This is a genomic window from Proteus sp. FME41, from assembly GCF_014897315.1.
In the GTDB taxonomy this organism is placed as follows: domain Bacteria; phylum Pseudomonadota; class Gammaproteobacteria; order Enterobacterales; family Enterobacteriaceae; genus Proteus.
Genome location: NZ_JABUYL010000003.1, coordinates 57,672 through 115,342, shown reverse-complemented (window position 1 = coordinate 115,342; position 57,671 = coordinate 57,672). Strand labels below are relative to the sequence as shown.

Below are 57,671 nucleotides of genomic sequence, written 5' to 3'. Positions count from 1 at the left end.
CTGCTCTGCCTGCAATTCTTGCAGGGAAAGATGTTCGTGCTCAGGCAAAAACAGGAAGTGGAAAAACGGCTGCTTTTGGTTTGGGTTTGTTGCAACACATAGATGCAAAACAATTTAATACTCAATCGCTAATTTTATGCCCAACACGAGAGCTTGCCGATCAAGTTGCCAATGAATTACGTCGCCTTGCTCGTTATCTTCCTAACATTAAAGTATTAACACTGTGCGGCGGTGTCCCTTTTAGCATTCAACGTGATTCACTCATTCATGCTGCGCATATTATTGTGGCAACTCCAGGTAGATTGCTTGACCATTTGAAAAAAGAAACGATTACATTAGATGGTATAAAAACATTGGTACTTGATGAAGCGGACAGAATGCTGGATATGGGCTTCTTTGATGATATTAACGATATTATTTCTCGTATGCCAACCGCTCGCCAAACACTGCTTTTTTCAGCAACATGGCCAAATGAAATTGCCACAATTAGCCGCAAAATACAGCAAAATCCTATTAGTATTGAAATAAATTCTGTTGATGAACTCCCCGCAGTTGAACAGCAATTTTATGAAGTTTCTCGTCATGGCAAGATCGGATTGTTGCAAAAATTGTTAAGCCGTGAACAACCCGCTTCCTGCGTGGTGTTCTGCAATACAAAAAGAGATTGCCAAGATGTGTATGAAACACTGACCGAAAGTAACCAAAGCGTACTTGCGTTACATGGTGATATGGAACAAAGAGAGCGTGATCAAACTTTAATTCGTTTTTCTAATGGGAGTTGTCGTGTATTAGTGGCAACGGATGTGGCTGCTCGTGGGCTTGATATTAAAGCATTAGAAATGGTCATTAACTACGAATTGTCATGGGATCCAGAAGTGCATGTTCACCGTATTGGTCGTACAGCAAGGGCGGGTGAAAGTGGGTTAGCTATGAGTTTTTGCGCCCCAGAAGAAATTCAGCGTGCTAATGCTTTAGAAGAAATGCTTCATATGAAGATTAATTGGTTACCTTTACCAACAGGCTTACAAATTACCCCACTTGAAGCGACAATGGCAACATTGTGTATTGATGGTGGTAAAAAAGCCAAAATGCGCCCAGGTGATATTTTAGGCGCATTAACGGGTGATATGGGCTTTAATGGTGCTGATATAGGTAAAATTATGATTAATCCAACACATGCTTATGTTGCCGTAAAACAATCTATCGCCAAACAAGTCTGGAAACAGCTACAACAAGGTAAAATCAAAGGTAAAGCAGTAAAAGTAAGATTGTTTAGATAAATTTTCTTTACTCAAAATACAAAAAGGACAGCTGAAGCTGTCCTTTTTTCTTACTGTTGATAGAAAAGCTAGGCGATTAATGAACGGTTCTTCTAAGGGCCAAATAGTCTAATACCGTACCCACAACAAGACTTATTGCACCAACAATCACACCATACAAAAAGAGCGATGAAGCCCAATGACTCAATGATTCGGTCTCTATTGATTGAATAAAATCAATAGACTGGAACATATCTAAAGTGGGTAGTGAGCGGGTAATAACGAGAATCAAACTGCATATAAAGAAGAAAACAGTCAATATCAAACCATAAAGAGCAAAACGATATTGTTTGATAAATTGAGTTCTTCTAAGAAACTCCCCCGTTTTTTGCGTATAGAGAAGTGTATTTTTTGAAATCATCAGCAAAATAAGACCCGGTACTGAAGCAACAATAGAAAAAAGATAGAATGCTTCCCAACCATGGCTTTCTACATACCAACCTGCAACTGGGCCGACATAAACACGGCCAATCGCGGATAATGCAGAAAGGAGTGCAAATTGTGTTGCTGAAAAAGAAAGATGACAAAGCGTCATTAAAAGTGCAACAAAGGCTGCGGTTCCCATTCCGCCACAGATATTCTCAAAAGCAACTACAGCACCCATGCTATAAATGTTTTGTTCTGTGATGGCGAGATACCAATAGCCAATATTTGAACCACCTTGCATTATTCCAAAAATCATCAGTGCTTTAAATAAGCTCCAACGGCGCATTAATAAGCCACCTAATAAGGCACCGATAATTGTAGCGGCAAGTCCTAATGTTTTGTTGACTAAGCCAACTTCTCCAGCATCAAAGCCTGCACCGCGAATAAGAAAAGTAGTACTTAAACTCAAGGCAAAAGCATCACCCATTTTATAAAGTACGATGAGCAGTAAAATGAGCCATGCATTATTACGTGAGAAAAATTCAGATAAAGGCTCAATGACTGCTTCATAGAGTGTACGAGGTGGTTTTACTGCAGTTTCTGGCTCTTGGGCGAGTAAAGTGGCAATAATACCAATTCCCATTAAGGCTGCCATTAACCAGTACATATTTTGCCAGCCAATATATTTATCAGCAAGCCAAAGTGCCATACCACCAGAAACAAGCATTGCAATGCGATAGCCCAACACAGAAACGGCGGCACCTGTGCCACGTTCATCGGCCTTTAAAATATCTGTTTTATAAGCGTCAAAAACAATGTCTTGTGAAGCTGAACAAAAAGCGACAATGACGGCTAAAGAAGCAAGCCACCATAAATGATCGCTAGGATTTAAAAAACCCATTCCTGCAATACCAATAACTAACCCAATTTGGGTGAGTAACATCCATCCTCGGCGTCGGCCAAGAAAAGAAGGAGTATAGCGATCCATAAAGGGTGACCAAAGAAATTTAAAAACATAGGCTTGCCCCACCAATGAGAAGAAACCAATGGTTTTTAAATCAATATCTTCTACCGTCATCCAAGCTTGCAAAGTACCAGCGGTTAATGCAAGGGGTAATCCAGAAGTAAAGCCAAGTAACAGTAGAATAAATGATTTATACCAAGTGGTTTGTTTGAAGGCGGGCTGAACCATGCAAAAATTCCTTTCAACGACCCGTTTGAGATAACAGGCCGTTTATTCTAATTAAATTAACGAGCGTTAGATTTGATAAATTGGCTAACGGAGGCATCTTTTGCCATATCACTAACTAATTCAGTTAAGACGTTATTAATTGCGGCTGCAATTTTTTCATTTGTCGCACCAAATGGGCCTTGAACATTGTAACTTGTACGGAATGTTTTGGTGTTAGAGCTGCCATTAGGCAAGGTGACAATAACGGAAATATCTGCTTTTGCACTGATATTATGGCGAACACTACCTTCACCTACATCTGCACTGAGTTTATTAATTACAATAATGACATCAGCGGCAGCAGGAGAACCCATCATAAAGCCACGGGCTGTCATTTGTTTTTGTAGGACTTCTTGCATTAAGAATGCAATATCACGAGTTGGAACAAGTACTTCTAATTTACCGTTACGGTTAATTTCCGCTAGATTTTTTGATGGACGTTTGTCTTGGCTTGAAATATTCAGTGAAATTGGGCGCATAGTTGGGTCGGCCGCAGGTAGTGACATCACAGGCTCAATAGATAATTTGTTACTAGGAGTTGCACAACCTGAAAGCAGTGTTAATGCAAAAACAGCACAGAGTAAATTTTTAATCATGAGGTAATCTCGGTTAAATATGTCTGTTGTGTTGAAAGTAGAATAGGCTTTAAACTTTAGCCTATCATATCACTGCTCATGGGTTGCTAATATCCCTTTAACGAACGAAATTATCTGATTTTATCAATTGATTTTATTTCAAATTAACCTCATTTTTACTTATACATTTGACAATATTCGGCCAATGGTTTTACTCAAGATGAAAAATAAGCGATTATCATCAGCAAAATTAAAAAGAGTGAGCTCATCATTCTGTATTGATAAAGATAAAATCAATATAGTCTAGTTGGCTTATTTTTTTGTTCACCATGGTATAAAGGTAAGCATATTAGGGGCAGAAATGATCCGTGATGATATTGAGAATAAGCTGATTTCACGCTTTTCACCGCATGTTTTACAAGTAATAAATGAGAGCCATCGCCATAATGTGCCTGAAGGTTCTGAAAGCCACTTTAAAGTTATTATTGTTAGTGATGATTTTAATGATAAACGCAGTGTTTCGCGCCATCGCAATGTGTATCAAGCATTAGCGTATGAAATGGAAAACGGAGTTCATGCATTAGCATTGCACACGTTTACATTGAGTGAATGGCATGAACAACAGGATAAAGCATTACGCTCTCCTGGGTGCCGAGGTGGAAGCCAAGAAGATTAACAGCATTATCGTTAATGTTGAGTAAATAGATCCTAAGATGCGTGTTTTTTGTTCTTTATAGGGGAAAAAAGAGGCGAGTTACTCGATTTTATTAAAAAATTGAGGAATAAAACGGCTCTTTCTCGACTCAACCCCTCTAGATCGTTATAATGTCGCGTCTAATTTTCAGTAAGGTTTCGGGATGCTTCTGATATCAGGGATCCTCGTTTTTTTAAATGTGGCGGCCCCGGTTCTGAAAGGAAAATAAATCTAAACATGCCAATGTCATGTTAGTTTCCTTTAAAGTAGACCGAGCACTAAAACTTATTTTGAGGTAACAAGATGCAAGTTTCTGTTGAAACGACTCAAGGCCTAGGGCGTCGTGTCACAATCACCGTACCAGCCGCTGACATCCAAACTGCTGTAAACAGTGAACTGAAAAAAGCTGCTAAAACTGCACGCATTGATGGTTTCCGTAAAGGTCACGTTCCAATGTCTATGGTTAAACAGCGTTATGGTATGTCTGTACTGAATGATGTTCTCGGTGATTTAATGTCGCGTAATTTTATTAACGCTATCATCGAAAACAAAGTAAACCCAGTTGGCGCGCCTGACTACAAACCAGAGCAATACAAAGAAGGTGAAGACTTTGTTTACTCTGTAGAATTCGAAGTTTTCCCAGAAATCGAACTGAAAGGTCTGGAAAGCATTGAAGTGGTAAAACCCGTTGTTACTGTTAAAGACGAAGACGTTGATAACATGCTAGAAACACTGCGTAAGCAACAAGCAGAGTGGAAAGATAAAGACGGCGAAGTAGCGGCAGAAGATCGCGTAACTGTTGATTTCAACGGTTCTATTGACGGTGAAGAATTCGAAGGCGGAAAAGCGGAAGATTTCGTACTGGCAATGGGTCAAGGTCGTATGATCCCAGGTTTTGAAGAAGGCGTTATGGGTCATAAAGCAGGTGAAGAATTCACTATTGATGTGACTTTCCCTGAAGATTACCACGCTGAAAACCTGAAAGGTAAAAAAGCACAATTCGCGATCAACCTGAAAAAAGTTGAAGAGCGTGAACTGCCAGAATTAACGGAAGAGTTCATCAAGCGTTTTGGTATTGCTGACGGCACTGTTGATGGTTTACGTGCAGAAGTACGTAAAAACATGGAACGTGAACTGAAAAATGCAATCCGTACTCGTGTTAAAACACAAGTGATTGATGGCTTAGTTAAAGCAAATGAAGTTGACGTTCCTGCAGCCGCTGTAGACAGCGAAATCGAAGTTCTGCAACGTCAAGCTGCTCAACGTTTTGGTGGCGACGAGAAACAAGCTCTGCAATTACCACGTGAACTGTTCGAAGAACAAGCTAAACGTCGTGTAATCGTTGGATTACTGTTAGGTGAAGTGATCAATAGTAATGAACTGCAAGCAGAAGACGATCGTGTTAATACACTGATCGACGAAATGGCTTCAGCTTACGAAGATCCATCAGAAGTGGTTGAGTTCTACAACAAGAACGAACAACTGATGAATAACATCCGTAATCTTGCATTAGAAGAGCAAGCGGTAGAAAAAATCTTAGCAAATGCTAAAGTAACTGAAAAAGAAACTCAATTTACTGAACTGATGAATGAAGTTCAAATGGGTTAATTTTTAACCGCGAATATCGGTTTTAAGCAAAAACCCGTGGTTTTTACCACGGGTTTTTTTCAGTTTGTGTATATTTATCAAAATTTGCCTTGAAATCTGAGCGATTATCTCCAGATAATTCTATATTCTCTTTATCACTCCTCGCGAGGCGCCTTGAATGTCTTGTGAGAGATTAGATCATTAGAAATGGTCGTGATCAATTATCTCAAGTAAAATTGTTGTCATTGGCACCAATAAGAATGCAATAGGAGACAGACATGTCATTTAACGACTCACAGGAACAATTCGCACCTAATATGGCTCTGGTGCCGATGGTTATCGAGCAAACTTCGCGAGGAGAGCGTTCTTACGACATTTATTCCCGTTTGTTAAAAGAACGTATTATTTTTCTGACTGGCCAAGTTGAAGATCACATGGCTAATCTTATCGTTGCTCAAATGCTATTTTTAGAAGCAGAAAACCCAGAAAAAGATATTAACCTGTACATTAACTCACCGGGCGGTGTTATTACTGCAGGTATGTCTATTTATGACACCATGCAATATATCAAAGCTGATGTGAGTACTATCTGTATGGGACAAGCGTGTTCAATGGGCGCCTTTTTATTATCTGCGGGCGCGAAAGGTAAACGTATTTGCCTACCGAACTCTCGTGTGATGATCCACCAACCGCTAGGTGGTTACCAAGGGCAAGCAACCGATATTCAAATTCATGCTCAAGAAATTTTGAAAGTAAAATCTCGTATGAATGAGCTAATGGCTCAACATACAGGTAAATCTATTGAAGAAATAGAAAGAGACACTGAGCGTGATCGTTTCTTATCTGCTAACGAAGCGTTAGAATACGGGTTAGTGGATAAAGTCTATACACAACGTAGCTAATTATTGCTTGTTGTCATAGCCAATGAATTAATACGTTTTCTTTGTTAGTGAGTGATACAAAGAAAACGGCTATCAATATCTATGTAAAAAAGTCTTTCTTCTTCTTATAAATTGATAAGAAGAATAACTAAGTGAGGTTGACTGATGACAGATAAGCGCAAAGATAGCTCAGGGAAGCTTCTGTATTGCTCTTTCTGCGGTAAAAGCCAGCATGAAGTAAAAAAATTGATCGCTGGTCCGTCGGTTTATATCTGTGATGAATGTGTCGATCTTTGTGTTGATATCATTCGTGAAGAAATAAAAGAACTGGCACCTCATCATGAACGCAGTGAATTGCCAACGCCACATGAAATCCGTAAGCACCTTGATGACTATGTTATCGGTCAGGAATTAGCTAAAAAAGTTTTGGCTGTTGCCGTTTATAATCACTATAAACGCCTGCGTAATGGCGATAAAGCCAATGGTGTTGAGCTCGGAAAAAGTAATATTTTGCTGATTGGGCCTACTGGTAGCGGTAAAACGCTGTTAGCAGAAACATTAGCACGCTACCTAGATGTTCCTTTTACTATGGCAGATGCCACAACGCTGACTGAAGCAGGCTATGTGGGTGAAGATGTTGAAAACATCATTCAAAAACTGCTACAAAAATGTGATTACGATGTGCAAAAAGCACAACGTGGTATTGTTTATATTGATGAAATTGACAAAATCACACGTAAATCTGAAAACCCATCAATTACACGTGATGTGTCTGGTGAAGGTGTACAGCAAGCATTATTGAAATTAGTAGAAGGCACGGTAGCGTCAGTTCCTCCTCAAGGTGGACGTAAGCACCCACAACAAGAGTTTTTACAGGTTGATACCTCTAAAATTCTCTTTATTTGTGGGGGAGCTTTTGCTGGACTCGATAAAGTTGTTGCACAACGTTTAAATACTCACTCAGGCATTGGTTTTGGTGCCGAAGTGAAAAGCCAAAAAGAAAAAGCCAGCGAAGGTGAGTTATTAGCCCAAGTTGAGCCGGAAGATCTAATTAAATTTGGTCTTATTCCTGAATTTATTGGTCGTTTGCCGGTTGTGGCTACTTTAGGTGAATTAAGCGAAGATGCACTTATCCAAATCTTACAAGAACCTAAAAATGCACTGACTAAGCAATATCAGGCATTATTTAAGTTAGAAGGTGTGGATCTTGAGTTTCGTAAAGAAGCGCTGACGGCGATCGCGAAAAAAGCCATGGTTCGTAAAACAGGTGCACGTGGTTTACGCTCGATTGTTGAAGCTGCATTACTTGATACGATGTATGACCTTCCTTCATTTGAAAATGCAGAAAAAGTCGTTATTGATGAAGGTGTCATTAATGGAAAATCTGAGCCATTGATTATTTATAGTCAACCAGAAAGCCAAGCATCAGGTGAATAATGCATCGTAATTTGGCAATGTCGCTTACCTGACATTATCTGTTTTTCTCTTAAAATAGGAGAGGAATTTAAGATAAAGCGTGCCAACGCAATAAAAATGAGGGAATTTTCCCTCATTTTGTTTTTTTAATGGGTGATGCTATTGAATGTCAGAAAAGTGCCCTTATATATTTTGACAATCCGTGGAATTAATTTTATTTGGTGACATGCGAATAAAATTACCTGTAAAAGCGTTAAGCTAAAAACGAAGAGAGAGCTCTATGAATCCTGAGCGTCCAGAACGTATTGAAATACCTGTATTGCCATTACGTGATGTCGTTGTATATCCGCATATGGTGATCCCGTTGTTTGTTGGTCGTGAAAAATCGATTCATTGCTTAGAAGCAGCGATGAACGACAACAAACAAATTATGCTGGTTGCGCAGAAAGATGCATCTACTGACGAACCAGGTGTTAATGATCTTTTTTCTGTTGGTACAGTTGCGTCTGTTTTACAGATGTTAAAACTGCCTGATGGAACAGTGAAAGTCCTCGTTGAAGGTATTCGTCGCGCTAAAATTACGACGTTATCAGACAATGGTGAATACTTTCAGGCAAAAGCAGAATACCTTGAAACGCCAGCTGTTGATGAGCGTGAACAGGAAGTTTTAAATCGTACAACGATTAATCAGTTTGAAGGTTATATCAAACTGAATAAAAAAATTCCGCCAGAAGTATTAGCATCATTACACGCTATCGAAGAATCAGCAAAATTAGCAGATACTATTGCTTCTCATATGCCGCTGAAATTGAAAGATAAGCAAGCTGTACTTGAAATGTCTGATGTAACAGAACGCCTAGAGTATTTAATGGCGATGATGGAATCAGAAATCGATCTGCTGCAAGTTGAAAAACGCATTCGTAACCGCGTTAAAAAGCAGATGGAAAAGAGTCAGCGTGAGTATTATCTCAATGAGCAAATGAAAGCGATTCAAAAAGAGTTAGGTGAGATGGATGATGCACCTGATGAAATGGAATCGCTAAAACGTAAAATCGATGCTGCAAAAATGCCAAAAGAGGCAAAAGAAAAGACAGAAGCGGAACTTCAGAAATTAAAAATGATGTCGCCAATGTCAGCAGAAGCCACGGTTGTACGTAGTTATATCGATTGGATGGTTCAAGTTCCTTGGAATAGCCGTAGCAAAGTTAAAAAAGACTTAGTAAAGGCACAAGAAGTGCTTGATACTGACCATTACGGTTTAGAACGTGTTAAAGAACGTATTCTTGAATATCTTGCGGTGCAGTCTCGTGTTAGCAAAATTAAAGGGCCCATTCTGTGCTTGGTAGGGCCTCCGGGTGTGGGTAAAACCTCACTAGGCCAATCTATTGCTAAAGCAACAGGCCGTAAATATGTTCGTATGGCATTAGGTGGTGTACGTGATGAAGCTGAAATTCGCGGTCACCGTCGTACTTACATCGGTTCTATGCCGGGTAAATTAATTCAGAAAATGGCGAAAATTGGTGTCAAAAACCCACTTTTCCTATTAGATGAAATTGATAAAATGTCATCAGATATGCGCGGCGATCCGGCATCCGCACTGCTTGAGGTGTTAGATCCAGAGCAAAATATCGCCTTTAACGATCACTATCTGGAAGTTGATTACGATCTGTCTGATGTGATGTTTGTGGCGACATCTAACTCTATGAATATACCGGCGCCGTTGTTAGATCGTATGGAAGTTATTCGTTTATCGGGTTATACCGAAGATGAAAAGCTGAACATCGCTAAACAGCACTTGCTACCAAAACAGATTGAACGTAATGCCTTAAAACCAAGTGAGCTGACAATTCATGACAGCGCTATTATGGGGATTATTCGTTATTACACACGTGAAGCGGGTGTACGTAGTTTAGAACGTGAAATTTCTAAATTATGTCGTAAAGCAGTGAAACAACTGCTTATGGATAGCACAATCAAACATATTGAGATTAATGAAGATAATCTCAAAGACTACTTAGGTGTTCGTAAAGTGGACTACGGTCGTGCTGATACAGAAAACCGAGTAGGCATGGTAACAGGACTTGCATGGACAGAAGTTGGTGGTGATCTACTGACAATTGAAACTGCAAGCGTACCAGGTAAAGGTAAGCTAACATTCACAGGTTCTTTAGGTGAAGTAATGCAAGAGTCTATTCAAGCAGCGATGACCGTTGTTCGTGCTCGCGCTGATAAACTAGGCATTAATGGCGATTTCTATGAGAAACGTGATATGCACGTACACGTTCCTGAAGGAGCAACACCAAAAGATGGTCCAAGTGCAGGTATTGCAATGTGCACTGCATTGGTATCAAGCTTAACAGGTAACCCTGTACGTTCTGATGTTGCAATGACGGGTGAGATTACGTTACGCGGACAAGTATTGCCAATTGGCGGATTAAAAGAAAAGTTACTTGCTGCACATCGTGGTGGAATTAAGACAGTTCTTATCCCAGATGAAAATAAACGTGATTTAGAAGAAATTCCTGAAAATATTGTTGCTGACCTGGATATTCACCCGGTGAAAACAATTGAGGAAGTTTTGTCGTTAGCCCTACAAAACTCGCCGTTTGGCATGGAAATCGTGACTGATAAATCTCACTAAAGAGTGATGTTAGTCATAAATTGTAGCTAAAAAAAAGGCTGGATAAGTAATAAAAGCTTGCCAGTCTTTTTTTGTGTCGTTAATTTAATGGGGATTTTAATTAATAATGCTGTTTTATCGGTCTTGCTATATCTAAAAAGGCTTGATATAACGACGTTTGCAAAATTTGCCATTAATGGTGAAAAATAACGCATAAAATTATGGGGATGAAAGCGTGAATAAAACTCAACTGATCGACAAAATTGCTGCGAATGCAGATATCTCAAAAGCGGCAGCGGGTCGTGTTGTAGATGCTCTGGTTGCTTCTATCACTGAATCTTTACAAAAAGGTGATGATGTAGCATTAGTAGGTTTCGGTACTTTCACTGTACGTGATCGTGCAGCTCGTACAGGCCGTAACCCACAAACAGGTAAAGAAATTCAAATTGAAGCTGCGAAAGTACCTGCATTCCGTGCGGGTAAAGGTTTAAAAGACGCAGTTAATCAATAATAATTGAACTGATTTTCTGTCAATTTATTACTAACTTAACGTTATGGATAAACAGAAAACGACTCAATTAAAAAACGAAGCGCATCTTTTTGAGATGCGCTTTTCTTTTTTTAGGTTATAAATCACGATTAAACCTTGTATTCTCTGGCGATAAGACGTGAAACTGAAGTAGTCATTTGATAGAATGGCGCGTTGTTCTATAACTGAAATAGACAACAATGAATGATTCAGTGGTGAGTTAAATGGCTAGCGTAATCAATGAATCAAATAATGCTGTTTAGTTTTCTTGGTTATAGAAAGTGCGTATTAAGACTGCGCATGAATACGGGACTGGCTGTTTTTAACGATTGTCGCGTGTCGCGACATTTTGATATTAAGCCAGCATGGGCATATTATTTTTTGCTGTGCTCAAAATAGTCGTGTAACACCCATAAAAATAATTTTTATTTCACCAAACGGAGCCTCGTCTCGTTATGATGGACAACATTCGTTCAACTGCTAATAATCCATTTATCAAGTTATTATTAGCTGTGATCATCCTCTCTTTCGTCCTAACTGGTGTGGGCGGATATCTCTTTAGTTCTGGCGTTAATGATGCTGCTGAAGTTAACGGATATAAAATTAGCCGTTCTCAATTAGAGCAAGCTTATCAGCAACGTCGTTCTCAACTACAACAAGATATGGGTGAAAACTTCGCTACTCTTGCTTCATCCGAAGAAGGCCAGAAACTGATTCGCCAACAAGCTCTAGATTTACTTATCAATCAAGCATTACTTGATCAATTTGCACAAACGCTAGGTATTTCAGCGGGTGATCAGCAAATTAGAAATGCAATTTTTGCCCTTCCTTACTTTCAAACAGACGGTAAATTTGACAATAAAAAATATGTCGATTTATTGAAAGGCAATAATATTGATGCTGAAGCTTTTGCAGAAGGTATTCGCCAAAACCTGATTAGCCAGCAACTACGATTTTCTGTTCAAGGCACTGATTTTGCCTTAGATAGCGAAGTAAAAGAATTTGCAGGATTAATGCTACAAAGCCGTAATGTCCGTTTAGCATCATTAGATATTCAGCCATTCCTTGAAAAAGAAACGGCATCTGATGAAGAAGTAAAGGCGTTTTATGAGCAAAATAATCATATGTTTATCGCGCCAGAGCAATTTAAAATAAGCTATATCCAGTTAAATGCTCAAAAAGATCTTAACAGTATCAATATTACTGATGATGAAGCTAAAGCGTATTACGACAGTAATATCGACGAGTTTACTGCTGCAGGGCAAAAACAATACAGCATCTTGGTGTTAGCGGATGAAGCCACGGCTAAAGCAGCTGCAGAAGAGCTGAAAAAAGGTGCCGATTTTGTCACGTTAGTGAAAGAAAAATCAGTTGATACCTTCTCTGCAAAACAAAATGGTTCTTTAGGTTGGATAACTATTGGTCAAGAGTTACCTGAACTGGCTAATGCAAGTTTAACTGAAAAAGGCCAACTTTCTGAGCCCGTTAAAATCAGCAATGGCTACGCGATTTTTCGCCTAGATGATGTTAGACAATCTGTTGTAAAACCATTTGATGAAATAAAAACAGATTTACTGGCAAAAATGCGTGAAAACAAAGCGATTGATGATTTCTTTGCACTACAACAGAAAGTAAGCCAAGCTGCCTCTAACGACAACGATACTCTAGCACCGGCAGCGAAAGCAGGTAATGTGACGATTGTTGATACAGATTGGTTTGATGAAAATACGGTACCTGCACCATTAAATAATGAAAAGCTTACCCAATTAATTTTTGGTGGTTCATTAGTTGATGAAAATGGCCCTACGGGCATGAATTCAGATATGGTGACGTTAGGTAACGACAGTGCATTTATCGTGCGTGTAGAAGGTTATAAGCCTTCATCAAGCCAACCTTTAGATAAAGTCCGTGATCAAGTCATTATGCTAGTTAAACAGCAAAAAGCATCACAAGCGATGAATGCGCAAGCACAAAAATTGTTAGCTGCTTTAAAAGAAGGTAAAGGTGAAGAAGCACTAAAAGCGGCTAACCTCTCTTTCGGTGATGTAGAAAGTGTTGTTCATTCATCAGCAACAGATGCAGTACAAACGGCTATTTTTGCTATGCCTAAACCAGCAGAAGGTAAAAAAGAGTATGGAATGACTAATGTACCCGGTACTAAAGTCGTCCTTATTCAATTAGATAGTGTGACTGATGGCAAGCCAACATCAGAGCAATTAGAGTTTATGACTAATCTCTACCGCGCTCAAATGGGCGAAGAAGCATTACAATTGATGTTACGTGACTTAAAAGATAACGCGAAAATTGAAATTTTTGATAAAGATTATCAATAATCGAATTTGAGTTATTTTATTGAAAACCCAGCATAACGCTGGGTTTTTTTATGGATGCTATTCTCGATAATTTAAACAAATAACTCGGCCTCTCGAAAAGTTCATATTTGAGAGCAAGTCCGACAATTTTTTGTAATACTTCTTTTGTTCATTTTTATTTCTCCTACTTTCTCGTAGTTCTATTTTTATATAATTGCTTATTTATCAATATATTGTCATTCTTTTTCTGCATTCGGAAATCTCTGTTTGCGATTGAATTTAAAATTATTGAATAAAAGGAAATTATGATTATGAAGATGGATAAAAAAATGTTGTCAGGTTTTATGGCCTCTCTTTGCCTTGCTTTGGGATTAGGACTTTCTCCTTTCTCTTATGCAGAAGAAACACCCACTTCAACACCAACGGTTTCTATTGAAGCTAGTACATCCGTTGATAGTGGTATTAAAGAAGTCAAAACAAATACAGAAGGTAAAGTTGATTTAAATACGGCAACAGTAGATGAATTAATGGGGTTAAAAGGGATAGGAAAAGCAAAAGCGCAAGCCATTATTGATTATCGCGAACAGTTAGGGCGTTTTACTTCTATCGATGAACTTGAAAAAGTGTTTGGTATAGGAATGAAATTAGTTGATCAAAATCGAGATTTTATTGTTATTAATTAAGGTATTCATTCTTATACGATATTGAGTATAAGTGATAGTAACAACATGAATATTGATTGAAAATTCCTGTGTTTCTCTTTGATTTTTATTTTGATAAGAGAAACACATTTTCTTCACATTTTCTTTGTTAAAAGAAAATGCGATAAATCTATATCAGAAATTACTAAATTTATTTTCTTGGCTATATTTATGGTATCGCAAAAAAACTTTATAAAAAGTTTATTAGAATAATCAAGAGGTAATAAATTGATATGAGTACATTAATTAAAGTTTATGGCTTTCATTTAGATGTTTTTGAACATGTGAATAATGCACGTTACCTTGAGTTTTTAGAACAGGCTCGATGGGATTGGATTGAGCAACATTTAGATTTTTCTTGGTTTAAACGTAACGGTTTAGCCTTGGTGGTTGCTAATATCAATATTAATTATCGCTTACCAGCAAATTTAGGTGATGAATTGATGATTGATTGTGACATTGCTGAAGTGGGGGTGAAAAGTGGTGTGCTATCTCAAAAAATAGTCAGAAAAAATGATGGTGCACTTATTTCTGATGCATTGGTTACCTTTGTTCTTGTTGATATTAATACAAAAAAAGCGCTAACACTTACCGATCAATTAAGAGAAAAACTTGAGTATGTCCGCCAATCATCATAATACCTATAAATACCCCATGATGGATAAACGTAACGTTATTAAGGTCATTTAAACGTATTTTATGCAGTGATAATACTTGGTGAGTTATCACTGCATACTCTAAGATTATTTCAATCCAACTTTTTGTTTCATAGACTGCATTATTTGCGTTTTATTTTCTAAATAGGTGTTCAACCCGCGTTGTCTTAAATGACAAGCTGCACACTCACCACAACCATCACCTTGAATACCGTTATAGCAAGTTAAGGTTTCATGACGTATAAAATCTAGCTTTTTATAGTAATCAGCTAAAGCCCAAGTTTCGGCTTTATCTAGCCACATCAATGGCGTGGTAAATTTAATATCACGTGCAATACCTAAGCTGACTGCATGATTCAACGCTTTAACAAATTCATCACGACAATCAGGATAACCAGAAAAATCAGTTTCACAAACACCTGTAATGATACTTTCAGCCCCAATTTGGTAAGCATAAATTGCTGCTAAAGTGAGGAAAAGAATATTTCTTCCGGGGACAAAGGTGCTTGGAATATCACTCTGTTCACTTTCTTTGAAATCAGGAACAGGGATATTGTCGCGAGTTAAACTACTGATAGCGAGTTCATTGAGTAAACTTACATCTAAAACTTTATGCGCAGTTACCCCTAGTGATCGACTAACTTTTTGTGCTACCTCAATTTCTTCTTTATGGCGTTGCCCATAATTAAACGTGATGCAATGAACTTCGTCGAACTTTTCTATTGCTTGAATAAGGCAAGTTGTCGAATCTTGTCCACCACTAAAGACAACGACCGTTTTTTTCATCAGAATACTCCTGAATATTGAATTTTCGTAAGGGTTAGTACGCATAAAAGTACATATATTATGGCAATTTATTACCGATTTATCATTAGATGATTACTCTTATAGTTAGGGGCAGGTTATCATTATTTTTTGTAGGGGCATATTTTGAAGGAGTATCTATGTTGGATAAGATTGACCGTAAACTATTAGCGCTATTACAGGAAGATTCAAGCCTCTCACTGAATACTTTGGCGGAGGCTGTTAACCTAACCTCAACGCCTTGCTGGAAACGATTGAAAAGACTTGAGGATGAAGGGTATATTCGTAAGCGTGTTGCATTGCTTGATAGTGAAAAAATCGGGCTAGGGCTGACAGTTATTGTTATGATTAGAACACAGCAACACAACAGCGAATGGTACGAACAGTTTGTTTCATTTGTTAAGCAAATGCCAGAAGTACTGACATTCTATCGAATGGCGGGTGAGTGTGATTATCTAATGCATGTTGAAGTGGTAGACATGAAAAGTTACGACTTGTTTTATAAGCGTATGGTTAATGGTGTACCAGGCCTTATTGACGTGACTTCTAACTTTGCAATGGAAAAAATTAAATACACAACGGCAATGCCGATACCTGAATAAGGTTCATCTTTACCAACTGGCACTTTTATTTTTTGTATAACCTTAGGATTTAAGGCGTGGCTCTATTTTCACAGCTCAGTTGGTATTTCCTCAGTGAATGGCGTCGTTATGTCGGTGCTATTTTCTTATTGATGGTTATCGCAGTATTACAAGTGATCCCACCTAAGATTGTTGGGATCATTGTGGATGGTGTCGATAACCATAGTCTGTCGTTTAGTCAAGTAATGAATTGGGTTGGCGTGATGGTCTTAATTGCCCTCGCGGTTTATCTTTTGCGTTATTTTTGGCGTCTTTGGCTATTTGGTGCCTCTTATCAATTAGCGGTAAAACTGCGGATGCAGATCTACCAACAATTGAATCAACAATCTTCCTCTTTCTATTATCGTTATCGTACTGGTGATTTAATTGCACGTACGACAAATGATGTTGATAAAGTTGTCTTTGCTGCGGGTGAAGGTGTACTGACTTTAGTGGATTCTATGGTCATGGGGCTTGCGGTGCTTGTCATGATGAGTATCCAACTAAGCTGGGAATTGACATTAATTTCATTGTTACCTATGCCATTAATGGCAATTTTGATTAAGCGCTATGGAGACAAACTACACAGTCGCTTTAAAACCGCTCAAGCTCTTTTTTCTTCACTGAATAATCAAGCACAAGAAAGCCTAAGCAGTATTCGTATGATCAAATCATTTGGGCTAGAGCAACAACATGCCTCTCGTTTTGATGACGTAGCAAAAGAAACTGGGCGACAGAATATGCGTGTCGCAAGAGTTGATGCGTTATTTGATCCGACTATTTTTATGGCGATCGGCTTTGCTAACTTAATCGCTGTTGCAGGAGGGAGTTATCTTGTTCTTAATGGCAAGATGACATTAGGTGAATTAACCAGCTTTGTGATGTATTTAGGACAAATGATTTGGCCTATGCTGGCGTTAGCATGGATGTTTAATATTGTTGAACGTGGTAGTGCGGCTTATAGTCGAATTAACAGTTTGTTGAACGAAAAACTGGATATGATTGATGGTGAATTATTACCAAAACAAGGTCGCGGTGTTTTATCTGTTGATATCAAGCGTTTTCAGTATCCTGAACAATCGACGGATGTGCTTAAAAATATTCATTTCACTTTATCGCCAGGGAATATGCTGGGTCTTTGTGGGGTAACCGGCAGTGGTAAAAGCACACTACTTTCTGTCATTCAACGACTTTATGATGTCACTGATGGTGAAGTTTGTTTTCAATCCGTACCTATTTATCAATTAAAACTGGATGCATGGCGTGCACGATTAGCGGTGGTTAATCAAACACCTTTCTTATTTTCAGATACTATTGCCGGAAATATTGCATTGGGTCGCCCTGACGCAACAAAAGATGAAATAGAAGCGGTCGCCAAATTGGCAAATATTCACGATGATATTTTACGTTTACCTGAAGGTTACCAAACGCAAGTTGGTGAAAAAGGTGTGATGTTGTCAGGGGGACAAAAACAGCGTATTTCTATTGCTCGCGCACTGCTATTAGATGCTGAAATTTTGTTGTTAGATGATGCATTGTCTGCGGTTGATGGACAAACTGAATATCAAATTTTACAAAATTTATCACAATGGCGAAAAGATAGAACGTTGATTATCAGCGCACATCGTTTATCTGCATTAGTGGGTGCCACAAATATTTTAGTCCTAAAACAAGGTGAAGTTATAGAACAAGGTACACATCAACAATTAATTTCAATACCAGGTTGGTATCAGGATATGTACCATTATCAGCAACTAGAGGCAGCGCTGGATGACGATGAGTAAAAATAAATCCGTTAAAGCGCTATTTCCTGCATTAAAGCGTCTTTTAACTTACGGTAAAGCCTATCGCAAACCGATGACATGGGGTGTCGTTATGTTGTGGGTAGCCGCCGTGGCTGAAGTAGGCGGCCCATTAATTGTTGGCTATTTTATTGATGCAAAAGTCGCGACCAATAATGTTGAATTGACGTCCTCATTAGGTTTAGCACTGGCTTTTATTTTATTGCAAATAATTGCCGCAACACTTCACTATTATCAGGCGATTGTGTTTAATCATGCCGCTGTGGGCGTTGTACAACAATTACGTACAGATGTAATGAGTGCGGCACTAAAACAGCCATTAAGTGCTTTTGATAATCAACCTGTGGGGCAATTAATTTCTCGTGTTACAAATGATACCGAAACAATTAAAGACTTGTTTGTTAACGTATTACCGACATTATTCCGTGCTATTGCTTTAGTCGTTGTTATGTTGATTGCCATGTTCTTATTAGAGTGGCAAATGGCCCTAGTGGCAATGACAATCTTTCCTGCTGTTATTGGTGTAATGATGCTTTATCAGCGACTCAGTACGCCGATAGTGCGTAATGTACGTCATTTTCTTGCAAACATTAATGACGGCTTTCATGAGGTCATTAATGGTATGTCAGTGATTCAGCAATTTAGGCAACAAGCTCGATTTGGCGAAAATATCTCTGATGATAGCTGGCAACATTATCAAGCTCGTATGAAAGCATTGAAACTCGATGGACTATTATTACGTCCTTTATTGAGTATGCTATCTGCATTAGTTTTGTGTGGCTTATTGATGCTATTTGGCTATCAAGGTAGTGCAGTCATTGGTGTTGGGGTTATATATGCCTTTATTAGTTATTTAGGGCGATTAAATGAACCCTTGATCACACTGACCTCTCAACAATCTATTTTGCAGCAGGCCGTTGTCTCTGGTGAACGTGTTTTTGAACTGATGGACGCCCCTTTACAACATTATGGCTCATCATCTCAAGCTATCACTCAAGGCAATATCGATGTTAATTCTCTTTGGTTTGCTTATCGTGATGAGCAATGGGTATTAAAAGCGATCAATTTAGCTATTCCTGCGCGCCATTTTGTCGCATTTGTTGGGCATACTGGAAGTGGAAAAAGTACATTAGCAAGTTTGTTAATGGGAAATTACCCTTGGCAAAAAGGGAGTATCACTTTAGATGGGCAACCACTAGAAGATTATTCTCACGCGGCATTACGCAGTGGTATTGCAATGGTACAACAAGATCCCGTTTTATTATCCGGTTCTCTGTATGACAATATTACGTTGGGCCGAGAATGCAATGAGTCGCATTTATGGCAAGTATTAGAGACAGTGCAACTGGATAAGTGGGTTAAAGCATTACCTAAAGGATTACAGACTGAATTAGGCGAACAAGGGAATCGATTATCAGCAGGGCAAAAACAACTTCTTGCATTAGCGCGTGTATTATTAATTCCGCCTCGTATTCTTATTCTTGATGAAGCAACGGCAAATATTGATTCAGGAACAGAACAAGCTATACAAAAAGCATTGAAAGTGGTGAGAGAGAAAACGACACTTATTGTTATTGCACATCGACTGTCTACCATTATTGAAGCTAATGAAATTGTGGTGCTTCATCGTGGTGCAATTGTAGAGCAGGGGGATCATGCTAAATTACTCTCACAAAAAGGGCGATACTATAATATGTATCAATTGCAGCAAGTTAGAGAGTCCTTACAAGTAGAAAATCCTGCTGAAGTAGACTAATTATCTTAAAATTAACATCTGTTTTTTTTAAAGAGCACATAAATTTTATGTGCTCTTTTTTTGCTTTCTATTTATCTCACTTTTATCAAAATAGTGTATTTTTTGCACCAATATGGTGATGATTTTAATTATTATAACTTGATTTTTTTTATTTTTCTTTAAGTATCAATCAATTAAAAATTGGCATGTCTTTTGCTCTATAAATCTTGTTCTTTCTAACATCGATGAGGTTTATATGAAATATATTATCGCCATTATTAAGCCATTTAAATTAGACGAGGTAAGAGAACGACTTTCTGATTTAGGAATAAAAGGGATGACAATCAGTGAAGTTAAAGGATATGGACGACAAAAAGGACATGCAGAGCTTTATAGAGGTGCAGAGTATGAAGTCAATTTTCTCCCTAAAGTAAAAATAGAACTCGCTATTTGTGATGAACAACTTGAGCCCGTTATACAAACTATTATGGAAGCAGCAGATACAGGCAAAGTCGGTGATGGAAAAATTTTTGTTTTGGCGTTATTGCAGGCTGTTCGTATTCGTACGGGTGAGTCTGGTGATGAAGCACTTTAAAGGAGAATTTCAATGAAAAACTTACTTTCTTTATTCTTAATGTTAGTGCTTACATACTTTTCTTCATCTGCGTTTGCTGCTGAAACAGTGATTATTGATAAAGCAGATAATGGCTTTATGCTGATATGCACCGCACTCGTTTTTTTTATGACGATACCTGGTATTGCTTTGTTTTATGGGGGATTGTTGAGAAGCAAAAATGTGCTTTCTTTGGTGACACAAGTGATGATGATCTTTAGTGTCATTGTCATTCTTTGGATTATCTTTGGCTACAGTTTGGCATTTACTGCAGGTAATAAAATTTGGGGTGGGTGGTCACTTACTTTTTTAAATAATGTTTCGTTGGATTCGTTGTCAGGGGTAATTAACCAATATGTGCATATTGCTTTTCAAGGTTCTTTTGCCGTTATCACTGTTGCATTAATTGTTGGTGCATTAGGTGAGCGCATCCGATTTTCTGCTCTGCTTATTTTTACGGTTATTTGGTTTACGCTTTCTTATATTCCTATTGCCCACATGGTATGGGGGGAAGGGGGTTGGTTAATTGATGATGGTGCGCTAGATTTTGCCGGAGGAACGGTTGTTCATATCAATGCAGCAGTTGCAGCTCTTGTTGGTGCTTACTTACTGGGGAAACGGCGTGATTATCAGTATGTAGCACTTAAGCCTCATAATTTACCAATGGTGTTTACGGGGACAGCCGTACTTTATATTGGTTGGTTTGGTTTTAATGCAGGCTCAGCAGGGAGCGCAAATGCTATCGCCGCTTTAGCCTTTTTAAATACGGTTGTTGCAACAGCAGGCGCCGTGCTTTCTTGGACTGTTTCAGAATGGTTAACGAGAGGAAAACCATCCATGTTAGGCAGTTGCTCAGGTTGTATTGCTGGGCTGGTGGCAATTACACCTGCTGCGGGTACGGTTGGCGTGATGGGCGCGTTATTTATTGGCATTATTGGTGGAATTATTGGGCTTTGGGGCGTTGTTACGCTAAAACGTTGGTTAAAAGCAGATGATGTTTGTGATGTTTTTGGTATTCATGGCACGTGTGGTATCGCAGGCTGTTTATTAACGGGAGTGTTTACTGCATCTTTTTTAGGTGGCGTGGGATACAGCGATGGTATGACATTAAGTAAACAGGTGTTAATTCAGTTAATAAGCGTTGCGATCACCGTTGTTTGGTCGGGAATTGTGGCATATATCGGTTTTAAAATTTCAGATAAATTGGTGGGGTTACGTGTTTCTGAAGAAGAAGAGCATGATGGATTAGATTTAACCACTCATGGTGAAAGGGCGTATCAGCAGTAATTGTCTATTCCCCCTCTTTTGAGGGGGGAATATATCAGTAAATTATTTAGAGTATTTAGTCCGTTTTTGGCGAATAACACCTTCTTGAACAGAAGAGGCCACTAACTGACCGTTTGTATTAAAGAATTTACCTCTAACAAATCCTCTCCCTCCTGATGCAGACGGGCTTTCAATCACATAAAGTAGCCAGTCATCAATGCGAAATGGGCGATGAAACCACATTGAATGATCAATAGTGGCAACTTGAAGGCTTGGATCCATAAAGCCTAAGCCGTAAGGTTGGAGAGCAGTGGGTAAAAAGTCAAAATCAGAAACATAACCGAGCAAGTATTGATGCAAGAAAGGATCTGATGGCATCTCACCACGACTACGATACCAAACATAGCGCTCGGCTGGTGCTTTAGCGTAGCCAAAAGGACTAAAGTATTGCACCGGGCGTGCTTCAAAGGGGGGTTCTCGTAATGCTAACGATCTAATAGGCTCAGGTAATTTAGGTGCGAGTTTTTTCAGAATTTCATCTTGTGGGATGAGTTCATTAGGAAATGGTACGTCGGGCATTGTATCTTGGTGCTCAAAACCTTCTTCGAACTCTTGAAAAGAGACCGTCATATAAAAGATAGGTTTACCCTGTTGGATAGCACTCACTCTACGGGTACTAAATGAACCGCCATCACGAATAAATTCTACGTCATAAACGATAGGTTTGTGGCTATCACCTGGGCGCAAAAAATAGCTATGAAATGAGTTGATATAGCGATTATCTGCAATAGTCTGTTTTGCTGCACACAGCGCTTGGCCTACCACTTGCCCACCAAAAACTTGAGGTAATCCTAAATCTTCGCTTTGACCTCTAAATAGACCTTCTTCTATTTTTTCAAGCGCCATCAAATTGATGAGATCTTTCAATGCCTGACTCATAGTGTACCTGTATCATTAGATCGGGTTATTTTTATAGAATTGATTATATACAATCCTAAGAAAGATAAAAAAACAATCTCCCTTTTTATCTTAAATTGCGCCTAATGACGCATGAATATTTATTTTTTAGTTTATAAGCTTATTGCTTTTTAACCAATGAAATTGGGTCTCATTGATGGGTAAATGAGGTGGGGGAAAAACGTGAGAGGTTGTTGAGTAAAAGATAATGCTAATTTGGGTAATTAATCATCACTTAGGCTCACTGTCCTTGCTATTTTGGTGAGTTTAAAACATAATGCGTGACGTCTTAGCAATAAGACAATCTATGGGGTCTTGTTGGTTCTCCCGCAACGCTAACTTGTTAACTCGGTCAGGTCCGGAAGGAAGCAGCCATGGCAGGTATCGCGTGTGCCGGGATGTCGCTGGCAAGGCCCCACCCAATTTCTAGCTCCTTAAAGTTTATCTTTCTCTATTTACATTCCCTATATTTACTCATCATATGTGTTATTTTTCGACTCTGAATATTAATATTGTTCATATAGAAAATAATAGATTCAATGTATCGATGCATTATAAGAAAATTAATGATGATATTTATAATGGGAAGAAAAGTTGAGTAAAGCAGTGCAGTCATGCCGTAATAAGTTAACGGCATGATGGTGTGTAATCATTCTACTGATAAGAAAACGTGAATAAAACGATATCTAAATTAAGAATTAACAACCCTACTACTATAAAAAATAAAAATAGCAAAAATAAAACGAAGGTAATTAAATAGAACGAAATTATCTTACAAATTTCCAAACAGATGCTGGGATTTTATCATATAACTTATTCATAGTAAGTTCGGCTAAACGATGGTCCGCAGCTGAGTAAAACAGCTCAAGTTCATCATCAGAAAGTTCATATTTATTTTTTTCAATCACTCGTTCTAATGTTTCGATTGAAGTGCATTTTCTTAAACGCATTAGATAGTCTGTCTTAGTCATGTTGTCTTTTCTCTATTATTTAAAATAAAACTAAAGATAATTAAATTTACTTAATATAACTTTTTGGGTTTTTGGCAATAAGTGTTAAAAGTGAATGATTTAACTCTTTCCAATTATTGATATCTGAGTAAGAAATTGATGTATTACCAAATAAGCGATATGTCTCTTCAAGATACTCTTCTATAAGAGTATTAATGACCTGTTTATCTGGATACTTAATCTTAAACTTCCAACTAAAGCCCATAATGTGTTCAATTAAGACATTAAGGTCAACGCTTTTTGTGCTACTCAGATCATTGTGCCAAACGGTATCGCCTTTATCTAACGAGCCCAGCGCTTGCTGTAATAGCTCTTCACATAAAAACGACAATTCAGCTAAATCTACTTTTTCTGGTGAATATTCGTCCATAACTTATCGTGGCTGAATTAATAGAAAATATTCATTAATAATGATAAATACGTAGAGTTGAACTTATTAATGGGATACATCACATAATTCATTAATGGATTAATAAAAAAACATAAATTTGAAAATAGGCATTTATATTTACTTGTATGCTAAAAGAGTTTAATAATTATATTTATTATTTCTAACAAAGTAATAGCATATCGAAAGACAATATCAAATGTTCAATTGCATACAAATGAGTTTAAAATTTATACAGTAAAGTGCTTCTTTGCTTAATATAGCACTATTATCGCATAAGTCACTATCTGAACAACAGAATTTTGTCTATTTTCGTAAAAAACAAGAAATTCCAGTTGAGGAACATTTTATTTAACATCATGATTATCCTTATTTTTATTACATTTTGAATGTTTAAGCATGTAAATAAGGCATATTTATCGTTGTTATTTATAAATAACAGTATTGTTTGATTTTGACAAAAAATCATATATAAGAAAAAAAGAAAAGAGATTTATTGATTAAAGAGATATTTTTTAAAATAACAGACTGAGATAAGTCTTCATTTAAAACGATATATCAAGAGATAAAGAAAAGGCCGCGAAAGCGGCCTTTTCTATTTTCACACTAATTAATGTGAATTACTTGGATGTTCTAAATCTTCGTTTTTCTTCGCGAATCGTCTACGGATCACAACGAAGAAAATAGGAACGAAGTAGATAGCAAGTGAAGTCGCGGCGATCATTCCCCCGAATACACCAGTACCTACTGAGTTCTGTGCACCTGAACCCGCACCATTACTTAATACTAGAGGAATAACCCCTAACATAAAGGCCAGTGATGTCATTAGAATTGGACGTAGACGCATTCTAACGGAGTCTAACGTTGCTTCGATGAGTCCTTTTCCTTCTTTTTCCATCAAGTCTTTGGCGAATTCAACAATCAATATTGCGTTCTTCGCCGATAGCCCAATGGTTGTTAAGAGCCCAACCTTAAAGTAAACGTCATTCTCAAGGCCTCGGAATGTGGTGAACAACAGCGCACCGATAACCCCCAAAGGAACCACAAGCATGACTGAGAATGGTACTGACCAGCTTTCATAAAGAGCAGCAAGGCAGAGGAATACCACTATCAAGGAAATGGTATACAGCGCAGGCGCTTGGTTACCAGATAAACGCTCCTGATATGACATTCCTGTCCATTCATAACCGATACCACTTGGTAATTTACTGGCGAGGTCTTCCATCATTAGCATTGCATCACCACTACTTTGACCCGGTGTTGCACTACCTTGAATTTGGACTGCAGGTAAACCGTTATAACGCTCTAAACGTGGAGAGCCGTATAACCAAGGATCTTTACTGGTATCAATAAACGATGAGAATGGAACCATCTGACCAATATTGTTACGAACATAAAGATTACCAATATCTTGTGGCAACATACGGAATTGTGAGCCTGCTTGAACGTAAACTTTCTTAACACGACCGCGGTCGATAAAGTCGTTAACGTAGCTACCACCAAACATCGTACCTAATGTTGAATAGATATCGCTAATAGCAACACCTTGAGCTTGTGCTTTTTCCAAGTCAATATACAGGCGATACTGAGAAGTATCTTCCTGACCATTAGGACGCACACCCATTAACATTTGAGGTTGTTGCGCAGCCAGACCCAGTAACTGATTTCGTGCTTCCATGAGTTTTTCGTGACCGAGGTTAGCTTTATCAACTAACTCGAATTCGAAACCACCCGCAGAACCTAATTCAACAATTGCTGGAATGTTAAAGGAATAAACAAAGGCTTCTTTAACTTGCGACAATGCCTTATTGGCACGGCCTACAATGGCTGGAACTTTGTCTTCATCCGTTTTCCGTTCATCCCAATCATTCAATACAACGAAGACCAGACCCATATTTTGACCTTGACCACCGAAGCCAAAGCCACTTACGGTAAAGACAGATTTAACGAGTTCTTTTTCTTCAGTATTGAAGTAGTCATTAACTCTTTCTAATACGCCTTGAGTCTGTTCTTGTGTTGAACCTGCAGGCAACTGAACCATGGTCAGTAATACCCCTTGGTCTTCTTCAGGCAAGAACGATGCAGGTAGGCGAATAAACATCAGCGCCATGCCCGCGACTAATAGAACGTAAATGAGCAAGTAACGGCCTGTACCGCGAAGCGTACGGGATACACTGTCAGTATAGTGGTGGCTACTCTTTTCAAAGGTACGGTTAAACCAACCAAAGAAACCTGTTTGCACACCATGACTGCCTTTTGGCACGGGTTTTAACATTGTTGCACAAAGTGCAGGTGTTAAAATCAATGCAACGAAAACAGACAGAACCATTGCTGATACGATGGTGATAGAGAACTGACGATAAATCGCACCTGTTGAACCACCAAAGAATGCCATTGGAATAAATACCGCAGAAAGTACAAGGGCGATACCGACCAACGCACTTTGGATTTGTCCCATGGATTTACGTGTTGCTTCTTTCGGCGATAAGCCTTCTTCTTGCATAACACGTTCGACGTTTTCTACCACAACGATGGCGTCATCCACCAGAAGCCCGATGGCAAGTACCATCGCGAACATCGTCAAGGTATTTATCGAATAACCAAACGCCGAAAGTATGGCGAAGGTACCTAACAATACAACGGGTACTGCAATCGTTGGGATAAGCGTAGCACGGAAGTTCTGTAAAAACAGATACATAACTACGAATACCAGCATGATCGCTTCAACAAGCGTTTTTACTACTTCGTTGATAGAGATTTTAACGAAAGGCGTTGTGTCATAAGGATAGACAATCTCTAATCCAGCAGGGAAAAACGGCTCCATCTCAGCCAATGCAGCACGTACAGCCGTTGCGGTATCTAATGCGTTAGCGCCGGTTGCTAATTTAATACCGATACCTGAAGCCGGTAGGCCATTAAAGCGAGCAACGGTACTATAGCTTTCAGCACCCATTTCAACAACGCCAAGATCTTTTAACTTAACCTGCGAACCGTCAGTGTTGACTTTCATCAGGATATCAGAGAACTGAGCTGCGTTATTGAGTCGGGTTTGGGCAATAATTGATACGTTTAAACGCTGACCAGGAACAGGAGGTGTACCCCCTAATTGACCTGCTGCCACTTGGTTATTTTGCGCTCTAATTGCACCAATAACATCAAGTGTTGTCATGTTGTATTTCACCAGTTTATCGGGATCTAGCCAGATACGCATTGCGTATTGGGTACCAAATAACTGGGTTTCACCCACACCGGTTACACGGCTTAACGGGTCTTTAATTGTTGCACCCACATAGTCTGCGATATCATCTTGTGACATTGAACCGTCATTTGAGATGAAACCCGCGACCATCAAGAATGAACTTGAGGATTTATCAACACTAATCCCTTGTTGTTGCACTTCCTGAGGTAATAACGGCATGGCAAGTTGCAGTTTATTCTGCACTTGTACTTGCGCGATATCAGGGTCAGTACCTGCTTCAAAGGTCAGAGTGATATTCATCATACCGGCTGAGTCACTAGTCGCAGACATATACACCATGTTATCGATACCATTCATATTCTGTTCGATAACCTGGGTAACTGTGTTCTGCACAGTGGTGGCGTCAGCACCAGGATAAACCGCCGAGATAGAAATCGCGGGCGGTGCAATCGTTGGATACTGGGCAACAGGCAGTTTGATGAGCGCCAGAAGACCTGCAAGCATGGTAATTATTGCAATTACCCACGCAAATATCGGTCTATCTATAAAAAACTTAGGCATGGATCACCGACTCCTTATTGAGGATTCTTAGCTGGCTCAGTTTGTTCAGGTGATGATTTCTCATCTAAATTCTCTTCTTGAGCGGTTACCGTCATTTTTGGTTTTGCTTTTTGCAATCCAGAAACAATAACGCGGTCACCCGCCTGAACACCACTATTTACTAGCCACTTATTACCAACAGCTTGTGACACATTAATGGTACGAACTTCAACAACATTGTCTTTATTAACAACCATTGTTGTCGCTTCACCACGTGCTGTACGAATAACGGCTTGTTGTGGAATTAAAACTGCATTTTGACGAACACCATTTTCTAATTTAGTACGAACAAACATACCCGGTAATAACTCCCCTTTCGGGTTAGGTACGATAGCACGCATGGTAATTGAGCCTGTGGTTTCATCAACAGTCACATCAGAAAACTCTAAATGACCTTTCTGTGCGTAAGCTTGCCCATTAGTCAATGTTAAATGAACAATAGGTTTACCTTGTTCTTGACGAATAATACCGCTTTCAATTTCATTTTTTAGTTTCAGGTAATCTTCACTCGATTGTGTCACATCGACATAAATCGGATCAATTTGCTGCACACTCGTCAGCGCAACTTGTTGACCAGGAGCAACAAGTGCGCCTTCAGTCACTGTTGACTTACCTGAACGACCTGAAATAGGTGCCGTTACTTTTGTATATTCAAGATTGATTTTTGCAGTCGTTACCGCGGCTTCCGCTGCTTTAACAGCAGCAATAGCTTGCGCGTATTGCGATGTTGCAGTATCAAAATCTTGCTTACTGACATAGTTTGTCCCTAGCAGAGGTTTGTAACGCTCCACGGTGAGACGCGCTATTTCAGCATTTGCTTTCGCTTTTGCTAATTCAGCTTGTGCACTATTTAAAGTTGCCTCAAAAATAGCTGGGTCGATTTGGTACAAAGATGTACCCGCTTCAACATAACTACCTTCTGTGTAATTGCGGTTTAAAATAATGCCGCCAACTTGAGGACGAACTTCAGCAATACGGAAGGCTGATGTACGACCTGGTAAATCGGTGGTGATTGTCAGAGCTTGTGCTCCTAAAGTCACAACACCTACAGCCGGTGCAGGAGGTGGACCTCCAGCAGACTGTTTAGCTTTGTCGTCACATCCAGCAAGAACCAAGCTGCCTGATAGCACTAACAGAGCCAGAGGCAAAACCCCTCTGTTTTTTCGCATAAGAAAACCTCTATTCAAACGTCGTTTCCCGGGATAAAAATAATTAAGTTGATGATTGGTTGCGATGTATAGTACAAACATACATGAATGTATGTAAATTAACTTCAGTCAAAATCGAGGATTAATGGCACGAAAAACTAAACGGCAGGCACAAGAGACAAGACAGCAGATTATTGATGCTGCACTTAGGCTGTTTACTGTGCAAGGCGTTTCTGCCACATCACTTTCAGATATTGCCACAGCAGCGGGTGTTACCCGAGGCGCAATATATTGGCACTTTAAAAATAAAGTGGATTTATTTACTGAAGCGTGCGAACTCACCGACTTAAAAATAGAATCTTTAGAAATAGAGTATCAAACAAAATACCCAGATGATCCACTATTTGTATTAAGAGAATTGCTTATTTACATATTGACATCGATTGTCGAAGATCCTAAACATAATGCACTTTTAGAAATATATTTCCATAAATGCGAATTTGTCGGCGAAATGACACCAATTGTTGAAATTCGTAGAGAATTGTGTGCAGCTGATCACTCTAGAATAGAACACTCTTTATCTCGTTGTGTTGAAAAAAAACAACTTCCTGCTGACCTTAATTTAAGAAGAGCCGCCATTATGTTGCGCGCAATGATGACAGGACTTGCTGAAAATTGGTTATTTTCACCAGAAAGTTTTTCTATCAAAGATGAAAGTCAATATTTGGTTGATAGCTTTATTGATATGATAAAGCACAGTGCAAATATGAGAATATCTGCACCTTCTTAATTTTATTATTAAACATAAGGAAGACGTTCATGAGTAAGGTATTAGTTATTGCTAATGGTGCGGCTTATGGTAATGAGTCATTATTTAACGCGCTACGTTTATCTATTACATTAAAAGAACAGCATCCAGAAACTCAATTAAATCTCTTTTTAATGTCAGATGCTGTTACTGGTGCTTTAGCGCGTCAACAGCCTAAAGAAGGTTATAACTTACAACAAATGTTAGAGATTTTGACGGCGCAAAATGTTCCCGTTAAATTATGCAAAACATGTACAGATACTCGAGGTATCAGTGAGTTACCCCTTGTCGATGGCGCTGAATTAGGCACGTTGGTTGATTTAGCTCAGTGGACGCTTGATGCAGATAAAATTTTGACTTTCTGATCAATTTCGCGTTTTCTCAGGCGAAAAACAAACCCAGCAACTTGTTCTGTTTACACTGCCAATTTAAAGCAATTGGATTATACTAATAAACAGTTTTTCAATATTAATTGAACAAGTTGCTTAATCATGCGGATACAAACTTTTTTTTCTCAATTCAATAATCGAATGACGACACCCATTGCTGTCACTATTATTACGCTTATTCTTTGGAGTTTTTCGGTTACGTCTGTTTTAGCTGCGGTGCCAAGTAATTTACCCACCCAAGAAAGTATTCAAAATCAACTTAATTTATTAAACAAACGTAGCGAGTTAACTGCAGAAGATAAATTAACAATTGCAGACTTAGAACAATCTCTTTTATTACTTGATAATATTCAACAGTTAGAAAAAAAATCAGCAAGTTACAATAAAACGGTAGAGCAACTTCCCGAAAAACTGCGCAGTACGCAATATCAACTTAATCAATTAAAACAAAAAGTCGCTAATAAAGAAGCGAATGATTATCAAAAGTCATTGGAAGCATTACCGTTAGCAACATTAGAATCACAATTAGAGATCGTCTTACAATCATTACAAAAATCGCAAGATGATTTAGCGAATTACAGTAATGAGCTTATTGTGTTACAAACACAACCTGAAAGGGCGCAATCTGTCTTATTTAATAATTCAGAAAGACTGCAACAAATAAGAACGTTATTGAATAAAAGCAGTGCGGATAAAGCACAAATGCGGCCTTCAGCCGTACAATTATTGCAATTAGAGCAATATTACCTTCAACAGCAAAATAATTTTCAAAAACGAACGTTACAATCTAATGTGCAACTACAAAGCTTATTACAACTTCAACGTGATTATAGTTCTGCGTATATCGACCTTTCACAAGAACATGCACAACTACTTCAAGAAGCCATCAGTGATAAACGCCTAGACAGTTCAGAAGAAACCGCCAAAGAAGCACAAAGTACAGGGCTTGATAATCAAGTCATTAATAATGATCCGTTCTATTTAGCGCAAACAGAAATCAATAAGCATCTTAGTGATAAATTAATTGTCACAACACAGAATAATAATGAGTTAAATCGTCATAGTTTAATGGTGAAAAATCGCTTAGATAGAGCGATTCAATCTGAACGAAATTTAAAAGAACAAATTGATGTATTAAAAGGGAGTTTATTACTTTCACGTATCTTATTTGAAGAGCAAGTCGATTTACCTGACGGCATTTTTATCAATAATTTACCCGATAAAATCGCTGACTTACGATTAGAACAATTTGAAATAAATAAGCAACGTGATCAAATAATACAACCTACTGTTTATATTGATCAGTTAATGCATGAATATGAATTGGCACACCCTGAAGTAACAGATGCCAATGCACAAAAAGAGCTACGTAGTGTATTAGATACACTTGTTGATGCTCGTCGAGAACTACTTGATAAACTTAATAACCAATTAGGCAATCAAATATCAGGCTCAATTAACCTGCAAATGGATCAACAACAATTACGCAGTGTAGTGAGTTCATTAGAAAATACCTTGGCTCAACAAATTTTTTGGGTGAGCAGTAATAAACCCATTAACCTCAATTGGTTTTCTGCATTTCCGACACAAGCCGTTGCGGAATTCCAAGGTTTTAAGCTTAATTGGTCAAATGAAAATCTGTTGATCGGGGCTAAGAAATCACTTCCTGTACTTATTGCACTTATTTTGTTCAGTTTGTTGATTATTTGGCAACGTAAAAAACTCGACACTGATTTTGAAAAACTCAATGCTGATATTAATAAGCTTAATAAAGATTCACAGCTACATACACCGTTGGCATTGGGGATCGTTTTCCTAAAAACATTACCGCTGTCTTGTTTTGTCTTAGCAATTGGATATTGGCTAATTAATAGCTTCAATGTACAACAAGAGTTTATTTGGTCTTTTGCTTGGCAATTTGCCATATTTTGGTTGATGTTTGAATGGTCTTATCGTTTGATGTCTGACAATGGTGTGGCTGTAAGGCATTTTAAAATCCCCGTAGAGCGTGTTCAACAAAATCGAAAGCGATTATTACGTTTATCACTTCCGATGTTCCCTATTATTCTACTTTCTGCATATGGAATTAATAATCCATTGCTACTGGTGGGCGATGTTATTGGCCAGTTGGTTGCGATTATTTCACTGTTTGGCATTAGCCTCTGTGCATTACCATTTTGTCGTGAAATATGGAAAGAAAAGGGGAATCATGTTGTTAGAACGGTTGTGATCACCTTATTAACCTTCTCTCCTTTAATTTTAATGGGGTTAGTCATTTTTGGTTATTACTATACTGCGCTACGTTTAGCGAATCGCTGGATTGACAGCTTATATCTGCTTATGTTGTGGTTTATTGCTTACCATGCCAGTTTACGGGGGTTAACTGTTGCGGCGCGAAGATTGGCTTATCGTCGCGCACTAGAGCGCCGACAAGCTATGCTCAAAGAGAAAAAAGAGAGTGAAGATAATAGCCTTGAGCCTATTCAAGAACCGCCAATGGATATGGAACAAATCAATCAGCAATCATTAAGACTAACGACGATGATTTTATTTATCATCTTTGCATCTAGCTTTTATGGTATTTGGTCTGATTTTATTACTGTATTTACCTATTTAGATGGCATTTCACTCTGGAGTTATAATTTACCGACTGAGTTAGGAAATGTTGTTAAAGCGGTTACCGTGGCAGATTTATTATTATCAGTATCCATTATGGGGATCTCTTGGTTTATGACGCGAAATTTACCCGGGTTATTAGAGGTATTAATCTTATCGCGTATCAAACTACAACAAGGTGCCTCTTACGCTATTACAACTATTTTAACCTACGTTATTATTGCAATAGGAACCATCGTTTCACTGGGAATATTAGGTGTAGCATGGGAAAAACTACAATGGCTAGCAGCCGCTTTAACGGTGGGGTTAGGGTTTGGTTTACAAGAGATATTCGCCAACTTTGTGTCTGGTTTGATCATCTTGTTTGAAAGACCAGTTAGGATTGGGGATACCGTCACTATTGGAACATATTCAGGTACAGTTAGCCGAATTCGAATTAGAGCAACAACCGTGACAGATTTTGATCGCAAAGAAGTCATTATTCCTAATAAAGCGTTTGTCACAGAACGGCTTATTAACTGGACATTATCTGATACGGTGACACGTATTATTATTCAGGTCGGCGTTGCTTATGGATCAGATCTTGATAAGGTCAAATCAATCTTGATGAAAGCAGCAAAAGAGAATGCCAGAGTGATGACTGAACCTGAGCCAGTCGTGTTATTTACTGAATTCGGCGCCAGTACGTTAAACCATGATTTACGTTTTTATGTCAGAACATTAGGCGATAGAAGTATTGCAATTGATGAAGTGAATCGTGCCATTGATAAGCTTTGTAATGAAAACGATATCAATATTGCGTTTAACCAGCTGGATGTGTATTTGCATAATAAACAAGGTGATGAAGTGCAAGAGATAAAGCGCCCTCTTGATGGTTCAACACCAGACGCGAATACCCCGTTTGCTTAAGCGCAGGATGAATGAAGGGATTGTGACGCTAATTTTTTTTCATAATCTTGGCGCACAATCTCAAGTGCTTCGAGTGCTGTTTTAGGATCAATATGATGGCTTTCAAGTAAGTAAATAAGATCAACGGCTAATTGAACGGATTCAGGTGCTTCTTTTAAACTCATTATTGGTTCCTTTAAAATTTGTCTTCTTGTTTTTCAATACTCTTTTCAATAGAAAATAAGGCATTTTTACAGCGTGCTAAACGATTTTCAAGCGCAGCAATCTCTTTTTGTAATGCTTGTTGTTGTGTAAAACTTTGTGTTTGTGTTAATGAAAGTTCTCTATCTTGGATCATGGCGTGTAATCTGCGTTCATAATCCTGATGTTGGGCAAGTTTTTGGTATAAATCGACACTTTTTTTTCGTTGAGTAAGCTGGTTCTCTTGCTTTCTTAGAGTTTGTGTCGATAATTCACGAGTTAATGCTTCAATTTGTTGTAGGATTTGTGTGGCCAGAAATTTAACTTGCTGGCTACGTTGTGCCTCAACACAAGCGGTTAACTGGGTAAAATTATCGCGGATCTGTTGCATATAGCCACCAAGGGAGTCACTTCTGCGGTGGAACAGTGCTGTGTCGAAGCAAGGTGCTGCAATTTTTTTGTTTGCAATAGGCGCAAGTGTTTCGGCAAGATTGTCTATCTGTTTTTTAAACAAGCTTAAAGGATTGGGTTTATTCATCGGATCCTTGTCCCTGTGTTGATAAAAATAGGAATTGACTTAAAGCAACAAAAAAGAGCTGTCAACTGGCTTTCTGTTGCATTTTAACGGCATATTGCATAGATTCTATCGTTTCGTTTTTTATTATGGCACTGATTATGACTGCTAACGCGCAACAACTGCAATTTATTAAAGACAGTATTGAAACCATTCCAGATTATCCAAAAGAAGGGATATTGTTCCGTGATATCACAACATTATTGGATAATCCTGCTGCATATCAGGCAACCATTGATCTCTTGGTAGAACACTATCAAGGTCAGGGTATCACTAAAGTTGTCGGTACCGAAGCTCGTGGCTTCTTGTTTGGTGCACCTGTCGCTTTGCGCCTAGGTGTTGGTTTTGTTCCTGTTCGTAAAAAAGGTAAATTGCCTCGCGAAACGCTCAGTGAAACTTATGATTTGGAATACGGCACAGATACTTTAGAGATCCACAAAGACAGCATTACGGATAAAGATAAAGTATTAATGGTTGATGATTTACTGGCAACAGGTGGCACAATCGAAGCAACTGCACGTCTTATCCGCCGTTTAGGGGGGACAGTGACAGAGGCTGCATTTATTATTTGCTTACCTGATTTAGGCGGTATCGAACGCTTAGAAAAACAAGGTGTTCACAGCTTTACACTGGTTGATTTTCCAGGACATTAATATCTTCACTGTTTAAAATGTGGCGGTACATGCCATTATTATAAACGTGAGTAAGAGTGCGGGCGCTTTTGTATTATTTATGGTGTGATATATAAATATCCATGGCCCGCACAATTGATCTTCTTCCCTTAACACTTCAAATGTTTGATGGTTTTTTCATCAATATCTCATTTGTTTCTGACAAATCTCGCTCAATGGGGCGTCCCTGTGTTAGCATAGAGATAAATCTCGTTCAAATTTAGCGGAATCAATGAGCTATCAGGTACTTGCCCGTAAGTGGCGCCCACAAACTTTTAACGATGTTGTCGGTCAACGTCATGTGTTGACGGCTTTAGCTAATGGTCTTGATCATCAGCGACTTCATCATGCCTATCTTTTCTCTGGTACTCGCGGTGTCGGAAAAACCACTATTGCCCGGTTATTTGCCAAAGGGCTCAATTGTGAAACGGGCATTACGAGTAAACCTTGTGGTCAGTGTGCAAATTGCCTTGAAATAGAACAGGGGCGTTTTGTCGATTTAATCGAAATCGATGCGGCATCGCGTACCAAGGTAGAAGATACCCGTGAACTCCTTGATAACGTACAGTATGCCCCCGCGCGTGGACGTTTTAAGGTCTATTTGATTGATGAAGTTCACATGCTTTCTCGCCACAGTTTTAATGCGCTCTTAAAAACATTAGAAGAACCCCCTGAGCACGTTAAATTTCTGTTGGCAACAACCGATCCACAAAAATTACCAGTGACGATTTTATCACGTTGCTTGCAATTTCATCTTCGTGCGTTAGATATCGACCAAATTGCCACTCAACTCGAAAAAGTACTTTCAGCAGAGCATATTGAAAGCGATGTAAGGGCGCGTCAACTTATTGCCCGTGCTGCTGATGGCAGTATGCGAGATGCCTTAAGCCTAACAGACCAAGCTATTGCCAGTGGTGAAGGTATTGTGAGTGCTGATGTCGTGAGCCAAATGCTTGGCACGATTGATGATGCTCAACCCTTAGCTCTGATTGAAGCACTGGTCAAAGCCGACGGTCAACAGGTTATGTCACTGGTTAATGAAGTGGCTTCAAGGGGAACGGATTGGGAAAACTTCTTGGTTGAAACGCTTTCATTACTGCATCAAATCGCTATGTTGCAGCTATTACCAAGTGAAGAAAATCCCCAAGAGCAATTTACCCAAGAGCGTTTGCGTTTATTGGCTAAATCGGTATCTCCACAAGACTTACAGCTTTATTATCAAACTTTATTAGTTGGACGAAAAGAACTTTCTTATGCGCCAGACAGACGCATGGGTGTCGAAATGACACTATTAAGAGCACTGGCTTTTCATCCTAAAACAGTGGTTGATGAAATACCTTCGGCCCCATTAGCAAAAACCTTGCCTTCGGCGTCTTTACCCACAAATAGAATGCCTGAATACCCAGCGCCTCAGGATCATTCACCACAGCAAGCGCGTCAACCTTCGTCGCCAGCAGAAAATAATGCCTCTTTAGGTAACAGCCCAGCGGCGCAACTTTTAAGAGCAAGGCAGGCAATAAAGGGGACAGAACAACAAACCCCGCCAAAAAAGCCTGAACCGGCGACGCCTAATCAGGCTAAGCCGGCTGCTAGTGCATTAGAGCGGCTAGCAGCCGTGAGCGAAAGACGTCAGCAAGTTGCTAAGCGTCAGTCTAATGTACCTGAAAAAAAGAAAAAAGAAGCCTATCAATGGCGACCTCAAAATCCCGAATTAATGTCAACGCAAGAGACGGTTTCTTCACCTAAAGAGATTAAAGAAGTTCTTGAATATGAAAAAACACCGGAATTAGCCGCGAAAATTGCGAAAGAATCACAAGAAAGGGATGTGTGGGCTGCTGAAATTGACAAAATGTCATTGCCTAAATTAGTGCAACAACTGGCATTAAATGCGTATAAAGAGACGGTAAGTGAAGAAAACGTAATTTTGCATTTACGAACTAGACAGAAACATTTAAATTCAGCAAATGCATTACGCACACTCACAAATGCATTAAGTGAATTGCATGAAAAAGCAATTTCACTCACAATTATAGAAGATGATAATCCAGCGGTAAAAACCCCGTTGGAGTGGCGACAAGCCATTTATGATGAAAAATTGGCGTTATCGCGTCAATCGATTATTACGGATAAAACAATTCAAACATTACAGCAATATTTTGATGCTGAATTGGATGAAGAGAGTATCCGACCTGTTTAATCGCAACATGTTGTATGACTTCATACTGTGTGGCTTTTACAAAGAGAGACAATTATGTTCGGAAAAGGTGGTTTGGGCAATCTGATGAAGCAAGCCCAACAAATGCAAGACAAAATGCAGCAAATGCAGGAAGAGATCGCGAGCTTAGAAGTGACGGGTGAATCCGGCGCTGGTTTAGTGAAGATCACTATCAATGGTGCTCATAATTGCCGTCGTGTTGAAATCGATCCTAGTCTGCTAGAAGATGACAAAGAGATGTTAGAAGATCTGATTGCAGCCGCCTTTAATGATGCTGCGCGTCGTATTGATGAAACGCAAAAAGAGAAAATGGCTTCTGTCTCTAACGGTATGCAATTACCACCAGGCTTTAAGATGCCATTCTAATGCAAACCAGCCCACTTCTTGAATCATTAATGGAAGCGTTGCGTTGTTTACCCGGTGTCGGGCCTAAATCGGCGCAACGAATGGCTTTCCAACTGCTTCAACGCGATAGAAGCGGAGGCATGCGACTTGCACAAGCACTAACACGTGCAATGTCTGAAATTGGTCATTGCTGTGATTGCCGTACCTTTACTGAAGAAGAACGTTGCACTATTTGTGGCAATGCTCGTCGTCAGCAAAATGGGCAGATTTGTGTTGTGGAAAGTCCTGCGGATATTCATGCTATCGAGCAGACAGGGCAGTTTGCAGGTCGATACTTTGTTTTAATGGGGCATTTATCCCCTTTAGACGGTATTGGTCCTATGGATATTGGTTTAGATCGACTTGAAGAGCGTTTAAGCCAAGAAACAATTTCAGAAGTTATCTTGGCAACAAACCCGACTGTTGAAGGTGAAGCAACCGCTAATTACATTGCTGAAATCTGTGCTCAGTATGATATTACTGCTAGCCGGATAGCTCACGGTGTTCCTGTGGGCGGCGAGCTTGAAATGGTTGATGGCACAACGCTTTCGCACTCTATTGCGGGACGCCAAAAAATCCATTATTAACATCATAAATAATTTATTTTAAAAGCACCTTTTACTTGATGTAATAAGGTGTTTTTTTCATTTAATATCATGTAAATCATCGCAATTTTAATTTAAAAGTTGAGATTTTATCTTTAGTACAGGATTTTTATAAAAAATCTTATTATCCTCAATTTATCGCTTTTTTCTTTCTGATGAATTTAGCGTCTTTATGTTACATTAATCATTATCATGAAAAATAATAACTGAATGATGGAGCATCTTATGATCCCTGACGTAGCCTTAGTGGATAACAGTGAACAACGCACCCCTTTAATCTTAGTATTAGATAGTTCTGGCAGTATGTATGGTCAACCTATTCAACAATTAAATGAAGGTCTTAAGTTACTAGAACAAGAACTAAAAAATGACGTTATTGCAGCGAAACGCGTGCGTATTTTAGTGATTGAGTATGGCGGGTATGACCAATGTACGGTTCATGGTGATTGGAAAGATGCTATGGACTTTACAGCACCTGTTTTAGAAGCGAATGGTACGACTCCTATGGGGCAAGCTATTACGCTGGCACTTGAAGAGATAGAGGCTGAAAAACAGCGTTTTAAGCAAGCAGGTGTTGCTTATACTCGTCCTTGGCTATTTTTAATGTCTGATGGTGTACCGACCGATCAATGGGAACAGGCAGCTCAACGTTGTCGCCAAGCAGAAGAAAGCCAAAAAACAGCGGTATTTCCTATTATGGTTGAGGGAGCATCAGCAGAAGTGATGGGAAGCTTTAGCCGCAATGGGGTTAACGGTGTGAAAATGCTTAAAGGGCTGCAATTTAAAGAATTATTCTTGTGGCTAAGCGCCAGTATGCAAGTGGTTTCTCAATCAACACCGGGTGGCACAGCACAATTACCTTCAACAGATTCTTGGGCGAGTGTACCTGTTTGATGAACGATTGGTTAGCGTATGGGGCATCGGTGACAGGCGTTGCCCACCTAGAACGCAAAATTCCTTGTCAGGATGCATATTTTATTCGCCGTAAAGGTGAGTATCTTATCGCGGCGGTGTGTGATGGCGCGGGCTCTTCTCGTTATAGTGAACAAGGTGCTCAGCTTGTGGCTCGGTTATTTACACTACGAGTTACAGAGTGGCCTAATATTGATGTATTAACTGAAAAGCAAATAACACAAGGCGCAAAACAACTCATTGAAGATATTCGTCTGCAACTGGCTGAATATGCAGAAATAAAACAATGTGCACTTAATGAATATGCATCAACACTTGTGGCATGTTGGGTTGGCGATGAGGGAGGATATTTATTCCATTTAGGAGATGGCATTGCCGTAGTGGAATACAGTGATGGCACACATTATGTCTCTCAACCCGAAAACGGCGAATATGCTAATCAAACGTGGTTTGTTACCTCTGAAAGTTGGGACGCTCACTTGCGAGTCATTCCGTTAAATAAGCCTGTGACACAGGTTGTTTTGATGTCTGATGGTGTACAGCCTTTTGCCATGAATAAAGCAAATGATGCCCTTTACGAACCTTTCATTGCTCCTGTCATTCATTATTTAAAAACTGTGTCAGAAGACAGTGGAAGTGAAGCACTAGCAGGAACATTGGCTGATCCCCGCACACATTCAATTACGGGGGATGATAAAACTTTAGTGATTTGTATCAGGGATGACGTGTTGTGGTAAAAGCGAGAAAGACAGGGATAGCAAAACCCACATTAACACAACTGCAAGATGAAAATGGCAAGGTTTATCAAATTGGCGATTTGATAAAAAGCGGGGGGGCAGGTAGCGTTAGCCACATAACGAATGCACCTTTTCAGGTATCAAAAATTTATCATGACAAAATTGATAAAACCTATTATCTGAAAAAGATCACCGCAATGCAGAAACTAGAGCCAGCATTAACATCTGTTTCTGTTAATGATGCTCCTATTATTCAACTCGCATGGCCTCAAGCAAGGTTATATGATAACCAAAAGCAATTTGTCGGCTTTGTGATGCCTGAACTTGATGTTAAAAACACGATTGAGTTGGAATATATTCTTCAAGAGCGGCAAGCGAAAGCCCATAATTTGCCAACGGGAATGGGCGCAAAAGTTAGTCTTGCATATAATCTTTGCTCATTGATTGAAGCCTTGCATCAACAGGGACATCGTATTATTGATATGAAACCGTTAAATTTACGGTTTTATAAATCAAGTTTGTACATGTCGCTTCTTGACTGTGATGGCTTTAGTATTCAAGGTGAAAATAGACGCTATCCTGCAGGGCAATTTACCGTTGAATATTTAGCACCTGAATTTCAAGCAAAACAAACAATCCCACAAGAACAAGAAGAGCAACAAGACCGATTTGCATTAGCGGTAATTATTTTTCAACTGCTTAATTTTGGTATTCATCCCTTTAGTGGTCGTCCTAAAAATGACAGTGTTCCTACAGATATTCCAAGGCGTATAGCGGGACGCTTTTATGGTTATGGCGTAAAGGCACATAATTTAATTACACCCAGTGTCGCCAGTGGTCATAAACAGCTACCCGATAAGCTAAGAACTCTATTTGATAAAGCTTTTTCAGGAAATCCTGAATTAAGGCCGAGTGCTAAAACATGGGCTATGGCACTTTATGAGTATGCTCAACCTGAAAAGCAGCAAATGGTGGTCTGCCAGAAAGAGAAAGACCACCAGCATTTTGCTGGAAAAGCCTGTGCAGCCTGCATAAGACAAACTCAATTACAGCAAGTTGCCATCACACAAAAACAAAACCAATCACAGTTAGAGCAAATACGTCAAAATAGAACAAAGAATGTCAATGTAAGACAAGCACCAACACATACCGTACCTGCACAACCAATACAGCCTCCGGCTATTTTTATCGCATTAAAACAAGCAATAAATAAAGTTCCTACTGTTATTCTACATACCGCGCTTGCCATTATAGCTCCGATTATTTTCGGGTTACTGTTGATGTATTTTATTCCAGAAGGGACAAGTAGTGATTTAGGTTTTACTTGGATCGCGGATTTAATAAAAGCGGATTATATTGAACAATTGTTAGTCGCAATGTTAAGTGTGATGTTTTTGATGGTGACTGCTCTTCTTCTGCTTATTATTTTTGTTCTTCCTTCATTAAATATTTTGAAAAGAAAGCCTTAATGAGGGGAAAATAATATGAATAAAATAGTTAGATCAATTTTTATTATTATCGGAATTGCCACACTCTTATTTCCTTTTTGGCTACCTGCGTTATTAGTGTCAATAATTACTGCTGTTGACAGCATTAATATCAAAATTCTTCCTTCATCTATCCGTTTTGATGAGCGTAATTTCTTATTGGGATTATGGATAGGCTCGCTGATCATGGCGATTGTGATGTTATTACAATCGTGGCGAGCTAAAAATATCGTCTATTTTTTAGGAGGGGGTGTTGTTATTTTAATGGCGGTGGGGATTTCGTTTTCAATTATTCCTCACAGTGAATTAGAAGATCGTCGCCGTTTTGTTTTACAAAATATAGAACAATCACAGTGGCGTGATTTTCGTTATGACGTAATCAATGCGGAAGATAACATTGCTAAAACGATCATTTTTAATCAACCTAAAGCGTTGGAATATCTCAACGAGCTTGAAAAAAAACGTATACAGCTACCTGGAATAACCTATTTAACTGAAGATGTTGCTGTAGCAATGCAAGCGAAAGAGACCTATCTAGCTTCTTTAAAAGGGACTTCTGCACAAAATGAGGCAATTAAAACACTCTCTTTTTACAGTGATTGGCTGTTGAATCAGTCGGAAGTTGTAACTGCTCAGGCATTATCAGCGCTTTCAACAAGTAATAATGAAAAACTAATACAATCGGGTGTTAATATTATAGCAACAGCACCCACCTCCCCCGAAGCATGGCAATCTTTAGCGTTAACCTATATTGCTTATACACTTCCTGATACTCAAATAGAAAAAGCAATGGCTGCGTTAATGGTGGCTGATGTATTAAATGAAGACAAATTAGGACGTCATAACCCATCATTACAAGCTCTTCTTGAAAAAGCGATTTCTGAATTAACAGAAAATCAGCGCCAAATTTATCAAATACTACAAGCACGAGTGACAGAAGATCGACTGTATCGACAAAAAAGTGACATTCCGGAAGATGTTGCAAAATTGGCAGCAACACTTTTACCTGTTTCTCATGCAATAGCGAATAACACCACAACTTATATTGAATGGAAATCGATGATGAATGATAAGGATTATCCAGGAATAGTCCTTATTGAATCGCCCAATCAAGTACAAAATTTAACCGAGATTAACTATCCTTCTGTGGGGCAATATGTTCCTATTGCAGAAACGATTTTATCTGTTGATGTTGATCCTCAGGGGCGTGTTTTAGGTCTTTGGGTACAAAAAGGCAGTGGATTTGATGTTTTTGATACTCAAGCACTTAATGAAGCACGTAATTGGCGCTTTATGCCAACAAAAGAAGGTTATCATCAGCGGGTTACCGTTCGTTTCCAAAGCACACGCCTAGGTTGGAATGACTATAGTGTTAAGCAACAACCTACATTAATAGCACTGGCTAAAGCATATGCAAGACAAGATACTAAAGGTATTTCAATCGCTGAAAATGAATTTATACGTTTGCAAAAACAAGCGCCTGAAAAAGAGTCTGAAAAATCATCATCGCGTTCTACATATGCTCCTTATTCATCATCTTATTCGAGACAAATTCAACAACAGCAAGGCGAGCGAGCAGTATTACAAAATATTTTAAAAGAGATCCAGACATTACCTAATGGGAAAAATAATCATGAAAGTTGGGATAACAGCCTGCGTTTTTTAAATGAAAAATTAGCGCTTCATCAAGATAATGAAGAGGTTGTTAGAATGGTTGCCCGTTTTGAATTGCAATATTACAACGTGGGAACAAATAATTTATCTCAATCACCTGATATCTACCCACAAGGTAAAGAATATTGGCAAACACTGTTATTACAAGCACGTCACCACTTTGGGCAAGCTATTGCCTTAAATCCAAATCGTGAAGATGTTTGGTTAGGGTGGGGAATAACATGGTTAGATGAAGATCCTGAAATTGCAGCGGGTGCATTTGCAAAAGCAACACAGCAAAAATCACAAGAGAGTATTGGCACTTTAATGCAAATGTTAGAAATGAGAATGGCGATAAATACGCTTGAAGGTGCTCGTTTAGCGCGTTATCAAACGTTGCGAGCCAGAATGGATATGCGCTATTTACCAGAGGGGATTGAAATTAAGCCTTCAGATGATTATCTAAGTGATGATTTAACGCAAATTCAATTAGCACAAAGAGCCATACCTGCGTCAGATCCTAATAGTAAAGTAGTACGTTCAGCGTTAAATACTCATATTATTGAGCAATCAAACCGTATCTTTAGTGTTGATTTTGCATCGGCAAATATCAAAGGTAGTACTCAGTTATTGCCAAAAGTAAATGCTCCAATTACTGCACCTAAAACGGGTGATATGATTTTACAGCTTGATATCGACCCTCAAGGCGTTCCTACTGTGGTAATGCTAAAAACCAGTAGTGGTGATATGGATATTGATAATGCAGTTATTGATGCGGCTTATCAGTGGCGCTTTAATAGTTCACCTTCTCGAAAAGGTAATATCTTTTTAATATCCATCCAATTTAGTCAATAACCTTTATTTGTTTAAATTATGTTATAAAAAAACGCCTTTTCTGTTGAAGATGAGGCGTTTTTTTTGTATTGGGTGATCTGCTAACGTATTGAAAGTCATAAAATTGTTATCTTGATCACAAAAAAACGACCTTTTGAAAATGACAAAACCACTTAAGTGAGGAAACAGACCGCTTAATTCGGTATACAACCGTTAAGTGATTTAGTCACCCCATTCCCGTGTCAGAGTTCTTATTATGTAACAGCGGGCAGTTATCTCTCAGATTCGCTCAAATCACTCTTTGCTGTCCCGCATTACTCTTTGGCTGTTCGGTCTTGCCTGAAAAAAAGGTGTCTCATGAACAAAAATGCATTTTTAAAGCACGTACCCTGGGTCATTATCGGGATCATTGGTGCTTTTTGTCTTTCAGTCGTTGCACTTCGTCGTGGAGAACACGTCAGTGCACTATGGATAGTTATTGCTTCTGTTGCTGTCTACTTAGTTGCTTATCGTTATTACAGTCTTTATATCGCTCAAAAAGTGATGAAGCTGGATCCAACAAGAGCAACACCTTCTGTTATTAATAATGACGGTTTGAACTACGTTCCAACTAACCGTTATGTGTTATTTGGTCACCACTTTGCCGCTATTGCAGGTGCTGGTCCTTTAGTCGGTCCCGTTCTTGCGGCACAAATGGGCTACTTACCGGGTACACTTTGGCTATTAGCTGGGGTCGTGCTTGCAGGTGCAGTACAAGACTTTATGGTGCTGTTTATTTCAACGCGCCGTAATGGTAATTCACTGGGTGAGATGATAAAGAAAGAGATGGGACCTATTCCGGGTACTATCGCATTATTCGGCTGTTTCCTTATCATGATCATCATTCTTGCGGTGCTTGCACTTATCGTGGTTAAAGCATTAGCAGAAAGCCCATGGGGTGTGTTTACTGTTTGTTCAACAGTACCAATTGCCCTGTTTATGGGTATTTACATGCGTTATATCCGCCCAGGTCGTGTTGGTGAAGTTTCCGTTATCGGGATTATCTCGCTGATTGCGGCTATCTGGTTTGGTGGTGTTATTGCGAGTGACCCATACTGGGGCCCTGCATTAACCTTTAAAGATACAACGATTACCTTTGGTCTTATTGGTTATGCTTTCGTTTCTGCATTATTGCCAGTATGGCTAATTCTTGCTCCTCGTGACTATCTGGCAACTTTCCTAAAAATCGGGGTTATTGTTGGTCTAGCTATTGGTATTGTTATTCTAAACCCTGAACTGAAAATGCCAGCGGTAACACAATATATTGATGGTACAGGCCCATTATGGAAAGGGGCATTATTCCCATTCTTATTTATTACTATCGCTTGTGGTGCTGTTTCTGGTTTCCACGCACTGATTGCTTCAGGTACAACACCTAAGCTTATTGCAAATGAAATGGATGCTCGCTTTATCGGTTATGGTGCCATGTTAATGGAATCATTTGTTGCGATCATGGCGTTAGTTGCTGCATCTATTATTGAACCCGGTCTCTATTTCGCCATGAATACACCACCCGCAGGATTAGGTATCACAATGCCAAACCTGCATGAATTAGGGGGTGAAAATACAGCCGTAATTATGGGGCAATTAAGAGAAGCAACAGTTCATGCTGCTGCTACCGTAAGTTCATGGGGTTTTGTGATATCGCCTGAGGAAATTTTACAAACGGCTAAAGATATCGGAGAGCCTTCTGTACTTAACAGAGCAGGTGGTGCGCCGACATTAGCAGTGGGTATCGCAATGGTTTTCCACCAAATTATGCCTGCCGCAAATATGGGATTTTGGTATCACTTTGGTATCTTATTTGAAGCGCTCTTTATTCTGACAGCACTTGATGCAGGAACACGTTCTGGTCGCTTCATGCTACAAGACTTGTTAGGTAACTTTATTCCGTACCTGAAAAAAACCGACTCTTTAATTGCAGGTATTATTGGTACTGCGGGTTGTGTTGGCTTATGGGGTTATTTACTGTACCAAGGTGTTGTTGATCCATTAGGTGGAGTTAAGAGCTTATGGCCACTGTTCGGTATTTCTAACCAGATGTTAGCGGCTGTCGCGTTAGTATTAGGGACTGTTATCTTAATTAAGATGAAACGAACCAAATATATCTGGGTTACCGTGGTTCCTGCTGTATGGCTATTAATCTGTACAACATGGGCATTAGGGCTGAAACTCTTCAGTAATGATCCACAAATGGAAGGCTTCTTCTATCTAGCAAATGAATACAAAGCGAAGATCTTAGCTGGTGGTGCTGATTTAACAGCAACAGAAATTACCAATATGAATCATATTGTAATTAATAACTACACCAATGCGGGCTTAAGTATTCTGTTCTTAGTGGTTGTTTACAGCATCATTTTCTACGGTTTCCGTACGGCTATGCAAGCTCGTAAGAACCCAGAAAAATCAGATGAAGAGACACCTTATGTTCCTATGCCAAAAGACGTTAAAGTGTCATCAAGTCACTAATCTAAGGTAGAGGGTTATGCCACCCCGTACTGGATCACTGGTACGGGGTTTTATCTCAGGAGAAACGTATGTTTGGTAATTTAGGACAAGCTGGAAAATATCTTGGACAAGCGGCACGTATGCTGGTGGGTATTCCTGATTACGACAACTATGTGCAACACATGAAAGACAATCACCCTGATAAACCCTTTATGACGTATAACGAGTTTTTCCGCGAACGACAAGAAGCACGTTATGGTGGTGGAGATGGTAAAGGTGGATTTCGTTGTTGCTAATAATGGGTAAAGGAGACGACTGATGGAACCAATTGCGGTCACGATACTGACAGGTTTTCTAGGATCAGGTAAAACAACACTGTTACGCCATATGCTGAATGAAGATCATGGCTATAAAATTGCAGTGATTGAAAATGAGTTTGGTGAAGTACCTATTGATGATGAAATCATTGGTGATCGTGCGACCCAAATTAAAACGCTGACCAATGGTTGTATCTGTTGTAGTAAATCCAATGAATTAGAAGATACATTGCTTGATCTCTGCGACAGTCTTGATCGTGGTGAGATAGAGTTTGATCGGCTGGTGATTGAATGCACAGGCATGGCTGATCCGGGGCCGATTAGTCAAACTTTTTTTTCTCATGAAGTCATCTGCCAGCGTTACTTATTAGATGGCATTATTACACTTGTTGATAATGTTCATGCTCAACAACAACTGGATCAATTTACGATTGCACAATCACAAATTGGCTATGCTGATCGTATTCTATTAACAAAAACGGATGTCACTCCAGCCTCACCTGAATTGATGGCGCGTTTAAGACGTATTAATGCCAGAGCACCTGTTCATACCGTTATTCAAGGGCAAATTGATTTAGGGTTATTGTTTAACGTAAAAGGCTTTATGCTGAACGATAATCTCGATGTAAAGCAACCTCTGTTTCGTTTTCAGGCTGATAAACAGGATGATATCAATTCTATTGTGCTGAAATTCGATTATCCCGTTGAATTGCAAGAAGTCTCAGATGTAATGGAGAAATTATTATTAAGCTTTGCTGATAATCTTTTACGTTATAAAGGGATACTAAATATTAAAGAACAACCTAATCGTCTGTTATTTCAAGGTGTTCAACGCCTTTATAGTGCAGATTGGGATAGGCCTTGGCATGAAGATGAGCCTCGCCAAAGTACCTTGGTCTTTATTGGAATTCAATTACCTGAAGAAGAGATAAGAGCCAGTTTTGATGCATTAGCGCCTAATGCAGAAGTAACGGCACATTAAACCAATACCCTGTAGTGAGTGTTAGAAAGTAGTAAGAAGTAGAGATGTCACCTTAGTCGTTGTAAATAGCAGTAACGAATATTGGTAAGCTCCTGACTTGAGGAGGATCCTGTTTCTAGGATCTTATGTTTCACCCCATAATAACTCATATTATGGGGTGCTTTTTTTAAGCGCCAAAATTAGCCATTAGCTGCGGCTTTATATTCCATAATCTCAATAATTTGAACATCAGTATGTTGCATTGCTCGGCTTGCTAATGCACACAGATTTTCAATTGTTGAGTCAACATCATGAGCAACAATACCGTCATTGCCTGTGACATACGTATTATCAAGCGCCATTAATACCGCTTTATAAGCAGCACTTGCCCCTGTTGAGACTTTCATCGCACAGCTATTTGATGCACCGTCACAAATTACGCCACTGATATCACCAATCATACTGTTAATCGCCATTGCCATGGACGCATAACGTTCGTCCATTAGCCATGCAATTGCACCTGCAGCCCCCATTGATGCTGTGGTTGCTGCACATAATGCAGACAGTGCCGGAAATTTATGGTGGATATAAATAGCCAGCAAATGTGAAAGCATTAATGCTCTGGCCATTTTCTCTTCACCGACTTGCAAATACTCGGCGACCACTACCACTGGCATGGTTGCTGCAATACCTTGATTACCAGAACCCGAGTTACTCATGGCGGGTAAAACAGCGCCCCCCATACGTGCATCAGACGCCGCTGAGGTGCGGATCATAATTTCTGATAATAGGTCTTTTGCTAATAAACCACGCTGTTGTTGGCGTTGTAAAGTTTGTCCGATATGCAAACCATAGGTATTGTTTAAGCCTTCTCTTGATAGGGCATCATTTAAATGTGCGGATTCAAGAATAAAAGCAATCTCTTCTACAGGAATTTGTGTTACGAATTGATAGATTTCTTGCGTATTGGTTTTTGTTAGTGTTGCTTTTATTTCACACGGTGATGCAGATTGCTGGGCATCATTACCAGTTTTATCAAGAATAATATTACCGTTATGAATAATTTTAACGATATTGGTATGATTGCCAGCAATTATAACCGTTGCACTGTTTTCACTATCTTCGACAGTAACTTCGCTGTAGAGGACTTCTTGGCACGCTTTTTTAATTGAGACATTAACAACACCTGAGGCTAATAGTGTTTTACTTAGCTCTACCTGCTCGGGTGTCGTATTTTTTAATACTTCTAAACCTGCCTCACAATCACCGCCAACAGCGCCTAAGCTTGCCGCGATGGATAATCCCACCATACCTGTACCAGGAACCGTCACACCCATACCATTTTTCATTAAATTAGGAGAAACTTCGGCATTAATACGGGTAATGGTGTGTTGTAAGTAACTTGCCGCTGTTGCGGCCGCTAATGCAAGCGAAATAGGCTCTGTACAACCTAAAGCGGGTTTGACTTGTTGCTTAACTGCCGCTATCAATATTTTCCAACGAGAAGATAATAGTTCTTTCATTGTATGCATCCAATAAACAGTATGAGAATTCAATAGGTTATTCTATTTTTAATACCTTCATCATACTGAATTTATGAGAGAAAGTTTTTTCTGAATTTACTAAAATATTATGAAATTTGAGAAAATATTACCCTTCTTAACTTTAGTATTAGTATTTTTTTCTATACATAGTTAAGTAAATGGTTTGGCTTCCTTATGATGCTGAACTGCATAAAATCGTTTTTTTGCTGACAAAAGGGAGAGAGTAAAGAATACAAAAGGATTAGATAAATTAAATTTATAATATAAGAATATATAAAAAGAACAATAGAATGAATATCTCATTCTATTGCTAGTATAATTATCATACTTAATGTGGGCTAACTCAGAATAGTTAAAATAAAAGGCAATGAGTGAGTACTTTTAATATTACACTTTCATTTTAACGAAATAATAATAGGCTCTTTATTTTTATGTGTATAAGAATAATATCTTATTATTTTGTTAATATTTTCATGATAATAGTTAATTTATTTCATTCTAAAGTAAAGCTTAAGTATATATTTAAAATAAAATATAACTAATTTTATATTTATAAAAATAACAATAAAATAGTCTTACTTATTTTTAATATGTTTATTATTTAAAAATAACCTGAAGCAAAAATAGTGCTTCAGGTTTATTTATTAATAATAGAAGATAGCAATAATGGCACTATGGAATACAAAGCCAACCATAAGCGGTACGGCTGTCCTTTTAACGACATCAAAGGGTTGTAGCTTAGCACCACTAGACACAGCAATGATAACACCGGCGACTGGAGACATGCCTCGTCCCATATGTGATGCTTGTTGCATAGGTAAAATCATCGCAATTGGGTTAACCCCCATACTATGTGCAATTTGTGGAATAAGCTCAACGAATGCAAGGAACGGTGCATTACCTGATCCCATAATAATGGCGGCAGCTAATGTCACAATTGCGAACACTAATGCCATGGCAAATGGAGGCAACCCCACAGATTCAGCCATAACAATCAGGCTGTCTATTGCACCACTGACTTTAATACCATGAGCAAAAACACCCGCTGCGACTAATAAGCCCACAACATTACTAAATGCAGAGCCCATTCCTTTTAAGAAATGCTGAAAACCTGCACACACTAATTTGAAATCACGCAGACGTAATGTTTCAATGAGCATACAAATTGCCATTGAAATCAATACAATGGTGACAACATCAAGGTGAATGCCTGCAACGAATAGACTTGATGAACTTACTGCCATGATAATCGGCAGCATGGGCAGTAAGGCATAAAACCCAGGTATGTTCTTATCACTTTTTGTTTCTTCAGACATTTTGCCTAATTGGGGCACAAATCCAGTCTTGCGATCACAATGGCGTTGCCAGAATATATGGGTAATACCTACCGCTAATACGGTTGCAATCGCTGCTGGGCCTTGGTAATAAAGCACATACTCAACAACCCCTAAATCAACGGCTTTTGCGCCACGAATGGCATCAATAGCTGTTGGGGTGTATGCAACACCTAATGATGTGGCAATGACACCAGCGGCAGACGCTGGGGATAAACCAAGCCCTATCATAATGGGGAACATCGTTCCCATTAATAGAACGGCTAGCCCTGTTGCCGAAGGGATCGCCAATTGCAAAATACTGGCGAGTAAAAAAGAGAAAAACAGCAACACATAAGGTGAGCGCATATTTTTCAATGGGCGGGTTGCGACACGCACAACGGCCTCATTCGCACCAATATGATCCATATAATGTGCAAATCCCATCAATGCCATGATCATTAAACCCAGATCAGCAGCACGACTACTAAAGAGATCACGCATTACTTCAAAAGGATCTAACCAGCCTATACCCGTTGTTTTGACATTTTTAGGAAGAATATCCCCCCAACCAAACATCATTGTCAGTGCCATTAAGGCTAAACCAGCCACTAACAAAACAGGCTCTGCTTTATACCCTTTCAAGATCATTCTAGCGACAATAACAACAACAACTAAGACCGCAAGAATTTGGATCATGCTTTAGCTCCAGGTGCAAAGCGCTCAGCCGTGATCTTCACCACAGATTTTAAGACATCGCTGGCAGCGTAAAGCGATTTAACAGGTAGATATTCATAAATAGAGTGGAAATTATGAGCACCCGTAAAGATATTCGGGCAAGGTAAGCCATTTTGAGAAAGGGCTGCACCATCATAACCACCACGCATTGGGATTGGGCGAGGAGTAATGCCATTTGCTTCATAAGCGGCAACCGCAATATCGATAGGATAACGGTTATCACCTTGCAGACTATTAAAGACGTTGGCATAACGGTCAGCGAGTTTACAAGATACAGATCCCTCACCCCATAAACCTTCACAATAATCTGAGAGTTGTTTTAAAAATGCCATGCGTTGTGCATAACCTTTTTCGGTGAAATCACGCACATCCATTTTTAATAATGTGCTCGCACTATTACCAGACATCTGTTTTACCCAGTAATAACCTTCTCGGCCTTCGGTATATTCCGGTGCTTCACCGCCCGGTAACATTGCAACGAACTTGTGCGCCATTAACAGTGAATTTTTTAATTTACCTTTAGCGGACATTGGGTGTGCTGACGCCCCTGTAAACGTAATTTCTACATCACCTGCATTCCAGTTTTCATACACTAACTCACCAATACCACAGCAATCTAAAGTGTACGCAAAATCAGCACCAAATTCTTTAGTATCAAAGACTTTTGCACCACGTAAACCTTGCTCTTCATCCGGCACAAAACCAATTTTTACTGTACCGTGTTTAACTTCAGGATGCTGTTTAAAGTATTGCAACATATCCATAATTGAAGCAATTGCGGCTTTGTCGTCAGCACCTAACAAACTAGTACCATCGGTTACGATAATCTCGTCACCAATATAGTTTTCTAATTCAGGGAATTCACTTTGACGTAGATAAATATCAAGCTCTTTGTTTAGGCAAAGATCACCGCCTTTATAAGGTAATATTTGTGCTTTAGTATCGTTAGTTTGTTCAGCACTGGTGTCTAAATGGCCAAAAAAGGCAACCGTCGGGACGTCATAATCAAGGTTAGAAGGCAGTGTTGCGGTAACAATCGCAGTATCACGAATTTTAATATCTTCAACACCTAAAGCTTTTAACTCTTCAACTAATTGTAGAGCAAGGACTCGCTGACCTTCTGATGAAGGCATAATACCAGCAGCGCCATTTTCCCTATTTGTCGTGGTGTTAACTTTTGTATAAGAAATAAACCGTTCAACGAGATTCATGACAAGACTCCATTATATTTTTAATTGTATTCTCTGTATTAATACTTAATTATTTCATTTATTAGAAAAGACTAACACTTACTTGTATCATAAAAAAAACAATAGGGAATTAGAGAAAAAGAATTATTTTTATAAGAAAATTTTAATGTTGATTAATATTTAATTTTTGGTTTTTTCTTTATTAATAAAAATCGTGTTTTTTGTAGGTGAGGATATTTTATTTACCTAATAAAGAACTTTTTCTGTGATCATTATCATAAAAAACCGATACTAAATACTTGTTGTTTCAAAAGAATAAAATTAATCATTATTTATTTTTATGATTGGTTATCTTTAATAATTATATTTTATTGACTATTTTGATGAGGATTTCATCATAAATGATAAAAAAAATATGACTTATTGACAGAAAATGACGATAACCTGCGATTTAATTTCCCTAAAGTGATAAGGGGGATATATGAATATTAATAGTGTTGTTTGGAAAGCATTCGCTTCAATAAGTAGTATTAATAATAAAGGATGCCAATTCAAAGATAATTTAAATAAAATCATATTAGGTTGTTACAATACAATTGTCAGTTTTATTAAACCTATTTTTGATAAAAATATAAACTATATAGGGTTGAAGAAAGCCATTTCTAATGTAGAAAATAAAGTTAACCTTAATGGAGATAAAATACCACATTTAAATGAAATTAAAAATTCTAATAAAATAGAATCTGATGAAGCTATTGATAGTATTTATGCTAATGCAAGAAGAAAATTAAAAAGCGATGAAATAAAAGAAAGTGTTATTAATGATATTATTGATAATTTAACAATTGAGAATAAAGTAAATCAAGGAGAATTGAATGAATTTAAAAAAGAGTTAATATTCAATTCTAAATGGGTTTTGTTTTCGGGTAATGCAAATTATTTAGATAACAGTAAAATAGATTTTTTAAACTCAATAGTAGATACGATATTGAATTCAAATGATGAAATAAAGCCAAGTTTTGGAGATGTTAGCACATATAAGGTTTTTCTATCGCAAGAGATAAATTATTTTGTTAAACATGTTCTTTATGGAAATTAAATTTTATATTTTTTTAAAAGAAAATCTCTTTTCTAAAAGAGAGATAAATGATAGAAGGATAAAATGTAAATTATAGAATAGTGATCATGTTAAACCAATAGGATGATAATAATGTGTCTTGTAAACATAAGCACTCCATCTTCACTTTCAAAAAATGATTCACTAGATACTGATCTTTATATTAAACATGATCCAATCTCATCAATAAATAATACATCAAGTAAGTTTATCTGCGTTAATGGTTCGACGTGTGAATTGATGAATGTAGCAGAAGAAATTATTTATATGGATATGAGTGGTAATGGTCGCTATTTGAATACAGTACCGAGTTTAAAACTAAATTTTGTTAATCTTGATAATTCTAATTCAGACACTCAGCATATAGAGGGCGAAAGTGATGACTCTGACTATGTCGATTTTAATGAATTTATTAATTATCCTAAAATAAATAAGAATAATATTTATTTAAACCAGAATTTTTCTAAAGAAAATACGAAAATTCACAATATAAAAAATAGCAAAGAAGAATTTCAATGTTTTCCTGCCGTTACTAAATCAATTTTATCACCGACATTATTCGAGTATAAAAATAGAATTAGCGAAAAAAATAACATGATAACTCATAAGATCATGAAAAATGAATTAATAGATAATGAAATAATGGTGGATAAGGAAGTAATAAATAATATGAGTCATAAAGAATTAAGCAATATTTACACAAATGAAATAGATAGATATTTTTCACTAATCCACCTAATGAATCAAAGTGATGATATAATCTCTCCACAGATTAAAAAAATGCTTAATTACCAACTTAATGTTTTACAAAATGGATTAAGTGATGAAGAAAAAAGTTTTTTATTAAATATAAGGATGAAAATAATTATAAATCTATCTGCGCTAATTAATTATTCTAATTTTAAAAATGAACTTCTTTTGGAAACAAATAAAAATTCATTTCATGATTTGATTTCTAGAGAGGATGGCCATAATTACTCTCTGACCAATCTTTTTTCTAATGTTTTAAAAAAAAACAATAAGGATATTGATTTTTCTAAAATTAAAGATATAAAAAAAATTAATGATATTTCAAATTCAATAATTAGTTTAGTGTTAGCTAAATATGATAAAGAAGGTATTATTTAACTTCTTAGTCGAAAGCGATTTAAAAAGCCTGACAATAAGATTATCAGGCTTTTTAGGTCTATATATCCAAACGCTTAGCTTGCCATCTACGAGAGCGCCAACGCCATGCGTTAGTTAAGCCTCGTAACCACTCATCGCAAAGGAAGCCAATCCAAATACCAATTAAGCCCATTTCCATTTTAATCCCTAGGAAATAACCTACCGGAATTGCGACACCCCACATAAAGCAAATAGCTGTCATCAGTGGGAATTTCGCATCACCCGCTGCACGTAAGGCGTTAACCATCACGATGTTAAAGGTACGGCCCGGTTCTAAAAAGACAGATAAAATAAACAGTGGGAGTAATTGGTCAATAATACGTTGATCATCTGTAATAGAATACAAAATAGGGTCACGCATAAACCAATAGATAATGACAACACCGACAGTGAATACCACACCTGTTTTTAAGCTTTTCCAGCCACGAATAAAGGCATCATTAAAGCGTTTTGCACCTACTAAGTGACCCACTAAAATCTCGTTACCAATACTAATAGCAATACCAAAAAGCATTAAGAAGAGTGATAACTGGAAATACAGCGTCTGGGCAGCAAGAGGAACTTCGCCCATTAAGCCAATAAAGGCCGATGCCGTCATATAGTGTAAAATCCAAACCAGGTTTTCACCTGCGGCAGGTAAACCAATATGTAGGATTTTCCCTAGCATATTCTTAGACCAGATAAACAGTTGTCTTGCTTCAAATTTAATACGTAAACCGTAAAATAATAAGCCACATAATAAAATAACGGCAATAATTCGGCCAACAACGGTTGACCAAGCCACACCCACTAATCCGTATTGTGGTAAGCCAAAGAAGCCATAAAGCACAATCATATTACCGATGACAGTCACAATATTAGCAATTAAGGTGACATACATGGCGGCTTTTGATTTGCCATAAACTCGAAGACAAGCTGCAAGAATAATTGAAATTGCCTCAGGGATAAGACAAATACCAATAATATGCAGGTAGTTATAACCATCTTGAACCAGATGAGATGGCGTATTCATTAAGTTAAGAATATTGTAGCCAAAAAAGAGGATCACCACGGCACTGCTTATTCCCAGTAGTGAGTTAAATGCGATAGAAATATGAATCGCTTGGCTGGCTTTTTCTTTTTTACCTGCACCTAGATATTGGGCAATAACAACACTACAGCCCACACTAATAAAGCTAAAGATGGTGATAAAAAGGTCAAAAACTTGGTTACCAACGCCCATAGCAGCTAAATAAGCTGTTGAAACGTGACTTACCATGTAAGTATTAATTAATAGTGTGGCTAGATGCAGAAAGATATCTATAAATATTGGCCAACTAAGGGAAAAAAGCGAGCGATCCGCTACATCAGACTGATGCATTGAAAACCTTCTTAAAAACAGAGTGAAATCGATTTATTAATATAAACGTGCAGGAGAAGGGGGATTCTACAAGGTTTATTTGTAAGGGAATAGCGCAAATAATGTTTATCTGGCAAAAAAGATATTTATATGGTTTATTCATTGATAACTAATCACTATTATCATTAAGAGATGATTAACGTTCAAGTCAGGGGAATTAATGAATACTAAAATAAAAGTGGCCATTGTAGGCTATGGCAATATTGGCCGATTCGCATTAGATGCAGTTCAAGCAGCTCAAGATTTTGAATTAATAGGTGTTGTTCGTCGTGATACTAATAATATTCCGGAAGAACTGCAAAATATTACCGTGACTAACGATATTAAAACATTAGGTAATATTGATGTTGCACTATTATGTTCACCAACCCGTGCAATTAAAGAACTGGCTAAATCTATTTTAAGTTTAGGTATTAATACAGTTGATAGTTTTGATGTTCATAGTGAAATTGTGGCATTAAAAACGGAATTGGATGAAGTGGCGAAAAAACATGACCGTGTTGCTGTTATCTCTGCCGGTTGGGATCCCGGATCTGATTCTATTATTCGTACCTTAATGCTAGCAATGGCACCCAAAGGGATCACCTATACCAATTTTGGCCCCGGTATGAGCATGGGGCATAGTGTTGCGGCGAAAGCTATTGAAGGGGTAAAAGATGCACTTTCAATGACAATCCCATTAGGTACGGGAGTTCATCGTCGTATGGTATATGTTGAGTTAGAGACGGGGGCTAAATTTAATCAGGTTGAGCAAGCCATTAAAGCAGATAGCTATTTCTCTTCTGATGAAACCCATATTAAGCAGGTTGATTGTGTTGATAGCTTAAAAGATGTTGGGCATGGTGTTCACATGACCCATAAAGGGGTTTCAGGAAAAACACATAACCAATTATTTGAATATTCAATGCGTATTAATAATCCTGCATTAACTTCTCAATTTATGGTTTCAGCGGCAAGAGCGAGCATGAAGCAACGTGCGGGCGCTTATACGGTGATTGAAATTCCCCCTGTTGATTTCTTAGCGGGTGATTTAAATACATTAATAGCAAAATTAGTGTAATTAAATTAAGACTCTCTGCATAAAATATTGCCCACATAACGTGGGCAATATAGATTAACGCTTAGGCAAACTTGATGATTTTGGATTAGCGTTTAATTTGTTTAAATTCTTTTGTTGTTGCGGTTAATGCGACTTCTGTAGGTAAACGTTCCATTGAACTTGCACCATAGAAGCCATGGCAATCGGGGCAATTATCTAAGATATATTGTGCATCTTCAGGTGTCGCAATTGGACCACCATGACAAAGCACAATGACATCAGCACGTACCGCTTTCGCTGCTTTTGCCCAATCATTTATTAAAGGTACACAATCAGCTAATGTGAAAGCTGTTTCTGCACCAATATTCCCACCAGTGGTTAATCCCATGTGTGGCA

General features: G+C 38.4%; 47 protein-coding genes and 1 other RNA gene (2 of these 48 cut by a window edge). 33 read left to right on the top strand and 15 right to left on the bottom strand.

What is annotated here, in order from left to right; all coding sequences use genetic code 11:
* Positions 1 to 1,280, top strand: partial view of an ATP-dependent RNA helicase DbpA gene (gene dbpA, locus INT04_RS04360; protein WP_193014918.1) — the 3' portion only. Its footprint begins 94 nt before the window's first position; 1,280 of the gene's 1,374 nt are visible here — the last part of the coding sequence; its start codon lies beyond the left edge, outside the window; the stop codon is at positions 1,278 to 1,280.
* 76 nt (positions 1,281 to 1,356) lie between these two features.
* On the opposite strand, the gene ampG is transcribed toward dbpA, so the two are convergent.
* Together ampG and INT04_RS04350 are read right to left on the bottom strand one after the other, a co-directional pair.
* A complete protein-coding gene (gene ampG, locus INT04_RS04355; RefSeq protein ID WP_193014917.1) occupies positions 1,357 to 2,877 on the bottom strand; it encodes a muropeptide MFS transporter AmpG in 1,521 nt (506 codons plus the stop codon).
* A 56-nt stretch (positions 2,878 to 2,933) separates the two neighbouring features.
* Positions 2,934 to 3,512, bottom strand: a complete 579-nt coding sequence (locus INT04_RS04350) for a YajG family lipoprotein (RefSeq protein WP_193014916.1) — start codon at positions 3,510 to 3,512, stop codon at positions 2,934 to 2,936.
* Between the two features lie 340 nt (positions 3,513 to 3,852).
* Between INT04_RS04350 and bolA the strand changes: the two genes are divergently transcribed.
* The 9 genes from bolA to INT04_RS04305 all read left to right on the top strand — a co-directional run bounded on the left by bolA (position 3,853) and on the right by INT04_RS04305 (position 14,869).
* Complete coding sequence (gene bolA / locus INT04_RS04345; RefSeq protein ID WP_193014915.1) at positions 3,853 to 4,167, top strand: transcriptional regulator BolA; 315 nt, start codon at positions 3,853 to 3,855, stop codon at positions 4,165 to 4,167.
* Positions 4,168 to 4,488: 321 nt separating this feature from the next.
* Complete coding sequence (gene tig / locus INT04_RS04340; RefSeq protein WP_193014914.1) at positions 4,489 to 5,793, top strand: trigger factor; 1,305 nt, start codon at positions 4,489 to 4,491, stop codon at positions 5,791 to 5,793.
* 257 nt (positions 5,794 to 6,050) lie between these two features.
* The gene (gene clpP / locus INT04_RS04335; RefSeq protein ID WP_064719050.1) at positions 6,051 to 6,674 is read left to right on the top strand and encodes an ATP-dependent Clp endopeptidase proteolytic subunit ClpP; all 624 of its coding nucleotides are present in this window, start codon (positions 6,051 to 6,053) and stop codon (positions 6,672 to 6,674) included.
* 144 nt (positions 6,675 to 6,818) lie between these two features.
* Positions 6,819 to 8,090 carry an ATP-dependent protease ATP-binding subunit ClpX gene (gene clpX / locus INT04_RS04330; RefSeq protein ID WP_193014913.1) on the top strand — a complete coding sequence of 424 codons (1,272 nt, stop codon included), beginning with the start codon at positions 6,819 to 6,821 and terminating at the stop codon, positions 8,088 to 8,090.
* A 259-nt stretch (positions 8,091 to 8,349) separates the two neighbouring features.
* On the top strand, positions 8,350 to 10,710 hold the full coding sequence (lon, locus tag INT04_RS04325) for an endopeptidase La (RefSeq protein WP_193014912.1): 2,361 nt from the start codon (positions 8,350 to 8,352) through the stop codon (positions 10,708 to 10,710).
* Positions 10,711 to 10,924: 214 nt separating this feature from the next.
* Positions 10,925 to 11,200, top strand: a complete 276-nt coding sequence (hupB, locus tag INT04_RS04320; protein ID WP_036911695.1) for a nucleoid-associated protein HU-beta — start codon at positions 10,925 to 10,927, stop codon at positions 11,198 to 11,200.
* A gap of 473 nt (positions 11,201 to 11,673) precedes the next feature.
* Positions 11,674 to 13,551, top strand: coding sequence for a peptidylprolyl isomerase (gene ppiD, locus INT04_RS04315; protein WP_193014911.1), 1,878 nt, complete (start codon positions 11,674 to 11,676; stop codon positions 13,549 to 13,551).
* A 290-nt stretch (positions 13,552 to 13,841) separates the two neighbouring features.
* Positions 13,842 to 14,213, top strand: a complete 372-nt coding sequence (locus INT04_RS04310) for a ComEA family DNA-binding protein (protein ID WP_226893971.1) — start codon at positions 13,842 to 13,844, stop codon at positions 14,211 to 14,213.
* A 251-nt stretch (positions 14,214 to 14,464) separates the two neighbouring features.
* Positions 14,465 to 14,869 (top strand): acyl-CoA thioesterase, encoded by a 405-nt coding sequence (locus tag INT04_RS04305; RefSeq protein ID WP_193014909.1) that lies wholly within the window; start codon positions 14,465 to 14,467, stop codon positions 14,867 to 14,869.
* A 105-nt stretch (positions 14,870 to 14,974) separates the two neighbouring features.
* Here INT04_RS04305 and queC read toward each other — a convergent pair whose 3' ends face one another.
* Positions 14,975 to 15,673, bottom strand: a complete 699-nt coding sequence (gene queC, locus INT04_RS04300; RefSeq protein ID WP_193014908.1) for a 7-cyano-7-deazaguanine synthase QueC — start codon at positions 15,671 to 15,673, stop codon at positions 14,975 to 14,977.
* Positions 15,674 to 15,831: 158 nt separating this feature from the next.
* Here queC and INT04_RS04295 point away from each other — a divergent pair, with 158 nt between their 5' ends.
* From INT04_RS04295 to amtB, 5 genes are all read left to right on the top strand, one after another.
* Complete coding sequence (locus INT04_RS04295) at positions 15,832 to 16,293, top strand: Lrp/AsnC family transcriptional regulator (RefSeq protein WP_036911686.1); 462 nt, start codon at positions 15,832 to 15,834, stop codon at positions 16,291 to 16,293.
* 56 nt (positions 16,294 to 16,349) lie between these two features.
* Positions 16,350 to 18,095 carry a SmdA family multidrug ABC transporter permease/ATP-binding protein gene (locus tag INT04_RS04290; RefSeq protein WP_193014907.1) on the top strand — a complete coding sequence of 582 codons (1,746 nt, stop codon included), beginning with the start codon at positions 16,350 to 16,352 and terminating at the stop codon, positions 18,093 to 18,095.
* Positions 18,082 to 19,869: a SmdB family multidrug efflux ABC transporter permease/ATP-binding protein gene (locus INT04_RS04285; protein ID WP_193014906.1), complete on the top strand. Its 1,788-nt coding sequence runs from the start codon at positions 18,082 to 18,084 to the stop codon at positions 19,867 to 19,869. The genes INT04_RS04290 and INT04_RS04285 overlap by 14 nt, the downstream gene beginning before the upstream one ends.
* A gap of 235 nt (positions 19,870 to 20,104) precedes the next feature.
* The gene (locus INT04_RS04280; RefSeq protein WP_193014905.1) at positions 20,105 to 20,443 is read left to right on the top strand and encodes a P-II family nitrogen regulator; all 339 of its coding nucleotides are present in this window, start codon (positions 20,105 to 20,107) and stop codon (positions 20,441 to 20,443) included.
* A gap of 12 nt (positions 20,444 to 20,455) precedes the next feature.
* Positions 20,456 to 21,748 (top strand): ammonium transporter AmtB, encoded by a 1,293-nt coding sequence (gene amtB, locus INT04_RS04275; RefSeq protein ID WP_193014904.1) that lies wholly within the window; start codon positions 20,456 to 20,458, stop codon positions 21,746 to 21,748.
* 42 nt (positions 21,749 to 21,790) lie between these two features.
* Here amtB and tesB read toward each other — a convergent pair whose 3' ends face one another.
* The gene (tesB, locus tag INT04_RS04270) at positions 21,791 to 22,666 is read right to left on the bottom strand and encodes an acyl-CoA thioesterase II (RefSeq protein ID WP_193014903.1); all 876 of its coding nucleotides are present in this window, start codon (positions 22,664 to 22,666) and stop codon (positions 21,791 to 21,793) included.
* A gap of 334 nt (positions 22,667 to 23,000) precedes the next feature.
* Between tesB and ffs the strand changes: the two genes are divergently transcribed.
* Positions 23,001 to 23,097, top strand: an RNA gene (gene ffs / locus INT04_RS04265) — signal recognition particle sRNA small type.
* 354 nt (positions 23,098 to 23,451) lie between these two features.
* Here ffs and INT04_RS04260 read toward each other — a convergent pair.
* The 4 genes from INT04_RS04260 to INT04_RS04245 form a co-directional block, all read right to left on the bottom strand.
* Positions 23,452 to 23,655, bottom strand: coding sequence for an HHA domain-containing protein (locus INT04_RS04260; RefSeq protein WP_006535062.1), 204 nt, complete (start codon positions 23,653 to 23,655; stop codon positions 23,452 to 23,454).
* A 46-nt stretch (positions 23,656 to 23,701) separates the two neighbouring features.
* Entirely contained in the window at positions 23,702 to 24,064 is a 363-nt protein-coding gene (gene tomB / locus INT04_RS04255; protein ID WP_193014902.1) for an Hha toxicity modulator TomB, read from the bottom strand.
* A 628-nt stretch (positions 24,065 to 24,692) separates the two neighbouring features.
* On the bottom strand, positions 24,693 to 27,842 hold the full coding sequence (locus INT04_RS04250; RefSeq protein ID WP_193014901.1) for an efflux RND transporter permease subunit: 3,150 nt from the start codon (positions 27,840 to 27,842) through the stop codon (positions 24,693 to 24,695).
* A 14-nt stretch (positions 27,843 to 27,856) separates the two neighbouring features.
* A complete protein-coding gene (locus INT04_RS04245) occupies positions 27,857 to 29,050 on the bottom strand; it encodes an efflux RND transporter periplasmic adaptor subunit (protein ID WP_193014900.1) in 1,194 nt (397 codons plus the stop codon).
* A 124-nt stretch (positions 29,051 to 29,174) separates the two neighbouring features.
* Here INT04_RS04245 and acrR point away from each other — a divergent pair, with 124 nt between their 5' ends.
* The 3 genes from acrR (at position 29,175) to mscK (ending at position 33,751) form a co-directional block, all read left to right on the top strand.
* A complete protein-coding gene (gene acrR, locus INT04_RS04240; protein WP_193014899.1) occupies positions 29,175 to 29,819 on the top strand; it encodes a multidrug efflux transporter transcriptional repressor AcrR in 645 nt (214 codons plus the stop codon).
* Positions 29,820 to 29,848: 29 nt separating this feature from the next.
* On the top strand, positions 29,849 to 30,202 hold the full coding sequence (locus tag INT04_RS04235; protein ID WP_193014898.1) for a DsrE/DsrF/TusD sulfur relay family protein: 354 nt from the start codon (positions 29,849 to 29,851) through the stop codon (positions 30,200 to 30,202).
* A 126-nt stretch (positions 30,203 to 30,328) separates the two neighbouring features.
* Positions 30,329 to 33,751 carry a mechanosensitive channel MscK gene (gene mscK, locus INT04_RS04230; protein ID WP_193014897.1) on the top strand — a complete coding sequence of 1,141 codons (3,423 nt, stop codon included), beginning with the start codon at positions 30,329 to 30,331 and terminating at the stop codon, positions 33,749 to 33,751.
* Here the strand turns inward: mscK and rsmS are convergent.
* Together rsmS and priC are read right to left on the bottom strand one after the other, a co-directional pair.
* Positions 33,748 to 33,915 (bottom strand): pleiotropic regulatory protein RsmS, encoded by a 168-nt coding sequence (rsmS, locus tag INT04_RS04225; RefSeq protein ID WP_193014896.1) that lies wholly within the window; start codon positions 33,913 to 33,915, stop codon positions 33,748 to 33,750. The two genes, mscK and rsmS, sit on opposite strands and share 4 nt — an antisense overlap.
* A gap of 11 nt (positions 33,916 to 33,926) precedes the next feature.
* Positions 33,927 to 34,469, bottom strand: coding sequence for a primosomal replication protein PriC (gene priC / locus INT04_RS04220; RefSeq protein ID WP_193014895.1), 543 nt, complete (start codon positions 34,467 to 34,469; stop codon positions 33,927 to 33,929).
* Between the two features lie 137 nt (positions 34,470 to 34,606).
* Between priC and apt the strand changes: the two genes are divergently transcribed.
* The 11 genes from apt (at position 34,607) to yjiA (ending at position 47,789) form a co-directional block, all read left to right on the top strand.
* Positions 34,607 to 35,158: an adenine phosphoribosyltransferase gene (gene apt, locus INT04_RS04215; protein ID WP_036932856.1), complete on the top strand. Its 552-nt coding sequence runs from the start codon at positions 34,607 to 34,609 to the stop codon at positions 35,156 to 35,158.
* A gap of 250 nt (positions 35,159 to 35,408) precedes the next feature.
* Positions 35,409 to 37,373 (top strand): DNA polymerase III subunit gamma/tau, encoded by a 1,965-nt coding sequence (gene dnaX, locus INT04_RS04210; protein ID WP_193014894.1) that lies wholly within the window; start codon positions 35,409 to 35,411, stop codon positions 37,371 to 37,373.
* Positions 37,374 to 37,427: 54 nt separating this feature from the next.
* On the top strand, positions 37,428 to 37,757 hold the full coding sequence (locus INT04_RS04205) for a YbaB/EbfC family nucleoid-associated protein (RefSeq protein WP_064719073.1): 330 nt from the start codon (positions 37,428 to 37,430) through the stop codon (positions 37,755 to 37,757).
* Positions 37,757 to 38,362, top strand: coding sequence for a recombination mediator RecR (gene recR, locus INT04_RS04200; RefSeq protein ID WP_193014893.1), 606 nt, complete (start codon positions 37,757 to 37,759; stop codon positions 38,360 to 38,362). Before INT04_RS04205 ends, recR begins: the two co-directional genes overlap by 1 nt.
* A 243-nt stretch (positions 38,363 to 38,605) precedes the next feature.
* Complete coding sequence (locus INT04_RS04195; RefSeq protein ID WP_226893970.1) at positions 38,606 to 39,274, top strand: vWA domain-containing protein; 669 nt, start codon at positions 38,606 to 38,608, stop codon at positions 39,272 to 39,274.
* Positions 39,274 to 40,029, top strand: coding sequence for a PP2C family serine/threonine-protein phosphatase (locus tag INT04_RS04190; RefSeq protein ID WP_193014891.1), 756 nt, complete (start codon positions 39,274 to 39,276; stop codon positions 40,027 to 40,029). Before INT04_RS04195 ends, INT04_RS04190 begins: the two co-directional genes overlap by 1 nt.
* Positions 40,023 to 41,498 carry a protein kinase domain-containing protein gene (locus INT04_RS04185; RefSeq protein ID WP_319022956.1) on the top strand — a complete coding sequence of 492 codons (1,476 nt, stop codon included), beginning with the start codon at positions 40,023 to 40,025 and terminating at the stop codon, positions 41,496 to 41,498. Before INT04_RS04190 ends, INT04_RS04185 begins: the two co-directional genes overlap by 7 nt.
* A gap of 15 nt (positions 41,499 to 41,513) precedes the next feature.
* Entirely contained in the window at positions 41,514 to 44,024 is a 2,511-nt protein-coding gene (locus INT04_RS04180; protein ID WP_193014890.1) for a TonB family protein, read from the top strand.
* A 336-nt stretch (positions 44,025 to 44,360) separates the two neighbouring features.
* Positions 44,361 to 46,511: a carbon starvation CstA family protein gene (locus INT04_RS04175; RefSeq protein ID WP_193014889.1), complete on the top strand. Its 2,151-nt coding sequence runs from the start codon at positions 44,361 to 44,363 to the stop codon at positions 46,509 to 46,511.
* A gap of 68 nt (positions 46,512 to 46,579) precedes the next feature.
* Positions 46,580 to 46,786 carry a YbdD/YjiX family protein gene (locus tag INT04_RS04170; protein WP_064719079.1) on the top strand — a complete coding sequence of 69 codons (207 nt, stop codon included), beginning with the start codon at positions 46,580 to 46,582 and terminating at the stop codon, positions 46,784 to 46,786.
* A gap of 22 nt (positions 46,787 to 46,808) precedes the next feature.
* The gene (gene yjiA, locus INT04_RS04165; RefSeq protein ID WP_193014888.1) at positions 46,809 to 47,789 is read left to right on the top strand and encodes a GTPase; all 981 of its coding nucleotides are present in this window, start codon (positions 46,809 to 46,811) and stop codon (positions 47,787 to 47,789) included.
* A 179-nt stretch (positions 47,790 to 47,968) separates the two neighbouring features.
* Here the strand turns inward: yjiA and INT04_RS04160 are convergent, their stop codons facing one another.
* From INT04_RS04160 to pepT, 3 genes are all read right to left on the bottom strand, one after another.
* Entirely contained in the window at positions 47,969 to 49,291 is a 1,323-nt protein-coding gene (locus INT04_RS04160; protein WP_193014887.1) for a serine dehydratase subunit alpha family protein, read from the bottom strand.
* A gap of 665 nt (positions 49,292 to 49,956) precedes the next feature.
* On the bottom strand, positions 49,957 to 51,324 hold the full coding sequence (gene dcuC / locus INT04_RS04155) for a C4-dicarboxylate transporter DcuC (protein WP_193014886.1): 1,368 nt from the start codon (positions 51,322 to 51,324) through the stop codon (positions 49,957 to 49,959).
* Positions 51,321 to 52,574, bottom strand: coding sequence for a peptidase T (gene pepT / locus INT04_RS04150; RefSeq protein WP_193014885.1), 1,254 nt, complete (start codon positions 52,572 to 52,574; stop codon positions 51,321 to 51,323). Before pepT ends, dcuC begins: the two co-directional genes overlap by 4 nt.
* A gap of 460 nt (positions 52,575 to 53,034) precedes the next feature.
* On the opposite strand from pepT, the gene INT04_RS04145 reads away from it, so the two are divergent.
* The gene (locus tag INT04_RS04145; RefSeq protein WP_193014884.1) at positions 53,035 to 53,652 is read left to right on the top strand and encodes a hypothetical protein; all 618 of its coding nucleotides are present in this window, start codon (positions 53,035 to 53,037) and stop codon (positions 53,650 to 53,652) included.
* Positions 53,653 to 53,910: 258 nt separating this feature from the next.
* On the top strand, positions 53,911 to 54,798 hold the full coding sequence (locus INT04_RS04140; RefSeq protein WP_193014883.1) for a hypothetical protein: 888 nt from the start codon (positions 53,911 to 53,913) through the stop codon (positions 54,796 to 54,798).
* A gap of 58 nt (positions 54,799 to 54,856) precedes the next feature.
* Here the strand turns inward: INT04_RS04140 and INT04_RS04135 are convergent, their stop codons facing one another.
* Positions 54,857 to 56,197, bottom strand: a complete 1,341-nt coding sequence (locus INT04_RS04135; RefSeq protein ID WP_193014882.1) for an MATE family efflux transporter — start codon at positions 56,195 to 56,197, stop codon at positions 54,857 to 54,859.
* Between the two features lie 199 nt (positions 56,198 to 56,396).
* On the opposite strand from INT04_RS04135, the gene INT04_RS04130 reads away from it, so the two are divergent.
* Positions 56,397 to 57,296: a diaminopimelate dehydrogenase gene (locus INT04_RS04130; protein WP_193014881.1), complete on the top strand. Its 900-nt coding sequence runs from the start codon at positions 56,397 to 56,399 to the stop codon at positions 57,294 to 57,296.
* Positions 57,297 to 57,381: 85 nt separating this feature from the next.
* On the opposite strand, the gene INT04_RS04125 is transcribed toward INT04_RS04130, so the two are convergent.
* Positions 57,382 to 57,671: the end of a phosphoenolpyruvate hydrolase family protein gene (locus tag INT04_RS04125; protein WP_193014880.1), read on the bottom strand. 538 nt of this gene lie beyond the right edge of the window; 290 of the gene's 828 nt are visible here — the last part of the coding sequence; its start codon lies off the right edge, out of view; its stop codon occupies positions 57,382 to 57,384.

Excerpts from the sequence above, each read along its gene's own strand:
- tig (WP_193014914.1), top strand. The coding sequence starts at position 4,489 with ATGCAAGTTTCTGTTGAAACGACTCAAGGCCTAGGGCGTCGTGTCACA.
- bolA (WP_193014915.1), top strand. The coding sequence starts at position 3,853 with ATGATCCGTGATGATATTGAGAATAAGCTGATTTCACGCTTTTCACCG.
- INT04_RS04295 (WP_036911686.1), top strand. The coding sequence starts at position 15,832 with ATGTTGGATAAGATTGACCGTAAACTATTAGCGCTATTACAGGAAGAT.
- INT04_RS04190 (WP_193014891.1), top strand. The coding sequence starts at position 39,274 with ATGAACGATTGGTTAGCGTATGGGGCATCGGTGACAGGCGTTGCCCAC.
- tesB (WP_193014903.1), bottom strand. The coding sequence starts at position 22,666 with ATGAGTCAGGCATTGAAAGATCTCATCAATTTGATGGCGCTTGAAAAA.
- priC (WP_193014895.1), bottom strand. The coding sequence starts at position 34,469 with ATGAATAAACCCAATCCTTTAAGCTTGTTTAAAAAACAGATAGACAAT.
- INT04_RS04285 (WP_193014906.1), top strand. The coding sequence starts at position 18,082 with ATGACGATGAGTAAAAATAAATCCGTTAAAGCGCTATTTCCTGCATTA.
- tomB (WP_193014902.1), bottom strand. The coding sequence starts at position 24,064 with ATGGACGAATATTCACCAGAAAAAGTAGATTTAGCTGAATTGTCGTTT.
- INT04_RS04280 (WP_193014905.1), top strand. The coding sequence starts at position 20,105 with ATGAAATATATTATCGCCATTATTAAGCCATTTAAATTAGACGAGGTA.
- pepT (WP_193014885.1), bottom strand. The coding sequence starts at position 52,574 with ATGAATCTCGTTGAACGGTTTATTTCTTATACAAAAGTTAACACCACG.
- mscK (WP_193014897.1), top strand. The coding sequence starts at position 30,329 with ATGCGGATACAAACTTTTTTTTCTCAATTCAATAATCGAATGACGACA.
- INT04_RS04145 (WP_193014884.1), top strand. The coding sequence starts at position 53,035 with ATGAATATTAATAGTGTTGTTTGGAAAGCATTCGCTTCAATAAGTAGT.
- INT04_RS04350 (WP_193014916.1), bottom strand. The coding sequence starts at position 3,512 with ATGATTAAAAATTTACTCTGTGCTGTTTTTGCATTAACACTGCTTTCA.
- queC (WP_193014908.1), bottom strand. The coding sequence starts at position 15,673 with ATGAAAAAAACGGTCGTTGTCTTTAGTGGTGGACAAGATTCGACAACT.
- INT04_RS04205 (WP_064719073.1), top strand. The coding sequence starts at position 37,428 with ATGTTCGGAAAAGGTGGTTTGGGCAATCTGATGAAGCAAGCCCAACAA.
- lon (WP_193014912.1), top strand. The coding sequence starts at position 8,350 with ATGAATCCTGAGCGTCCAGAACGTATTGAAATACCTGTATTGCCATTA.
- INT04_RS04135 (WP_193014882.1), bottom strand. The coding sequence starts at position 56,197 with ATGCATCAGTCTGATGTAGCGGATCGCTCGCTTTTTTCCCTTAGTTGG.
- INT04_RS04310 (WP_226893971.1), top strand. The coding sequence starts at position 13,842 with ATGAAGATGGATAAAAAAATGTTGTCAGGTTTTATGGCCTCTCTTTGC.
- ppiD (WP_193014911.1), top strand. The coding sequence starts at position 11,674 with ATGATGGACAACATTCGTTCAACTGCTAATAATCCATTTATCAAGTTA.
- INT04_RS04140 (WP_193014883.1), top strand. The coding sequence starts at position 53,911 with ATGAATGTAGCAGAAGAAATTATTTATATGGATATGAGTGGTAATGGT.
- INT04_RS04245 (WP_193014900.1), bottom strand. The coding sequence starts at position 29,050 with ATGCGAAAAAACAGAGGGGTTTTGCCTCTGGCTCTGTTAGTGCTATCA.
- recR (WP_193014893.1), top strand. The coding sequence starts at position 37,757 with ATGCAAACCAGCCCACTTCTTGAATCATTAATGGAAGCGTTGCGTTGT.
- INT04_RS04130 (WP_193014881.1), top strand. The coding sequence starts at position 56,397 with ATGAATACTAAAATAAAAGTGGCCATTGTAGGCTATGGCAATATTGGC.
- apt (WP_036932856.1), top strand. The coding sequence starts at position 34,607 with ATGACTGCTAACGCGCAACAACTGCAATTTATTAAAGACAGTATTGAA.
- clpX (WP_193014913.1), top strand. The coding sequence starts at position 6,819 with ATGACAGATAAGCGCAAAGATAGCTCAGGGAAGCTTCTGTATTGCTCT.
- yjiA (WP_193014888.1), top strand. The coding sequence starts at position 46,809 with ATGGAACCAATTGCGGTCACGATACTGACAGGTTTTCTAGGATCAGGT.
- INT04_RS04305 (WP_193014909.1), top strand. The coding sequence starts at position 14,465 with ATGAGTACATTAATTAAAGTTTATGGCTTTCATTTAGATGTTTTTGAA.
- amtB (WP_193014904.1), top strand. The coding sequence starts at position 20,456 with ATGAAAAACTTACTTTCTTTATTCTTAATGTTAGTGCTTACATACTTT.
- ampG (WP_193014917.1), bottom strand. The coding sequence starts at position 2,877 with ATGGTTCAGCCCGCCTTCAAACAAACCACTTGGTATAAATCATTTATT.
- dnaX (WP_193014894.1), top strand. The coding sequence starts at position 35,409 with ATGAGCTATCAGGTACTTGCCCGTAAGTGGCGCCCACAAACTTTTAAC.
- dcuC (WP_193014886.1), bottom strand. The coding sequence starts at position 51,324 with ATGATCCAAATTCTTGCGGTCTTAGTTGTTGTTGTTATTGTCGCTAGA.
- INT04_RS04160 (WP_193014887.1), bottom strand. The coding sequence starts at position 49,291 with ATGAAAGAACTATTATCTTCTCGTTGGAAAATATTGATAGCGGCAGTT.
- INT04_RS04175 (WP_193014889.1), top strand. The coding sequence starts at position 44,361 with ATGAACAAAAATGCATTTTTAAAGCACGTACCCTGGGTCATTATCGGG.
- acrR (WP_193014899.1), top strand. The coding sequence starts at position 29,175 with ATGGCACGAAAAACTAAACGGCAGGCACAAGAGACAAGACAGCAGATT.
- INT04_RS04195 (WP_226893970.1), top strand. The coding sequence starts at position 38,606 with ATGATCCCTGACGTAGCCTTAGTGGATAACAGTGAACAACGCACCCCT.
- INT04_RS04235 (WP_193014898.1), top strand. The coding sequence starts at position 29,849 with ATGAGTAAGGTATTAGTTATTGCTAATGGTGCGGCTTATGGTAATGAG.
- INT04_RS04250 (WP_193014901.1), bottom strand. The coding sequence starts at position 27,842 with ATGCCTAAGTTTTTTATAGATAGACCGATATTTGCGTGGGTAATTGCA.
- INT04_RS04180 (WP_193014890.1), top strand. The coding sequence starts at position 41,514 with ATGAATAAAATAGTTAGATCAATTTTTATTATTATCGGAATTGCCACA.
- rsmS (WP_193014896.1), bottom strand. The coding sequence starts at position 33,915 with ATGAGTTTAAAAGAAGCACCTGAATCCGTTCAATTAGCCGTTGATCTT.
- INT04_RS04260 (WP_006535062.1), bottom strand. The coding sequence starts at position 23,655 with ATGACTAAGACAGACTATCTAATGCGTTTAAGAAAATGCACTTCAATC.
- clpP (WP_064719050.1), top strand. The coding sequence starts at position 6,051 with ATGTCATTTAACGACTCACAGGAACAATTCGCACCTAATATGGCTCTG.
- INT04_RS04170 (WP_064719079.1), top strand. The coding sequence starts at position 46,580 with ATGTTTGGTAATTTAGGACAAGCTGGAAAATATCTTGGACAAGCGGCA.